Source organism: Roseburia sp. AF02-12, assembly GCF_003461765.1.
In the GTDB taxonomy this organism is placed as follows: domain Bacteria; phylum Bacillota; class Clostridia; order Lachnospirales; family Lachnospiraceae; genus Roseburia_C; species Roseburia_C amylophila.
Window position 1 is genome coordinate 16711 of sequence record NZ_QTXS01000004.1, and the last position, 57671, is coordinate 74381.

Sequence of the window (57671 nt, forward strand, 5' to 3'; positions counted from 1 at the left end):
TCTAATTTCCATTTCATTCAAAAAATTTTTAACAGATTCTTCATTATGAAAATCTGGTTTTGGAATATCCTTCCTTTGGCCCAAAAGTTCTGGTTTATGCTGCATAATCAAACTAGCTTTTAGATTTTTCTGTCGTTCTATCCAATTTGTTGCGGCAGGATTGATTTCCACTAAATCATAATGATCCTTTGCGTATTGCACCACTTCCGCAAGGGTATGCGGGTTGGCCGCTATTCTCTTTTCTATCCTTTTTCGTCTGGATTGATAGATAGCATTTCGGATTCTAATCTTTAGAGATTGCTTTTGAGCTTCTCCAAATATAAAAACACTTGTGGGACCATCTTCACCATTTATTATGGAAACTTGATTGATACTTTTATTTTTCATAAGTGCCCTCTACTCACAAATCCCGATTATATCGGTGATTCACAATCTTTTAGCCAAAATCGCAGTTCCATAACCGTCACAGCAATTTTATACTTTACTTCGATTTCAATCTTTTCTGGTGGATTGGCTAAAAGCCTGTCAATATCATTTTCCTCAACACCAGCCATTTTTGCTATGCGCCGTAACCGTAAGCACATGACCTCCATTAACACGAATACTTTGTCCTTCTGCAATATTAACAGAATTATTCTGTCTGCTAATTGAAGCACCCTTCGCCAATTTTATTGGTGTTTTTAACGCTTGTGCCAGATCCTCTACCGGATTTAGTAAGTGCTGCAACATCGCCCCATTATATGCTTCCTTATCTTTAATAACTGTATTTTTATAATTAGATGTAAGTGCTCTTGTATTGGGATTAATATAACTTGATATTGATTGCATCATCTCAACCTCCAATTATTTTCATTCCTCTGTCATTCGGAATCTATTCACTCTCCATAACGGTCCAAGTGATCTATTACTTTTATGACCATCTATACCAAGTTCCGCTATTCAAAAGCTGTGACATACTTTCTTCATATCTTTTCACTGCTTTCTGCTGAATGGAACTAGGCACCACATAATCGTTACCAACTTCACTTATTTTCCCATTTACCAGTTCGCAATGTGTCCCGTTTATCACAAATTCTCTGCTTGTATCCACTCCCTGTGACGCAAGAAAATCTAAAATATAATCGGTGTATGTATCTGTCATACTTGAAAAATACTGCTGATCCGCAAAATGTATCAGGGAGTTCAGACCACCTATCATCATATTGCATCTTTCATCATCTGCCTTGCTTCCGTTTCCATAGCCCTCGCCCCAGACAAAATCTTCCTGTACCGTCATGCTGTATCCATTTCCAAGATTAAATCTGCTTCCAACCCCAATCGTGATACTGTTTGTACTGGGATCATATGGTTTGTACCCTCTGGTTTTAAATGGCTGCTGTACGGTTCCAAAGGTTTGAATCTCGGATGGGAGATATGACATACCCGTAATTGCCGTAAACGCTTTCTGCCCATTCACATAAAAGGAAGTATGGGTTGCACTGTCTATATCCGCTGTAATCTCGACTTTCTCATCATTGGCAAAAGGATTCTGTCCGGTCATTCCGGTTCCATATGCAAACAGCATTCTTGTAAACTGATATCTTGTATGCTCATCAAAATGATTCAGTGTCTCTGTATCTTCTCCCTTTACATCTCCATTGCAAAAATCAACAAATTCATTTTTACTGCCATCCTTTGTAGATAGCTTACCTGTTTTTGTGTTATAAACAAAATTATAAGAACTTCCTACGCCTGTTATACCCATTGCATTTCCTCCATTGCATTTTTTCGTTGATATTCCTCTGTCATTCGGAATTTGCAATCACTTTCCTTATATGGTCCAAGTGATTTATAAATATATAAGTAACCATATTATCTCCTACCTTATATAAGTCTCATAACAACTGCCAACATTCTCTTATAACATTATAACTCAGTATCTTTGCTCCTCTTGCTGCCACATAAGCTCTTGACTTCCCAATTTGTTTAAATCTTCTATGCTTTTTTTGAACATTGCGATAAAATCTCTTCTGTCGTTAAGTCCCATATTACCAGCTTCAAGCGGCAGAGACGTGAAACCTCCCTGCTTCTCCACTTTGTAATGTGCCTCCAATGCACGCATTTCGACTACTGTAGCATTTGATGGATTAACATCATTGATATAAATTCTTTGCTCAAACTCTTTCCCGTTTTCATCCACACCTTTCGCTAACACCACTGGATTTTCATCCGTCGAATCATCCGCATATTTAAGGCAATAAGAAAGACCTGTACCATTACCTCCTGTCCACAACATATTATCTGTTGTGAATATCTGGTATACCTTTGGTGTTTCAGCCGTATAAAATGTCTTTTCCGCAGATGCAGGTGCTTTCATATAATTACTTTTTTGTTGACCGTACAATGAAGATACGGTATTCAGACCAGAACTAATGTTCATATTTTTGTTCCTCCAATCAGCTCAAAATTTTCTCTTTTTAATTATTCAAATATACCTGATATGTTAAATTTTAGTATCAAGCGTTGCCTGTGCAGGAGATTTCCCCGACTCTGCCAATTCTCTTGTAACACTATCTAATGCACCATCTTTAATTGGCTTACCAATTTCCCAGTTAGGATCAGCCTTTTTTGCGGCATCATAAAATGCCTGTCTGTAAATTCTCTCATATTTTTCAAGGGTGTACCCGGCAGCCAATCTGTCCTTTTTCTGCATTTTGCGGTACAAATTGTTATATACCTCGGAACGTTTTGTTGTATCTCCATTGTGGACACCGTTTTCACGCAGGAACTCTTTTTTTGTCAGTTCATACATTTCTTCTTTGCTACTATCCGGAATTGATATGATCCTTTTTCTCGAACTTTCATTTTCATCTGTCACTAAAAGTCCTGCCAGTCCATTTACAGGGTTGATATAATCTCCATCCTTGTCATAATGACTCATCAGATTTTTTATTCCCTGAATATTGCCATACATTGCACCATTTCCAGCAGACATCATTTGTTTTACTGCGGCTTTATATTGTTTGCTGTTTGTGTTAATCCCGGCAGCTTTTAACTTGGACTGAACAGAACTGCTGTTCAACTGGGACAACTGAAAACTGCCTATTGCATTTACTCCTGATGTCCCAAATGATTTTTGAAACAAAAAAGCATAATCCGTTATTTTTGACATAAAACATCCTCCCATATTAAACCTGTTATCTTACCTATATCCTTACGCTTTCCTATCAAAAGACGTTTTCTCTTCCAAATAGTTCGGCAGTTCTTTCAATTCTGAGCTTTGGGCATTCTTTTGCGTATGGTATTCATTGAAGTAAATTCCGTAAAATTCTCTTTCCTTTTCCCGCTCAGCCGGAGTTCTTTCGCATCCCCATCCATAACTATCTCCCAGATAGGTCAACACTTTTGTTCCTTGATAAGAAATGTCGGCACCATATCCTTCGCCTGTCAGAATCGGACATTCCAGTGTGCCTCCTCCCGCCAGAGCAAACTTCTTTTGCGCAAGGTTGTTATTTTTCCCCTCTGCCCTCTCCAGAAAATCGAGCAATGATAATTCTCCGATTCCTTTGCATTTCGGATTACCATTTTGACTTTTTACCGCATTTTTAGCCTGCTGATATAATGCCTTTCTGTCAGGGGATACATCGGATATGTATTCTGCACATAACCTTGTTCTCTGCCTGTGAATAGATTCTAATTCCGTTTTACTCGTAGTGTTGGCAGCTCTCTGAGCCAGTTCCTTAATCTCAGAGACAAACTCTGCCTGTGACTTATTGCTTTTCCCTGCACTTGGAATCATAGACCAATCAGGTTCTCCACTTCTCAGCGATACACTATATTTTGTAATAGCAGAACTCGTTGCATTTGAAATCGATATTCCCATGAATTCACCTCATATTTTCTACCTTCTCTGCATATATTTTAACCTCTATATATACTTATCCATTTATCATATTCATTCTTTAAAATTCTCATAACATACTTATTTCCTCTATTTTTTTATCGGATAAAATAACCTGTTCTCCTAGTCCCATATCATCAAACGACCATATTACGCACACAAAGACCATCTCTTTACAAGATGACCACTGCCTTAAATTCATTTTCATCGCAGGAAAGCACCATATCACCGCCATATTTATCCACAACTGCTTTTACATTTAACAATCTAATACCGTGATGATCCCCTCTTTTGCTCTTTATCGTATCATTTTCAATTTCCACCTTTTCTGTCACCGGATTTCTTATCGCAAATATCAGTTTATGATCTTCGCACTCTAATTTCAGATGAATGACCGCTTTTCCGGTATTTTTCAGTACTTTTTCACTCTCCCGGATTGCATTATCCAGTAAATTGGAAAGCAGAATCACAATCTCTTCCTCTTCCAGACAAATCTCCTGCAAATCCCCTACTTTCAGGATAACCGCTATGTGTTTCTCCTGCATGCTGCGGTACTTCTGGTTTAAAACAGCATTGACCACCGGATGGTTCGTGTTGATTGCCGACATCTCAACCGCTATGCTCTCTGTCAGTTTCTGCGTAAATGAAAGTGCCTCATCTGTGTGTCCATTCTTAATCAACGTCTGGATTGTGGAAAGCTGATTTTTATAATCGTACATTTTTCTTCGCTGACGCTCATAGATTTCTTCCCGGTCCTGATAATTTGCAATACGATTTTTCTGATTTTGTTCCGTAAGTACCGCAATTTTTATTCTCTCTTCTTTTTCAATGGTATTCTGCATGAACTCCATAAGGATAAGGTTAATCGCAACCAGTCCCACTGAAAGAAATAAAAATACATTCTGCATGTCAATACATCCCGGCATACTCATATCAGTTTCTATGCCAGCACATCAAATGTCGAAACTCCATTTTCTGTCACTCCTGTAGAAGTTGAAGTACCTAGCAGTTCCACCAGTTTTCCTGTTAGGTCTGCCACATCTTTTCCATCAATTTTCAGATTATATTGCCGTTCTTCCTGCTCCTGTTTTTCGGCACGCTGTTTTTCCAGTCTTTCCTCTGTCTCTTTCTTTTCTGCTTTCCTTTTCTCGAGTCTTTCTTCAAGTTCTTTCCTTGCTTTTTCTGTTCCCGGATCAACCTCATCTGTTACCAGTACTTCTTCTGTTATGCTATCATATCCATTTATTGTATCCGTTACACTCAGTACCTTACAGCCACGAGCACTTTGAGCAGCTTTCAATTTTTCGATACTTTCCGGTATTAAAGATAGATTATACTCCAACCATTGTTTTGTCTTTTCATCTCCCATAGCCTTTGACAAAAGAGAACTGTTTATATTTACGGAATAATCCCTGCTTCGTAAACAATCGTATTTTTGTGTTAAATAGTTCTTATATTCATGAGCATTCTTATATGTCCTGCCCGTTTTGTTTCCAGCATTTTGTGTATTGCCATAACTATTCGTATATGACGCATAAGTTCCTATTCCTGTAACTGCCATATTAACATATCTCCTTTCATTATTCGGAGTCCTTCCAACTATGCCACCTGTTGGATTTCTCTCAGAATCAATATAATATTGATCACACGCTAGCTTCAAATATACTTTGACTAATACCTTTCATCCACATATTCTGCGTTGCTCCATATCCTCTTTCCTGCCCTATATCATACAATCCACTGCTGTCAAATCCTATTTTTAATACCAAATCATTTTCTTTCTTCCAGCCATTTTTAGCATATTGCAGCCATCTCTTAGAATAAAGTTCATACCCTGCACCATTTTTAGATTTTTCCTTAAACAATGCCAGTAAATCTGTACCATCCTCTGCAATAAAAGTACCATTTTTATATGTCGCATTGCGTGCATCATATCCAGTTGTCTCATACACTTCATGCCATAAAGAATATTGGTTTGCCTTTGTCATATTTGCCTGCGAATTAACAATTTCATTATCTGCATCATGCATACAAATCCACGCATGCGTCCAAATATTTTTTGCATTATCTCCTTCATTCAGCAATTTTTCTATCTGCGATAATGTATCTCTATCTGCATTTCCCGACACCGTTAGTTGATATGTATATGGGTCAATAGAAAATACCAAATCTGCCTGTTTTGATATTGATATCCCATTCTTTGAAAGTAGATTTGAAATTTGCTGATTTACAACACTTCTGGCATGCTGTTTTTCCCTGTCAGTATTGCGTACATAACCAACACTTCTTGAACCACCTGTATATACATCCTTGTAATTCCTTAATGCATAATCATACCGTGCAAATCCACCCACAGGTTTTCCTCCGGATTGTAACATTCTTTTCTCATTGCGGTAAGCTATGGAACGCTGGTCTTCTGTCATATATGAGCAAAAGTTAGGTGAAGTCACATCACAATATTTCGATATGACATATGCCATTGGATCAGAATGCGACATATTTTCTTTGTACATTTTATCATAATGCTCCCGCAAAACTTTTTGTACGAAACGATCTTCCTCTGTAAGTCCATCATACTGATATCCTACAGTTGTACCGGCGCTGGAATTATTGGGCAGCTTGTTTAAATCCCTGCCAGCTGGAATGTTGTTATAATAGTCAGAATTATTTACAGTAACCATATTATCCCCCTGCCTTATATAAGTCTTATAATCTGTATCATGTAAATCATACTGGAACCCTATCGATAAACTTTTTTCATTTTATTTTCCACATTTTTTCTTCATTATTCGGAGTTCTTCCGACTATGTCACCTATTGGATTTCTCTCAGCCTCAATATGATATGTAATCCAAGTTCTCTTTTTTTCCTATGTTCAAATGACTAAGCACTATTTATACTTACTATTTGCATTTGGCAAATTAAGATATGTATCCATACTTTTCGTCCAAAGCAACGATAAGTCAAACCTTCCCAATTTGTTTAAATCTTCTATGCTTTTTTTGAACATTGCGATAAAATCTCTTCTGTCGTTAAGTCCCATATTACCAGCTTCAAGCGGCAGAGACGTGAAACCTCCCTGCTTTTCCACTTTGTAATGTGCCTCCAATGCACGCATTTCGACTACTGTAGCACTTGATGGATTAACGTCATTGATATATATTCTTTGTTCAAACTCTTTTCCATTTTCATCCACACCTTTCGCTAACACCACCGGATTTTCATCCGTCGAATCATCCGCATATTTAAGACAATAAGAAAGACCGGTGCCATTACCTCCTGTCCACAACATATTATCTGTTGTAAATATCTGATATACCTTCGGTGTTTCTGCCGTATAAAATGTCTTTTCCCCAGATGCAGGCGTTTTCATATGATTACCTTTTTGTTGACCGTACAGTGAAGATACGGTATTCATACCAGAACCAATGTTCATATTTCTGTTCCTCCAATCAGCTCAAAATTTTCTCTATATGCCAGTCCAGTTTCTGCCTCAACTTTTTTGGATAAAAGTGTTTTCAACACCTAATCCCATATTAACTTTCCACGGTTCTTCTGTCAGTCGGAACCGCACCTGCTCTCTCCTATGGAGTCCAAGCTTACTTTTTCTACTATATTCAAATAACTAAGCCCTATTTATGCTTACTGCTTGCATTTAGATAAGTATTCATATTTCGCATATAAAACATCTGCAAATCATACCTTCCTAATTTATTCATATCCTGTATAACCTTTTCAAAGCTGGATATAAGGTCGCATCTGTCATTTAATCCCATACACCCAGTTTCTTGCGGAAAAGAACTGAGACTATTCCCCTTGTCGACGTTATAATATGCCTCCAAAGCACTCATTTCAACATAAGAAGCATTTCTCAAATTAATATCATTAATGTTAATCTTTTCTTCAAATTCTTTTCCATTTTCGTCAACTCCTTTGGCTATCACTACAGGATTATCCTCTGTTGACTCTTCTGCGTATTTAATATAAAACGAAAGACCTGTTCCATTTCCACCTGAAAACAACATATCATCCGTCTTTAAATACACCTTCACTGATGTCTGAGAAAATGCCTCATTTTCGGCAACATATGTTTTGCTATTATTTTGCTGCTTTCCAAATACTTCCGATGCACTTTGCACTCCCGAACCAATACGCATTTAATTACCTCCTAGTATAATATTATATATCGATTATTATAAGTTGATATAGTCAGTAAAGTCCTCAATTATCAATTGTACTTTTTATTATGTTTTCATTAAAAGTATTGGCAATATTTTCATAAGCAGCTATGGCAACCGCCCTATCTACTTCCGATAATACATTAACAGCCGATATATTATCATCAAAAGCCGCATCTTTTTTACTCTTTTGCATATTAATCTCTTCTATCTGTCTGCGCTTTTCTGCCGCCTCCTCACTGCGCTCTAAATATTGTCTACGCCGTTTAGCCTTCTCTTCATCTTCAGCTTTCATTTGCGCCTCTATCTTTGCTTTTTTTTCTGGTGAAACATCTCCACAAACATAATAGTGTGCAGTTCCATCCGGGTGAATAACCATACCATAAGATTGAATCTCAAACCCCCCGACTGCCATCTGCGCCTTCACAGTTGACTGCGAAGCAAAAAAATCCTGTATCATCTTTTCGTAATAAGCTGCTTTTTTGGGATCATTTGCCATTGTTTCCAAAACATTGGGTGCAATCACAATATTATTCATCCCATATGTCCCCGTCCCCAATGAATCCATACTCTTTTGATCACTTCCAACATTTTGGATCATTATATTCCCATATTTAGCCTTTAAATATTCAGTGTAGGTATCTACTTTTGAAACACTATTTTCATTTGGCTTCTGTACTTTCTCTGTATTATCACCCTCTTTAGCAGATAAAATCTTATTGAAATCTAAATGATTGGCTTGCCCTGTCGTCTTATTCTGTTGATACCTATAATTCTGATTATAAGCATTAACTAAATTTTCAACGCCTAATCCCATATTAACTCCTTTCCACGGTTCTTCTGTCAGTCAGAACCGTACCTGCTCTCTCCATCCGAAGCCCAAGCAGTAACCTTTAATTGATTTATTGGAGTAAGATAACCCTTTTGGAGTTATCTTACTCCTTTTGTTTTGCCATTACGATAATCACAACCGCAACACTCCACAAAATATTTCATTATTCTGACCTAGTTTCCCCTTTTCTTCGGTCTTTTCGGCTGGTGATAAATCGCTGAACACTCTGCCGTCCTGCCAAGAACTGTTTTTTCCACTTCATTCCGGGCAATTCTCTCCACTACTTTCAATACCTTGATTGTAATCTTTTCTGCTTTCTTCATCTTACCTTTACCTCCTGATGCTGTATCATAATACTTTTCTGAAACTGTACTCATACATATCCGAATACATGTTATCATGCGGTTGTGGCGTCAGCCTTCTATCCAATGCCGCCATATCCACCGTAAAACCACTGTCTGCCACAGAAAAAGCACCATTACTGAATTGAAACTCCGAAGTAAAGTCTGGAATCCCCAGATCACCGCTTGTCCGGTTATGTCCTATAATATTTATCAATGCATCCTTTATCCGCTCTATCTTGGCATTGTCCTTTGTTTTGTTAATCAGATTAGCAGCTTTTTCCGGCAGCCCACCAATCTTTCCGTCTGGTGTCAGGTAAAGGTTCTCCAGAGAAATATCTTCTCCCGTAACCCCTTTTAAGTAACGCCTGACTTCCTGCACATCCGTGGCATACTGGTAGGTATTGGACGACAGATTTCCCACACTGTCAGCAATTCCTGTGTAATACTGATACATCCGGTCACTGTACTTTTCCTCTACCAGTTTCTGAACCTGCTCCCGGACTTCCTTATCTTCGATACCGCTCACTGTTACATTCCCATTGCTTTCAATCTTTATCTGCATTCCCTCCAGCTCATCACGGGAGATACCTTTGCTTTCCAGATCCTTTACAAAATCCTCGGAAAAATCATTTTTCAGTTCCGCCTTCTGCTGTGCTTTCTCAAAATCTTTCAGGTTTGCAAAAATCTTCACATACTCCATTTCCGCATCATCCAGTGTCTTTCCTTCTGCCATGTCCTGCAACAATTCATCCACTGTGCGCCCGCCTTTGTATTGTTTTTCTTCCGGCAGACTTTCAAACTGCTTCTGGTGGAGTTTCTCCATTTCTTTTGTATAATTTTTCTCTGTATCCATCAGGACTTCATTATATTTGTCGAGGCATTCCCTCCAATTTTCATCTTTCCGGCTGTATGCACCGTGAAGGTTCCCGAATGCCTCCCTTATGGCATCGGTCTTTTCCTGTTCTTTATTTTCCGTAACCTTGAAACTGATTTTATAATAATCATCTGGAGAAACTTCTTCCCCATTTTTGTTTTCTATTTTGATACAATATTTATTGGTATTTGTATCCCAGTTCGGGATGGTCAGTGTTTTCCGTCCTTCCCCATCCCATTCTGCCTTTCCGACCTGATTGCCATATTCATCATATAAGGTGAGGTCATAATCGCAGCCTTCCGGCATGTCCATATAGATTTGGACACCGAAGTAATTCTGTATCGTCCGGTTAAAAGGGATGGAAAAGTTGTAGAAATCCACATCCTTTTTATCTCTGAGACTTCCTTTCAGACTGCTGGTTTCGTCCTTGATCAGAAAATCCAGATCCAGAAATGTACTTCCCTTCTTGTCAGAAACCTCATAAGTAGTATGCTGTCTGCGATAAGTGTCATTGCTGCCAAGTGTACAGGTATCCTCTTGAAGTGTCATATTTTTCTTAAGCTTTCCCTCAAAATATGCCACTGTTTCCTTCCCTGACATGAAAAAAATTGGTTTTTGGCGAAATGCCGCACCATATGTAGAATGATTACTGTTTATTTCCATTTCTTATCCTTCCTCCCGAAAAATATCTTACCTGCATTCTTATGCTTTCCTGTCAAAAGATGAGCCTACTGTATAACAGGATTATCTGGTAAAATAATACTGCTTTTCTCATATGCTGCCGCCGCCAACTGGCTATTTAGATATTCGTTTTGTACAGCTTTTCGTCTTGCCTGTGCTCTTTTTACTGCTTCCTTTTCCTGTTTCTTCAAAATTATAGAAATTGATACTATGCATATGTATCAAAACCTACCTTATTTTTAGTTGTCGCTTCTATAGCAATCATATTTTCTGTTTTTTTATCTTCTTTTTCTTTATCCTCTTTCATTCTCTCCAGCCATTTGTCAATTTCTGAATCCGTACCAGTCTCTCCAAAAATGCCACAGGTTGTCATTTCGGTTCCATTATTCGTAAACTTAAACTCCACTGATATCAGTTTACTACCATGACCTATTGCCGCCTTCTGTGCATTTCGTATAACATCTGGCATAATTGCTAAATTTTCCTCAAGCCATTTCGCAGTTTTTTCATCTCCACATGCCTTTCGCATTACACTTCCGTCAATCAATACAGAAGCATTTTTGCATGGAGTCAAACATTTATACTTGTTAGTCAAATACTTTGAATAGTCTGATACATTTTTAAACTTATTGGCTGAATTCATAGTGTATCCTGCATAATAATTCTTTTCACTATTCTTTGATGGCTTTACATTTTCATTTTTTACATTTCCGTATGTGTATGTATTGGCATACGATGATACTCCATTAATTCCCATACTGCATCTCTCCTTTCTATTTAGCCTTGATTTTTTATTTGCAGGCTATTGGGTTTTGTTCGATACGCTTACTGCCATTGTAAAATTTGCCTCATAAGAAGCTACTGCCTGACTTATTGTGACAGTCTTAGCAGACGAACTACTCTCAGCCACCAATCGAGTTCTGGCATCCTGAGCGGATAACCTTTTATTTTGCGCATATTCTTCATAAGCTGTTCTTTCCGCTTGTTTTTTCTGAATTCGCTTTTTTTCCTGTTGTTTCTTTACCTGATTTTCTATTCTCTTTTTATTTTCTATTCTGCGCTCCCAAAAACTATTTTTTGACTTATCATTAAAAATCTTCCCACCATTCCCATTGTTATAACCAGCACTCCACATCTCAGCATGACATTCTTCTTTTGATGCTCCATAATATATTGTAGAAAACGCTCCTCCGCATATACCGGACCATTTATCTGGTTGTGACCAACCCACTTGCAAATCATTTAATACCCATGCTTCATACTCTGGATCATTCTTCATTGCTTCAAAACCCGCCTCTGAAATTGTAACAGATATTGATTCGCCTGCTCTTGTGGGGTGCATTGGAATTTGAGATATTTTATTGTAAATGTACTGCTTGTATTCCACCATCGTCATATCTTTAGCAGACACAGAACCTATTTTTGAATTGCCCACTATACTTCCACTAGCTTCGCTCTTTTCTCTTACACTATCCGCAAACCTTGTATCTTCCTTCTCCTGATCTTTAGCCGCATTTTTCTGTTGGTACTGATTGTAAGCCCGTGTCATATAGTTCACATTAATTGTATTACTCATAGTAACCTCCTTTGCTTTCTTTATCGGATAAAATAACCTGTTCTCCTAGTCCCATATCATCAAACGACCATATTACGCATACAAAGACCATACCTTTACAGGATAACCACCGCCTTAAATTCATTTTCATCGCAGGAAAGTACCATATCACCGCCATATTTATCCACAACTGCTTTTACATTTAACAGCCCAATGCCGTGATGTTCCCCTCTTTTGCTCTTTATCGTGTCATTTTCAATTTCCACCTTTTCTGTCACCGGATTTCTTACCGCAAATATCAGTTTATGATCCTCACACTCTAATTTCAGATGGATTACGGCTTTTCCGTTCCTTTTTAGTACCTTTTCACTTTCTCTTATTGCATTATCCAGTAAATTTGAGAGCAGTATCACGATTTCTTCCTCTTCCAGACATATTTCCTGCAAGTCCCCTACTTTTAGGATAACCGCTATGTGTTTTTCCTGCATACTGCGGTACTTCTGGTTTAAAACAGCATTGACTACCGGATGATTCGTGTTGATTGCCGACATCTCAACTGCTATGCTCTCTGTCAGTTTCTGAGTAAAGGAAAGAGCCTCATCCGTGTGTCCATTTTTTAGCAATGTCTGAATCGTAGAAAGCTGATTTTTATAATCGTGCATTTTTCTTCGCTGACGCTCATAGATTTCTTCCCGGTCCTGATAATCTGCAATACGATTTTTCTGATTTTGTTCCGTAAGTACCGCAATTTTTATTCTCTCTTCTTTTTCAATGGTATTCTGCATGAACTCCATAAGGATAAGGTTAATCGCAACCAGTCCCACCGAAAGAAATAAAAATACATTCTGCATATCATCGTTTTCTGAATAAAACATAAGAATGAAACCGACCACCGTAAATACAGGAACACAGAAAAACTGTAACCATTCTTTTCCTGTAATCAGACCGCAGCTTTTTCTTGTCTTGCTAAATCTTCTGATAAACAACATCAGAATGATAAAAACCGTCTTTGATATCAGTGCCTGTAAAAACCATTTTTCTTGGATTGAACCTCTTCTTCCCAGCAAAACAGTCACATAATCAATCAATACAAGCATTGTATAGTTGATGATTGAAAACAAAAAACTCTGCCGGAAGGAAACTTCATAATAAGCCAGATTCAGGAAAGACATAACCAGTATAATCGGGATACATTTTAACATTCCGATCCATGCCCCTGTGACTGCTACCAGATAAAGCACTCCGCAATAAACAAAAAATCTATATCTGTTCCTATATCCGCCATCTCTTTTTTCCATAAAAGTATCAAAAAAGTATAGCGTTCCTTTTACTTCCAGCATTTCCGCAATAAATGTCAATACCCAGAATGTCATGTTATTCTTCTCCCTTATACAGCATATATTCCCTCTTTACCTGTGCATATCGTGCCTTGGGAACCGGAATCTTTTTTCCCGTGGTAAGTGTCATCACATAACCGCTGATTTTTGTGATGTACCTCATATTTACAAGAAAACTTAGATGTGCCCGCACGAATCCCATATCCTTGAATTCATTTTCCAGTTCATCCAGTTTTTTATAAATCTGAAATGTCCCTTTTTCTGTATAAAATACATTTTTGTGAAGCTCTGTTTCTATATAAATGATGTCATCTGCATAAAGTTTTATCGTTCCTTCCACAAAACGAAATTCGAGAATCCTACGGTTTTTATTAATTTCTGCTATCAAATCATCCATACATTCTTCTATAGTATCTGCAAGGTTATCTTTCAGCAGAAAACGGCTTGCTTTCACCTTATATCCATCCAGTGCGTAATTCATGTATGCCGTCACCAGCACAACCGGAAGTTTTGGATATTTTTCTTTAATCCTCATAGCTGTTTTCAGCCCATCCATCCCCTGCATATTGATGTCCAGAAATAATAGCTGACACGCTTCCAAAGCCGATTGATCTTCGCATAACTGTTCTCCGGATTCATATTCTGTAATAGCAAACTCATAATTCTTTTTTTCACCATAGTCTGACAGCAAATCTGACAAATTTTTTCTGTCATCTATCCTGTCATCACAAATAATAATGTTCATATTTTTCATTCCTGTCTTTGATTGCTCTCATACCTGTAAACCATACAAGTCTCACCTAGCACTCTTTATTATATCAAACAAATCTTTCACTCGATCATTCTCTGCATCAAATGACTATTTTGCGCATAGAACGACTATCTCCTATAGAAACGCAGAAGCACTGTATCTCAAACTCTTTGAAATACAATGCTTCCCTGCATTTTCTATATCGTCATGTTGATATTATTACTTTACTATCCTGCACACTCTCTGGGAGTGACTGTATCTATCAAAAAAGAAGCCAGCAGTTTATTCACGCACTACTGACTTCCTATATTATTCATTTTATTTACTTCGCTGCGTCTCAGCCAAGTTTTCCATCTTTAAACACAATCTCTTTTATTTCTTAATATGCTTAAAAAGTTTCGTAACAAACAAGGCTTTCAAGAATATAGTTTTTTTTCACTTCTTTTCCTAATTTTACAGCCCAAAGCTCATCCTACATTGTAGTTAATCCCTTTGTGTGACAAATCAGAAAATGTGAATCGGTGACAAGCATCCATTCCCGCTGACAAAATCAGTATTTTCAGTCCTGCTTCGCTGACAAATTTGTCACTGAAATTACAATTCTGCATGAAAAAAGCGGCAATGAAACTATCTTCATTACCGCTAAAAATGAGCGTCTCCTATAGGAATCGAACCTACAATAGAGTCTTAGGAGTTCAAGTCCCCGTTGGAAACCTATATTATTTTGAGTTAAGATAAGTCAATGACATCATTGATTTTTCTACCCTTCCTGTAAATCCATGTCAAAATAAGAAAACTGAAAATCATCTAAGTTAAGCACCTCTCGCTGACAAATGAGTGACATTGTCACCCTGAGGGTTCAACCATTCCGTTCCTACGAATTCATATTTATGGCTACCATTCTCATTTAGCAATGCCGTAATGATAACACTGTTTTCTTATTAGATTACTTATATTATAACGTGTACGAGGTCGGATGTCGATTGTTTTTTGACCATTATTTACTTCTATTTGCTTTAACTTAAAAAGCCGTAAGCTAATGCTCCCAGCTTTACATTTTTTTATTCCATCAGTTTTACAAACTTGAATTGAGATTTCACCTGTTTTAAGAGATTTAATAACTGTTATATTTTGTTATTAAATTCTCCACAAGCCCTTGAAAACACTGGATTTATCGCAGGTGAGCTTTTCCTTATTGTTTCCCTTGTGTTATATCGTCCCATCAGTGTTTACGAACTCTGATAAGGGCAAATACAAGGGCAAGAAAAATCTATAAAACAGTATAACACAAAATAAAAGTGACATGGTGAACTGATTGAAATGCTTCTGATTTTTGTAACTGATAATTGATTGAATGATAAGGAGAGATAAGATACGATGAGAACAATATTTGCAGAATACAATCCACAGCGCAATAGTATTGATGTTTACACCTCTGCTGGCTATATGCTCCGCATTGATTGCTGGGAAGCTGAAAAGAATTTAAAAACTACACCCGGATCAGACTGTGCATTAAACGCACTTGCTATTGATGAACCACTTGAATATGTACGATTATATTTGGACGGGAATATGCAGATGTGGGTAGATGCAGAAGATTCATTAGAACTATGGTGATTTTTCGACGGTGTGAAATTTTTTCTGTAAATTCAGATCTTCTATGATAATTGATGCGGCTTAATAGCAGTTTTCTGTTGTTAAGCCGTTGTTTATTTAATAGCAAAAATAAGCCGGTATGTCAAGAACCCCCAGAAAATCTGAACGTACATTTACTCTTGATCATCCGGCTTATTTTCAACAGCACTAAGATTACCTTTTTTAATATTGTTTGGGATACTCCCTCCATAACCGTCACATCAATTTTATACTTTACTTCGATTTCAACTTTTTCTGGTGGATTGACTAAAAGCCTGTCAATATCATTTTCCTCAACACCAGCCATTTTTGCTATCGTTAGCTTGGATATGCCATAATAGGAAACAAGCAGTTCCAACCAATGCACCAATTTGATATTTCCCTTTTACCGAATCCTTTTATGCCTTAACATCACAACTTCCTCCGATAGATGGAGCTGTACCTACTGCCTGTGCTACAACATTCTCTGTAATGCTTTTCATATCCGTACCAATTGCAAATATTGTGCGTCTATCTTCCTGAATTTTCTTCATCTTCTCTTTTCTTTCAGCTCTCCGTTCTGCAAGTTTTTGTTCATTTTCTTTCCTTTTCTCGATTTTTCTATCTTCATCAGCCTTTTTTTGTTCTTCGCTTGGTCCTGTAATAACCATGGAGCCCATATTACCATCCTTATCTATCCATACCTGACGATACTTAACTTCACTACCAGTCATTGATTTAATCATTGAGTCAGCCCATCTATCTAATGCTGGAATTTTTGACAACATATTTTCATATTTTGTGGCAACCTCTGGATTACTCATCATCCTATTTAAAATCTCAGGAGCAATCCTCACATCTGTTTTTCCTGTACGATTAGCTGTTTTTACATTTTTATCCGAACTTCCTACCACAATATCTATTTGAGGATTTTTTTCCTGCAATTTTTTTACATAATCTTCCTGACTCTCTTCTGTTTTGCTCACCTGTGAATTTTCCTTTGTTTTTTGAATATCACAAGCTGCCTTTTTAACCGTGTTCTTGTAACCTGATGCATAATACGATGTGTAACTGCTGTTATTGATACCTGTAATTGCCATAATCCTACCTCCCTGTTATTGAAACTTAAAATAATTTCTATTATATTGAACGACTTGGATATTTAATTTCCGTTGATGTAAATTCATCTTCTGCCGAAACATTGATATGCCCACTGCTGTCAATAGCATACTCTTTACCATAAACGAAAAACGTATCTCCTTCTTTATATCCGATTTCTATCCAGTTTATATCATTTAACTGTTTTATCTTTGCGTCAACATTTATGGTCTTTCCTGATTCCTGCAATAAATAAGTGTGTTTTCCTGCTCCCGCATCTATAGAAAAGAATCCCGGAGAAATCCCGACTTTCTCACAGACGGACAATACCTCCTCATTGCTGTAGAGATACCCCCACACACTCTTTCCCTGTGCCAGATCAGACAGGATATTGCCTGCCTTACACATTTCCCACTTATAATTTGTTCCTTTTTGATTTGTATTCTCTGCAAGCAACGATTCCGAGGCTGCCCAGCCTATTCTTCCATTATTGACCGTCCATGTATATTTACCGCCACTTGATGTTGTCCATGCATAATAACTTTTATTACTTAGTACCAGAGAATCATTCGCAGCACAAATGCCTGACATGGTGCTTGTATTCATTTTCGGTACTGCATAATTAGGTACTACCTGTCTGCTCCCATTAAGGTCAAAGGAAATAACCCCGTACTCCTTAAAATCAGAATTATATCCACAGGAAACATTCTCCCCAAAATTGATTGCATTCAAAATAGCACTTGAATTATTATAGTTTGCAAAATAATAAGCCAATTCACTGTTAGAAATATTCGCATTTTTATCTATCAGTGCAGCTATTGATTGCTTTGAAAAGCCTCGTGCAGCATCAGAAATACTTAAACTGTCCTGTTTTTTATTATTTCCTACTCCAAGCAACATCTGTATTGCTTTTTGGTGTATTCCTGCCTCTGCCTGCTTTGAATATGTCAATAGCTGGTTTACTGTGTTTACATCTGTCACTGTCTTCATAATTATTCTCCAAACCCTTTTTCAACATTAAACGCCAAACATATGCTGCAATTTGTCCAGCATATTATTTACTCTGCCTTCAACAGCTTCTGGCTGATTCCTTAATTCATACCTGCTTCCATAGTAATCATTTAAACGGTCTTTCATCTCATTACAAAATAATTTTTGATCTGTTTTACCATTTAAAAACTGATTGCAGATACCACTTATCTCTTTCTTCTCATTGGTATAAAAAGCTGTCTCATCTGAGATTATTTCCGACTTGTACTTATAAGATTCTGTTTTGCTTCCAATTCCAACAACCATGTAATCTGGTGTCATTTTCTCCATGATAGAATTACGTGCCGAATCATTAAAATGAACATATTCGTCAATCATGTCTGAAAAACCTGCTTGTAATTGCTCTGGAACATACATTTCATTTACTTTTCTTAGCCCCGCTTCACTTGCACTTAACAAAAATACAGATTCATAGGAAGTTCCTCTATATCCCTCCTGAGCATTCAAAGAATCTACATCTGCTGTCATTGCATTAATCTTCTCTTTTAAATCTTTCATTTCATCTTCTGTCAAATATTCAGAAGCATTTTCGTCCAGCCATTTTTCAAAAACCTCTGATTGATTTTCCGAACAGCCTTCAAACGCATTTTGTTCTCCAGAAATGGAAGTTGCTTTCAAATCTAATTTGAATAAATTTTCACATTTATATTCTGCTGGTATCTCTCTTATCTCTCCATTAATAGATGAAAAATGCATTGTATGAAAATCCGATACCTTATTACGAGCAGTCTCAACTAACTTTCTTGCTGAATCACTGATTTTCACATCATCCTCCGAAATAATATTCTGAGGAACAGTTGTTTTCTTCTCAACCTTATTTTTTATCATCTCTGGATTATTAATATACCTATTTCCTTGAACTTTCATTGTGTCCTCCATAATTTTAATTATTCAAATATATTTTCATAAGTGTATGTATTGGTATATTGCATTTTATCGAAATCTCTGATTTTCTCTAAAAAATATTTATTTTGAGACTTGATCTTTTATCTGAATTGTACCGTCTGCTATGCCGCCTGCGCATCACGGTTCGCTTCTGACTCATACCATCCATCTTTATTTTTGCTATATTTCATACCATTGACCGTAAAATCTTTGGAAGTGTCTATACCCAGATAAGACATAACATCCGTAATTCCTTCTGTATACCGGGCATATTCCTCCTTTGAATGTGCTACAGTAGTCATTGTCCCACCTGTATTTCGCAGCATGGATGCCAATGCATCTGCCATTCTCTGTGCTTTTACATATGATTGTGTATCATACGGATTATCTCCACCAGAAACCTCTACTCCATGCGCCGTAGCCGTAAGCACATGACCTCCATTAACACGGATTCTTTGCCCTTCCGCAATATTAACAGAATTATTCTGTCTGCTAAGTGACGAACTCTTCGCCAATTTTATAGGTGTTTTTAACACTTGAACCAAATCTTCTACTGGATTTAGTAAGTGCTGCGACATCGCCTCATTATAGGTTTCCTTATCTTTAATAGCTGTATTTTTGTAATTAGATGTAAGTCCTCTTGTATTAGGATTAATATAACTTGATATTGACTGCATTGTCTCAATCTCCTTCGTTTTTTCTAAATTCTCTTTCCTTCTATGTCCAAATAGCTAAGCCTTATTTGTACTTACTATTTGCACTTGTCAAATCAAGATAGGCATCCATACTTTTCGTCCAAAGCAACGATAAATCAAACCTTCCTAATTTGTTTAAATCTTCTATGCATTCTTTAAACATTGAAATAAAATCTCTTCTGTCATTAAGCCCCATATTACCAGCTTCAAGCGGCAGAGACGTAAAGCCTCCCTGCTTCTCCACTTTGTAATGTGCCTCCAATGCACGCATTTCGACTACTGTAGCACTTGATGGATCAACGTCATTGATATATATTCTTTGTTCAAACTCTTTTCCGTTTTCATCCACACCTTTCGCTAACACCACTGGATTTTCATCCGTCGAATCATCCGCATATTTAAGGCAATAAGAAAGACCTGTACCATTACCTCCTGTCCACAACATATTATCTGTTGTGAATATCTGGTATACCTTTGGTGTTTCAGCCGTATAAAATGTCTTTTCCGCAGATACAGGGGCTTTCATATAATTACTTTTTTGTTGACCGTACAATGAAGATACGGTATCCAGACCAGAATAAATGTTCATATTTCTGTTCCTCCAATCATTTTATCTGAATTGTACCGTCTGCCATGACAAACTGTACATTTAACCCAGACATAATATCTTTGTGCTGAGTCTGTTTATATGCTAAAATTTCCCGGATATCGCTTGCGTAATCCTGATAGGTCAGATTCCCTCCCGAATTATTTAATAGGTCATCCAATGCTTTCGGCAGACCATGTCCCTCCTATTTACCATTGCATCTACCCATTTATCACATTGTTGCCTGTGCGCTTGTGTTCTGTACCATCTGAGAAAAATCCTGCATTTTCACTGTGCCTGCTTTTTGCTTCATACCAGAAGAACGATATGCCAACATTGCGGCACTGGAATATCCACTAATCTGCATAGCTATAACCTCCTTTATATCAATATTTTCTTCCCTGCATTTTCTATATCGTCATGTTGATATTATTACTTTACTATCCGGCACACCTTTGGGAGTGACTGTATCTATCAAAAAAGAAGCCAGCAGTTTATTCACACACTACTGACTTCCTATATTATTCATTTTATTTACTTCGCTGTGTCTCAGACAAGTTTTCCATCTTTAAACACAATCTCTTTTATTTCTTAATATGCTTAAAAAGTTTCGTAACAAACAAGGCTTTCAAGCGCTTTTCTATCCTTTGAATGTCTGTCTGGTGATGCCTTTTCTGTGTCAGCATATCCCACCGCAATAATTGCTATTGGTTCAAGGTTACTTGGAATATTAAACTCATTTCTGATAATCTCAGGATCAAAATATGTAAGCCAACAAGAACTAAGTCCTAAATCCTCTGCTTCTAATACTATATGATCCGCAACTATTGTTGCATCAACACTTACCATATCCTTTTTATCAAACGGACGCACAAAAACATCTGAATGATCCCCACATACAATGATAGCCAACGGGGCGCCATGATAATTTACTCCTTTAGACAATTTTTCTTTTGCTTCTTGGCTACTAATTACTAACAGTCTCTGCGACTGAGCATTTGCTGCTGTTGGAGCAATTCTAGCAGCCTCCAGAATTTTGTCCAATTTTTCCTTTTCAATCTCATCAGTTTTATACTTTCTTACAGAACATCTCTGTTTTGCTAAAGATAAAAACTCCATAAAAATATTCCTCACTTTCATTTTTAATACATTTTTGTTGTGCCTGCTCAACAAGTACGCTATAATGCTATCACAGTATTTCTTTTTTACAAGTACGCACTTTTAAGTGCCATACTACCAAAAATGATACTATGGATTCAAATTTCAGGAGGTCGTATATAATGAAACCATGTCAATCTTTCCAATGTCCAGTAGAAGCAACCCTTCAGCTTATAGGTGGTAAATATAAGTCACTTATCCTATGGCATCTCATTGGAAAAACACTTAGATTTAATGAATTAGGAAAGCTCATTAAATCTGCAACTCCCAAAATGCTTACCCAGCAACTTAGAGAATTAGAAAATGACGGATTAATCAACAGGGTCGTTTATCCTGTAGTTCCTCCCAAAACCGAATACTCTGATACGTTTTGTCAAGGGTGTTTAAGAACTTTTTTCGCTGTCATTCAAAATCAGACGCTTGATTTTGTCGCTCATGGTTTCTTTGCTCGTTTCACTGAAATGGATTTTGACGCGGTAGGTGGTCTTTCCGATTTTCTTTATCATTACAGGTGGCGCGGCTTCCTTTACGGTCAGAGGGGAAGCGGTTGCGGGGGTGCTGCGGTTGCTGGTGTCGTTGTTCATAGGCTCTCCTTTCCATGAGAAAAGCCCCATGTGGTCATACATGGGGCGGTGGTTTTGAGGTTGAAGTGGCGAAGTGGCAAAGTGGCAAGGTATCTGGGTTTTGCCACTTGGATTTTGCCGTTTCACTTTTTAAGAGCGTGATACCATGCCGCGCCAATGCGCTTTGAGGTAATGCGCCCGTCAAGGTTTCTCTTTGCCGCCCGGACGGTACGGGCGGATATGCCCGCTTCTGTAGCGGCTTTCTCTATGTCCTCGCTGGCAAGCTCTTTCCCGTCTGCCAGTAAATCCAGTATCAGCCGTTCCGCCTGTTCGGTTTTGGTGGCGGTGTTGCCGCCCGCGCCGGACAGCAGCTCGTCGGCGGTGATGTCGTATTCGCCTATCCATGAAAAGCCCGTTTCCGGGTCAAGGCAAAAGGCAACGGGCTTGCCCTCCGGCGCAAGGGAAGATTTGTCATGGACGATAACGCGCACATTCGGTTCTCGCTTCACGCGCCCGATCAGCAGGACGCTCCTTGCTGCGGCGCGGAAGTCGATAGAACCTAAGCCCCGGTATGCGCTCTGCCCTCCGGCAGCTTTGTTGAGATGTCCGATAAGGATAACGGCGCACCCGGTACGCTCGGCAACATCGGCAAGGCGGCGGAACATGGGGCGCACTTCGTTTGCCCGGTTCATGTCGGTTTTTTCGCCCATGTACGCCTGTATGGGGTCAAGGATAATCAGCCGCGCCCCGTTCTGCGTGATTGCCTTTTCTATGCGCTCATCGGACAGGGTAAGCTCCCGCTTGGCTTCATCAATCACAAGCACCCGGTCAAGGTCTGCGGCGGCTTCTATCAAGCGTGGCTTGACGGTATCGCCCAGCCCGTCCTCGGCGGTCTGGTAAATTACTTGGAATGGCGGCAAGGGCTTCATTCCCGGCAGCGTTCCCCCGGTGGTGCAGGCGGCGGCAAGGCGTAGGGCAAAAGTGGTCTTGCCCTCGCCGGGATTGCCCTGCACAATGGTTACTTTCCCAAAGGGAATATACGGCTCCCATAGCCATTCAACGGTCTGTGTGTCAACCTCGCTCATGCGGATAATCTCAACGGTTTCTTCCTGCGGCGGCTCTTTCAAGCCGTAGATTGCTTCCCGCAAATACTTCCCGTCTGTGATTTCTGCCCGGTGCTGCAATACCTCGTTCCAGTCCTTGAAAAGAGGGATAAGCCGATGGACGGTCAAGCCCTCCGGCACAAGCTCCGCAAGGCGGCTGCAAGCGTCGCTTCCGGCTTGGTCGCTGTCAAGGCAGAGAAAAACGGTCTTGATGTTCGGACGGTCAGAGAGAAAGCGCAACAGGGCTTTTTCTCCCACGCCGCCCAACGCCAGATAGCTTTGCTTCTGCCAGTCCTTTTTGAACAGGCAGAGGAAAGATAAGAGGTCTATCGGGGCTTCAAAGACAAACAACCTTTCGCCCTCGCCACGGTAGCAGAAGTTAAAGGCTTTGTCGCTGCCTTTCACATCAAGCCGAAAACTCCCGGCTGTGCCGCGCTGATGGGCGTATCGCGGTATGCCGCTTTCATCTCTGCCGACGAATACGGCGTTATGGTGGGCGGCTTCCTCGTAAATATCCCCGGTGGAAAAGAAAAAGCCCGTCACATCTTCATCAATGCGGCGGGCTGCTGTGAGGTAGTTCCTCGCTATGCGGTTGTCGGTGCTGCGGGGTGGTAGCCGGAAGTCGGATAGGGGCGCGGGGCTTGGTCAGTCGGTCATTTTTTGCGGACAGTTCATACATGCTATCCTTTTCTGTTCTCTGCTCCTGCGTTTGCTCTCGTTTGATTTCTCCCTCCGTATCTTCTTGGCACAAGCAGGACAATACCTTGATGCACCAGAGCCCGGGACATATTCAACGCCGCACACCGTACAATTTTTAGCGGGCATTGCTGCCCACCGTTTTGTAGGTATGATATGTAATTCATCGACAAAGCCGATGAATTTATAGTAAATCTTGATTTCCTGCTTCACTGTTCCGTCTGCCATCTTCTCACGCTCCGAAACAAGTATCTTGTCTATGAGTGCGTTTATAACTGTTGCATCCAGTTCTTTTAAGCCTTGATAATTTCGGATAAGGGCGAGGAAGTCACGGATTCCCCGTGATTTCTCGTAGCTTTCATTAAGAGTTTCCGTCACCTCTTTCAGCCTTGCTTCAATTTCAAGCTGCTCTTTCTGGTATTTCCCCGACATCATCTCAAAATTCCGCTCGGTAATACGCTCCATGACCTTATCCTCGTAGAGAGAGGAAAACAGCCTGTCCAGTTCCGCAAGGCGTTTGTTCAGCTTCTTACGTTCTTTCTCTAATGCTTTCGCCCTGCTCTGGTCTGTTTCCGTGAGCCGCTTTTCTATGGCCCTGACCGCCTTTTCATCATTCACTGCCATATCCGCAAAACAGTTGATGTCGGCAAGAACGGCATTGAATAAATCCCTTGCTTCTATATTGTGGGCACTACACTCGCTTCTTCCGTTTCTTGCATAATTATTACATGAATACTGTACACAGTCGATAATCTCTGGGCGTTTCCTCCTGTGTACGTTCATTGCCCGCAGAGCACATCCGCAGTCCACACACTTGATAACGCCTGCAAAAATATTTACAAATCCTCCCTTGTTCTGTGGAAGCCTACGACTTGTAATAAGCTGTTGGACAATATCAAATTCCTCCTGCGTGACTATTCCCTCATGGGTATTGGGTATCACTTCCCATTCTTCGGGCAGCTTAGAGGGGCGTTTCTTGCTTTTCATATTGGCGGCAATCCGTTTGTAGCCTACAAGATTTCCCGCATATATCGGGCTTCTTAAAATGCTCCTCACGCTGTTCCCACTCCAAATATAGCGTTTGTCCTCGTTCCCCTCAAAATGACGTTCAAAGCCTGTTTCGCCACGCTCCGCCGCATAAGCGGCAGGGCGTAGGATATGCTGTTTATTAAGATGTCTGCAAATTTTGGCAACTCCATTCCCTTTTAATGCAAGGTCGAATATCTCTTTTACAACATGTGCCACTTTATCATCTATCAGCAGATGGTTGTGGTCGGCAGGGTCTTTGATATAGCCATAAGGGGCGGTAGTTCCCATGAATTTCCCCTGTTGAAACCTCGCCCGATATGCCGATTTTATCTTAACAGATATGTCAGCGGCATACATTTCGTTTAAAATGTTGCGGAAAGGCGTGATGTCCATAGCAGATTTATTCAAGGTATCTACGCCGTCATTGACCGCTATATACCTCACGTTATGCTCTGGGAAGAAAACTTCCAGATATAACCCACAATCAAGATAGTTTCTCCCCAGACGGGATAAATCTTTCGTAATCACGCAGTTTATCAGACCGCTTTCAATGTCTTTTATCATATTCTGGAAACTTGGTCTTTGGAAATTTGTACCAGAATAACCATCGTCCACATACGTTTTTGCTATGTGCCATCCCTGCTTTTTCACATAATCCGTGAGGATGGATTTCTGTGTCGCAATGCTCGCACTCTCGTTATCCGTACCATCGTCTTTAGATAAGCGGCAATAAATGCCGACTAAATAGATTTTCTTTTCTTCTTTGATTCCTGCCATACTGTAAAACCTCCGTATCTGTCCTATCTGTTTTCATGTCCCATTGCGTACATTCTAAGCGGACAGCCCCTCATTGTCGAAGGTGTCGCCCTCGGCAATCTTCTTCCGAATATCCTCGGAGATAATCGGGACAAACGCTTCTGTAACGGTCTGTGTGCCGACATATTCACGGCTGATTATCATCTGCACTGGTGCTTTTGGCACGATACGCTTTCTCTTTTTATCTGCTTTCTTATCCTCGCCCATACTTAAATCTTCCTTTCCAGACAGGGCAGGGAAGAGTTTGGAAATGTCCCCGCCCTGCCAATCAGATACCATTAATCCTCGCTGTTTAATTCTTTCTGTAATGCTTTAAGGAGTGCCGCCGCTTCATCAGCGTTCAGCGTGATTCCCTTGCCGCACTTTTCACGGTTCGGGGAAAAGCTGCGGATGTCATACTTCGGCTCTTTCCCATTCCATGAAATGAGATTGATTTCCTTTGTGTAGCCACTGTCGCCCGTAGACAATACTGCGATTTCCTTTACGATTTCATACTGGATTTCTCTCATTCTCCATACCTCAACTCTCTGTATTTACTTCCCGAAAAAAGAAGATTAGCGGCTGTCACGGTTGCGTTTCCTCTGCAACTCACGCTCCAAAAGTTTGATGATGGTTTCCTCCATCTGCTTCGGCGTTGTGTTCTTCGGAAAGTATTTTTTCAGCTTGCTTGTGTTGATTTTCAAGGTTTCTTTCTGGTTGCCCTTTTCCTCCGTCATAATCGCAAATATCGTATCCATGTCAAGCCGCCCGCTCTGGCTTAACTGTTTCATCCGCTGTGCCTGTGAGAGTGAGGGCGTTGCTTCTTCGCTCTCCATCGTGGCAAAGAGGTTTTCCTGCTCGTCTTTCTTCAAGAAGGACAGTTCCACCGCAGGCGTGAGGGCGATTTTCCCCTCGTCCACCATCCGCAAAATCGGCGGTATCAGTTCCGTCAAACGGATAAATCTTTGTACGGTCATCCTGCCTACGCCGAAGCCCTGTGCCACCTTGTCGTCCGTCCGCAACTTCGTCACAACTTGTGACGAGGTTAAGTCTGTGCGGAAACCCTGCCGCTTCATGGCTTCGGATTTCATCTTGTAGGCAAACGCCCGCTCTGATGGCAGGATATTCTCACGCTGTAAATTACTGTCTACAAGGGTGATGATGGCTCGGTCACGGTCTAAGGGCAGGACAAACGCAGGCACGGTATTTATCCCTGCAAGTTCAGACGCACGGACACGCCGCTGCCCTGCAATCACTTCATAGCCGTTCCCGTCCTCTTTCGGGCGTGTGATTATCGGCGTGACAATGCCAAATTCCTTGATGCTTTCCGCTAATTCTGACAGCGTTTCATCCTCTGCCACATGAAACGGATTGTCGGGAAACGGGTACAAGTCTTTGGTCTTTAACACCTTAAAATCCTGTTTCTTCATTCACATATCTACCTTTCTTTCGCTCTGCTTTTATGGTTTTTCTGCAATTCTTCCAACACTTCGGGCGGTATCTTTGAGAGCAGCCGCCCCATCTGCTCGTTGGTTCTCTGCAACTCAAATATCTTCTGGTTCGCTTTCTGCACCTTTAGTTCCTGCTCATACTTTTCATCACGCATACGCCCCGCATAGTCTGATTCCTGCCCGATTTGCTCCTTTAGGCTATTGATATAGGCACTCTGCTTACTGATTTCCTTTGAGAATTTCTCCACGTCTGGGAGCCATGCCGCAATCAGTTCCAGAGCCTTGTCACGCTTCTTCCCTGCATTAAAGGCGTTGATGTCGGACAGTGCAGACACAATTTCCTCATACTGTTTATCAAGCCTGCCGCCCAACTTATAGAGCCATGTGGGGACATGTTTCCGCTTCGTTTCCATTGAGGACTGACCTCTTTCAAGCTGATTCCACCGTGAGGACATCCGCTCATGGTAGGCGGTCTGCCATTCGGACAGGCTCTTTTGATTGCCTAAAATTGTTTTGGCAGACAGCTTATTGTCTGGTGTAATCGGCACAAAACAGAGGTGCATATGCGGCGTTCTCTCGTCCATGTGGACGACTGCGGAGAGGATATTTTTCTCCCCGACACGCTCTGAAATGAAATCCAGAGCCATCGTAAAATACGCTTTCTGTTCTTTGGGCGGCAGGCTGTTCATAAATTCTGGCGAAGCCGTGATAAGCGTTTCCACCATCATCACGCTATCTTTCCTCGTCCTGCACCCTGCTTCGGCTACCATGCGGTTAATCTCTTTCTTGTAGGTGTACCTCGGCGGATTCACAAGATGGTAGTTATCTTTCGAGCGTTCCATATCTATATCTGGATTGCTTTTATAGGCTTCTTTTTTACGCTCGTTGTGGCGTTCGCAAGCCGCAACGCCGCCCGCTTTGCGTTTCTGGAAACGCAGGATTGCATAGGGCATAATTCATCATCTTCCTTTCTTCGGCGGGTAAACTGCCCTTTGGGTGACAGCGGTGACGGCGGTGACAGCAGTTTTGGGATACCCCCTACCGACTGCCTCAACTGTCACCCTTATTCCCTGCATGACGGTCATGTCGATGATGACGGTGTTTTTGGAATACCCCCTCGCAAGAGCCGTCACCGTCATGCTGCCATTCTTTTATCCGAAGCGTGGAGCGTAGGATAAGCAGGGCGTAAGACCTGCCATAAGGGAGTCCAGAGGGAACGTCTGGCACACGACTTTGCAGGGCAAAGTGTAGTGTGTTACACCCTGTAAACGCAGTCGGAAAAATCGGAAGGATTTTTCTGACCGCAGGGGTGGTTTTACACGCCGAAAAGGGCGGGTAAATCCTACGCCTGCACTTTGCGTTTACGGGGTGTTCTCCCGCAGGGATGACAGCGGCAGGGTATCCTAAAATCACTGTCACCGCCGTCACCGCTGTCACCCGCAGGGCAGAGTCGCCAGCTTTACACGGCTTTAAGCGTCAATGACAGTAACAGGGGGTATCCCAATATCGCTGTCACCACCGTCACCGCTGTCACCCGCCCGCTTTGCAAGCGAAATCTGCCTGCCGTGTTTTTTGCGGCTGTACTGATAAACGATATGGTTCTCATTTAAAAATGTGGTGCGGTATTCATTGAGCCATTTCGTAATCACCGTGGGTATGGTTTCCGTTTCCCTCATAGCGGCTAACAGCTCCGTTGCCGTGCCTGCCCATTCTTCCTTATCCCTCATAAAATCCACCAACCGAAAAAGGACGTCTGGTATCGTTTCTTTCGCAAGCTGCTCCTGCGTTTTTCTCTCCACAAGTTCCCAACTGCAATCACGGAAACGCAGCGTGTATTCCTGATAGGGCGTGTCCCTGCCCGTCACATACAGCTTGGCGGTGTCGGATGCCCGTTTCTCCTTTTCCAGAACAAAGGTAGCGTCCGCACTCCCCGTTAAGCCTGTCGTCCCAGACACCTTGTTGAACACATCGCTGTCATTCTGCTTTCGGATGTGGTGTACGACAATGACCGCCAATGAATGCCTGTCGGCAAAGTCTTTGATTAGTGAGATGTCCCCATAGTCGCTTGCGTAGGCATTGTCTTTTGAAGCTGTACGGACTTTCTGCAAAGTGTCAATGACAATAAGCCTGCTGTTTGGGTAATCTTTCAGATAATCTTCAAGCTGCACGATAAGACCGTCTGACAGCTTGCAGCTTGCCACGGCAAAGTGAAGCCGCCTGCTCGCTTCGTTCGTCAATCGGAACAGCCTGTCCTGTATACGGCAGAACGTGTCCTCAAGGCAGAGGTAAAGCACGTCGCCCTCCATTGTCGGCATATCCCACAAGGGAAGTCCCTGCGACACGCATAAACATAGCTTCAGCATGAGCCAGCTCTTTCCTATCTTCTGTGAGCCGCAGAACAGCGACAAGCCTGTGGGGATAAGGCTGTCCACCACAAAGGACGGCTTCTCAAGCGGTTCATAAAGGAGCGTTTCGGCGTTGACTGTCTGTAACTTCTGCATGGCTTTCCTCCTTTCGGGCGGTGTTTTTGTTTTCGTTGCACATAGGCGTTGACCTCCTTAAAAATAGATTTACTCCCACGAAGAAAAAGTGAGAGTATGTAATGCCGCCAATCCCACACAAATAAAAAACAGATTTCTTTTTCGGGCGGTGTCGGTCACGGTTGGAGATACTTCCTCATTTCCGCCTTTACTTTCTCCTTTGCAATCGCAACAGATTTCTGTATTGCCGAAGCGGTGCAATGCTCCATAGCGGCGATTTGGTAAAAATTGAACTCATACTCGTAGTAGAGCAGGAAACGCCGCCTTTGTATCTCTGGCAGTCCGTCAACCGCCTTACAGAGCAGTTCTGCCCGTTCTGCCTCAATCATTTGTTCCTCTATGCTCTTAGGCAGCTTCAACGCCCGCCTGTTCAGCGTTTCGTCCCATACTTCCGAAAACTCCCTGTGCCGCTCGTCCCATTGGAGGAGATTCCTGTTCCTGCGTTCCATCTGCCGAAACTCCATAAAGAACTGTTCCGACACTTCCAACTCGTGGGATTTGCCCTGCCCGTCCTTAAAGCTGATAAAATACCTTGTGCCGCTTTCCGTGGATTCCTCCCGAAGCGTGTACGCCTTAACTCTGTATGCCATCCCGCTTGCCTCCCGCAAAAAATAAGTGAGGGGATTTCCATCCCTCACCCAGTAGCCCGCAGGACGGCAGGCTGTTTTAGACGCTATAAAATTTTCGTAGCTTCTTCCGCAGATGGTCTAACCTCGCATAGATGGCACCAGTCGTCAAATGCACGAGCGGGGCAATCTCCTTTGTGGAATACCCCTGCATTTTCAGCAGGACGATTTTCAAGGTACGCCCGTCCACCGCGACTAATACTTGATAGAGATTTTCGCTCTCAATCTCGTCCAGTAACTCCGCAACCGTACCCACTTCCGTCTGCCGCTCCCTGTCTGCCATGTCCTCAAGGTATTCCGCAATGTCATTCGTCCATCGGTAAAACCGCCTGTTGGAATTGAAGTCTGCCCTGTCCGCAATGCGTATCTGCTCAATGGTCGCTTCATCAACGCCGCACTCACGCAGCAGCTTTTCCTCCGCTTCTTTCCAGATACGCCATTTCCTGTCCTCCCGTCCGTGGTTATATGCCATGCTTCTTTTCCTCCAATCAGAATTGATTGAGAGGGCAGAGAAAAACCCCCTCATTTTCCCAAAGGAAAAAACAAGGGGGCTGAACGCCTTAAATTTTAATTTTCTATTATCTTTCTTAGTTTTCTTAGGATTCTGGCTTTGCGTTTGTTCACAACGCTCTGGGTTATGCCGAACCTCGCCCCGACTTCACGCTCAGAAAGTCCGTCAAAAAAGATTGCCTGTATCAATTCCTGTTCACTATCCGACAGCAAAGGCAGGGCGGCTTTCAGCCTGTCCACCATAACCGCATTGACAACGGTTTCCGCAATGTCTGCCGCTTCATCAGCGATAAAGTCTAAAGGCTTCCCCTCGCTGTCCGTAAATCCATCCAGAGAAAGCAGGCTGTTCTTCGTATCTAATTTTTTCAGATAACGCCACCGTTCCTTATCTCGGTAGAAGTCCGTGTATTGCTCCCTCACGACTTCAAGCAGACAGCCTTGAATGGGGATAAACAGCTTGTCCATATAGGTCTGGTCGGATTCCCTGCGGCGGCAGAAATCCGTATAGGACAGTTCCACATATCTGCCGCTTTCCTTGATATATACCTTTCTCGGTGCGTATTTCACTGTAAGTACCTCCCATCTGAATTTTTGAAATGTTCAAAATCCAGATGGAGAGGTGGCGAACGACACCTAACACCACTAATAGCCCTATGGCACTTTCCAACAAAAATCGACAAAAGAAAAACCGCAAAGGCTCTATGACCTTTACGGTTATGGGAAATATTAATTCTGTTGTATGGAGATTGTACTTCTACATTCAAGGCAGGAAGTGCCGTTGCATAGGCAGAAATTTTTTTAACTGGTTTCCTGCCGTTCTCTGATATGCTATGTATTGATAAATTTTGCTTCGTATGAGCAGATAGATAACTGCCCGAAAAAAGGACATAAAAAAATCCCTCCAAATTTAAAAACAAATTCAGAGGGTAATTTAGGGTATAACAAAATAACCCACCCGAATATCGTTTTTTTTATTTGGTGAGTTTGTTCTTTCAAATACGAAACAAATGCTCATGTACGGTAAAGTATCACAAGAAAATTATGTCGAATTGACAGCCGCCTCCGCTATACCGAATAAGGAAATAAAGAGTCCTCAAATTTTGCGCTACTAAATGAAGACGAGCGGAAGTAATCTCCCGCTCGTCAGTAAACTTAACTATGCCATATCAATCCCGCTTCTTTCCCGCCACCGGCACTAAGAACAGCGCGGGCAACAGCAGGAAAGCGGTACAGACCAGCCCCCAGGGTATGGACACCTGCTGGGCTACCAGCCCCACAATAGGCCCGCCGATGATCTGCCCGAAAGAGTCCAGCTGTCCGCTGGTGGAAAAGACTGTGGCGCGCATTTTCTCATCCACATGGTCGTTCATCCAGGCGGCCAGCACAGGCTCCTTGATGGTGCGCATAAGCCCCGCCAGCAGGAACACCAACAACATGAACCAAAAGCTCCGCCCCACCGCGAAGAGAACCAGGCACAGGATATACCCGGCGCTGGTGGACATGACCACACTGGTTCGGCTGACAGTCCCTTTTTTCTCCATGCGGGCGATGAGCAACTGAGAAGCCAGAATACCTAAGCCGTTGCCGATAAGACTGATAACACCGAACCAAGTGACGCTGTTCAGCGGCCCGATAACGGGTATTACCGTGTCATCCAGAAAATGAGCGGTGGAGAGCCGGTCAAAGCCTTCACTGGCAAGTCCCCCGCATAGTGTGATTGCTAAGAGCGCCAGCAACACAGGTGCGCCTTTCACAAAGCCCAGGTTGAGCTTGAACAGGCAGACAAAGTCTTTAAGCAAGCCCTGCCGTTCCTCAATAGCAGGGGAGAAGTTGGTTTCTGGCATGATGCGAACCATCACCAGCCCCAACAACAAGCACAAACTGCCCCCCAAGATGACAGGCATTTGCAGGTTTATGTTTCCCAGCAGTGTGCCCAGCACCACGCCCAGAACGCCGCCGATTTGCCCCATTTGACTGCCCCGCAGGAACACCTTGTCTATGGGTTTGTCCTCTTCCTCCGAGGCAATCCACGCCTCCAGAGCGCCGGTGATGAAGGTATCACCGCAACCCCAGACAACCTGGGCCAGCAGAACCGGCGCGAACCACGGTAGCGCACCCTCCATCAGAAAGCCCAGGCCGTAGAGGAACATTCCAATCAGCACCGAGCGCCGACGGCTATACAAATCCGCCACCACACCGGTGGGCATCTCGAACAGAAAGCAGGAGGTCTCCTGAACCGTCCCTACCAGGACAAGCTGGAAAGCATCCAGCTGCACCACCTCCAGGTGGTACACGATGGAAAGCACTGTGGACATAGAAACCGCCAGGGAACAGACAAATCGGAACAGCAGGTAGACAGAATATGCCTTTGAATTTTTAGCAAACATGAAGTTACATTCTCCTTTCAAATCTCATTTTATATGACTTTTGCAAGCTGTTAAGCTAACTTGTGGAACATATGCCGAACCTTATCTATACGGCTATTCGGGCGGCGGGGTTGGCAAATAAATTTACCAATAGCTGGCTGGTATCCTTTTAACTCTGTCAAGCAGACTCCCTGCCCATTTGTGAAATAAGTTAAATCGTTCCTGTATTCTTGAATACATCTAGCAGGGATTTCTCCTTTCAGAATGACCTCGTCATTCTTTATCTGAGTACTTACAATATCTGCACAATACCTTGGAGCATCATGATACGCCCGTGAGAGATATTCCTGCGGTGCATAAATTTCAAAGTGGAGATATGGCTCTAATAGTTCTGTCCCTGCTTTTTTTAAAGCCTGCTCCAATACGATAGGGGAAAGCAGCCGAAAGTCTGCGGGGGTACTTACAGGACTATAATACAATCCATATTCAAAACAGATTTTACAGTCTGTCACTTTCCATCCATACAGCCCCTGCTCGCAGCCATAAAGAACCCCCTCCATAACCGCATTTTGGAACGATTGATTTAAATATCCAAGTGAAACTCTGCTTTCATACTGCACTCCGCTTCCAATAGGGAGCGGCTCTATGGACAACCCGACAGAAGCCCAGAAAGGATTTGGCGGGACTTCTATGTGGATGGTATATTCTGCTTTTCTAAGCGGTCTTTCCATATATATAACAGTAGGCTCTTTTATTTCTGCCTCCACATGATATTTTTCCTCAAGGATGGCACAAATGACTTCCATCTGCACTTTCCCCAAAAAAGAAAGTATAATCTCATGCGTTGTAGTATCCACATAATATTTTAAAAGAGGGTCGCCATCTGAAATTTCTGTAAGTGCCCCAAGCAATATTTCCCGCTGTTCAGATTTCTTTACTGCAATCGTTGTTTGGAGCATAGGGAGAGGATTTTCAATAAATTTTCTCTGCGGCAACAGTATTCCGTTCCCCAAAATACTGTTTAGCTGCAAAACATCATTTGGTAAAATTACAATATCACCAGAGCAGGCTGTATCGGATGAATATAATTCACCGTTTGTCGGAACACACATCTCTGTGATTTTTATTTTCTCTTTTTCAGATATTCTAATAACATCCCTCAAATGCAATGTTCCGCTATATATACGCACATAAACAAAACGCCGCCTTTTCTCTGAATATTCAATCTTAAAAACCTGCCCGCATAGTTCAGATTGACCTTCAGGCGTTGATGAATAAAATTTACTGGCAATCACTTCTATAAGCTGCCGAATCCCCAGATTGTTTTTAGCGCTTCCGTGATAAACGGGAAATAACGTTCCGTTTTGGAATCTCCTGTTTTCTTCCTGTTCCAGTTCTGACATTTTAAACGGTTTCCCTGACATATATTTCTCTAATAGTTCATCGTTTCCCATAATTACCGCATCCCACTGTTCCATATCGTCATTGTCCGTTACATTTATATGGGGATGCTGCCCAACCTTTTGCTTCACTATAATTTCCGAAGAAAGCTTTGCTTTCATTTCTCGATATACCATTGGCAAATCAATCCCCTCTTGGTCAATTTTATTGATGAAAAAAATTGTCGGAATCTTCATTGTCTGTAGTGCATGAAACAGTATACGGGTCTGTGCCTGTATGCCATCCTTTGCAGAAACTAATAATACTGCTCCGTCTAATACGGATAAAGAACGGTATACTTCCGCCAAAAAATCCATATGGCCTGGCGTATCTATAATGTTGACTTTTACATCCTCCCACTGAAAAGATGTCACTGCTGTCTGGATAGTGATTCCCCTTTGACGCTCCAAATTCATTGTATCTGTCCTTGTTGTGCCTTCATCTACGCTCCCTAGTTCTGCAATTGCACCACTGGTATACAATAAACTTTCCGTTAATGTTGTCTTTCCTGCGTCAACGTGAGCCAGAATGCCTAAGTTAATTATTTTCATGTGATTTTCCTCCTATCAACACCCAAAAAAGGGCATAAAAATACCCAGTGATAAATACTCCTATCACTGGGTAAATAACTCCAATAGCCCCAAAACACTTATATGTTTTCGGGCATATAAAATTACATGATAAAAGTATTCTTAAACTGGGTACAAAAAACTAAGCCCCATATTAAAAGTGAAACGAGACTGCTACTTTTTGTTCCCACTATCAAATTGACAGTTTATTTAAGAATACCTTGCCGCATATTTATTAACTCCTTGTATAATACTGAATCTAATTATATTCCTTAACCCTTTATTTGTCAAGCTTTTATTTGTCAAGCTGACAAACTAAAGCAGAAAAAGCGGCAGGATTTCCCCCTGCCACTAATCATCTGTTTATGCAAAAATAATTTCCTTTTCCACAATCTCCCTCGCACAAGCCCTTATGTTATTGAGGCATCCTGTCCATTCTAAGGCGTTTTCTGCCTTTAGCTGTTCCGTTATGCCCTGTGCCTGTTTCATACCCTCTATGAGCCTTTCAAAGCGTTCCTGTGCCTGTCTGTTGATGTCGGCAAGGTAGGCGTTTAGCCTGCCGCTTGTAAGAAGATTGGTGTATGTAACTTTACGGTACTGTTTTAGATAATCTAAATGCCGTTGCCCCCAGATGCCTATTGCCTGTTCTTCTTCGGCGGGTACAGTTAAGCACGGTATCAAATAATCCCCTTGCCTTTCGTATTTGCCGCCCAGTTCCTCAAATAATGATTTTGCCATTGTCTGTTACCTCCACATTCTTTTTTATTTTGAATGTCCGCAAAATCCGTCCTACATCTGTCCAGCGGCGGGGCGGCTCCTTTTTCGCCTGTCAGCAGTTCAACGGCTTCGGTGAAGCTCTTGCCGAAAAACTCCATGACAAAATCAATGGGTGCACCGCCCTTGCTCTGGCTGTGCCTGTACCATTTGTTTCCCCGGACGGTCAGGCTGTCGTTCCGCTTCCAGCGGTATTCCTGTCCGGCGCGGGTAAGCTGCTGCCCTGTGATTGCAGGAAAGAAACAAGGTCGGCTTGGTTGGCGCGGTCTATCTGTTCTTGGGTGTAATACATAAAAGTTCAACTCCTTTCAGCGGTCTATATCATGCCGTTTGGTGCGGCTCTGCGTCTGCTCCGCTTGGTCGGCGCGGAGTGCAATATCCACGCATTTGCGGATTTTTTGAAGCTCTGAAACATTGGTGCGGGTATCTTTCAGTTTGGTATAATCGCTGTCCCTCTGTGTTTTGAGGTCAGCATATTCCTGTTCCCATTCCGCAATAGGCAAGGTCTTTGTTCCTTTCTGCAGATTTGCATGGAGATAGCGACTTGCTGCGTTCCATAGGGTCAGCTCGGCGCGGTGGGCTTCCTCGTACTTGTCGCGCTTGTTTGTCCAGCCGTTTTGCAGCTTTTTCAGTTCATCGTGAATGGGCTTGTACTCTGTGTAGTTCTTCCCGTATTCAATTAGCTTTTGTAGCTTCTTCATGCGTTCCTCGGCGGTTTTCATTCCTGCCCGGATTGAATAGGCTCTATCACTGACAGAGGAAAGGGAAGCGTCAAGCTCATCAAGATTAGAGATACCATGCTCGGAGAGATAGTTGACCGCTGCCGCTATGGTTTTCAGTTCATCGGCTGTGTGCTGTTGTTGCCAACGCTGCGAATACTTCCGGCTCTTTTCTCTCTGAACGCTCAAATACTTCATCAACAGATTTGCAAGGTTGGGAGATTGCGGCGGCGGCTTCGGGGCGGTTTCCCACACTTTGAACAGGTCGGCAATCCATTCTTTGAGCTTGCTAACCTGCGCCCGGATTTCCCGTATAAGGCGGTTTGCTTTTTGGATATTTCGGTTCAGTTCGCCTTTCTCGGTGGCTACACCTTTCTTCTCCATTTGACAGGCGGCTACGCCCATATGGACGGTCGGTATTTCGTCAATGCCGCGCTCGGCGTTGCTGCGGTGGTCGATACGCTCCGGGCTTCCGTTTCTCTCCAAAAAGTCGTTGGTATAGTCAGCCCATGCCTTGCGCCACAAGAGGGTGTTGTCCTTGTCGTTCCAGCCTGTAAGGTCAATTTTGTGCGTCTTGTATCTGCCACTTGGCAAGCGGATACGCTCGCCGTTTTCGTCAAGGTCATATTCCTTTTTGGATTTCGCCGCCCATGCTCCGCGCTCGTCAAGGGGGCGCATGGTAAGCATAATATGACAATGGGGGTTGCCGCTGTTGGTGTCGTGGATAACAAAATCCACACACATTCCTCTGGAAACAAATTGAGAGGAACAGTATTCCCGGACAAGCCGGATCTGTTCCTCTCTGGATAATTCTATGGGGAGTGCTGCGTCAATCTCACGCGCAAGCTGGGCGTTCCCGGCTTTCTCGTAAAGCTCCACGCTGTTCCACAAGGTTGAACGGTCAGCGAATGAGGGCGGTGCGTGGGGCGGCAACATGATTTCTGTATGGACAACGCCGCCTTTGCGAGTGTAGTCATGAGTCATTCCGTCCCATTCGTTTGTCAGCTTTTCGCCGCTTCGGTAGGCGGCTGCGGCAACGGCTGATTTGCCTTTTCCTCGGCTCACAATGCCGATGTTCCAATGGTAAATGGCTATGGGTATCACCTCCCGGATAGGATAATAAAACCCGCAAAAATGGTACAGACGCCAACGGCGGGTGTACTGTTTTTGTGGGTGTGCAGGGATAGCCGCGAAGCGGCGCAAGGGGTGCAGCCCCTTGTTGCGGCAAAGCCGCCATATCGGAGCGCGGGGAAATCTCCCTGTGCGAAGATAAGCCCTCGGCAGAGCGCACACGCCCGTAAGGGTGTATAAGTGCGCCCTTAGTTCCTAAGGGATTTATTCGGCGTTCCTGCTTTCGGCTCGTTTTTTCAGATATTCCCGCGCTGGTTCACTCGTCAAGGCAAGCCTAAGAAGTGCTGCGGCTTCCTCGTCGGTCATGTTCTTTGCTTCCGGCACAATGCTTTCAAAGACCGCGCCCCGGACAATAAGGCGGTGGCTGCGTGTTCTGCGTTCCTCTTTGGATAGCTTCTGACGCAGCATCTTTTCCCGATTTTCAAACTGCCGGATTTTCTTCTTCCCGTCCTCAATCTCGGCAGTCAATTCCTCGCGGGTTTTCTCTCTTGGCTTTGTCATGGGTGGTCGCTCCTTTCTGCCTGTCGGCATAGAAAAAGGACAGTCGATTTTCTCGGCTGCCCTTGTGGGTGGCTATTCAATTTTAGTCTGCTGTTTTCAAATATATAAAATAGCTTGCTGTTCCGCCATAGCCATTTTCAGTATTCCATTCAGCTGTTACTTCATAAATATATCCGCCCAGTTTAAGAGTGAGTACGTTTCCAACAATAGTTACATCTTCGCTGTTTGTAGCAGGCTCTCCCCAATGTTCGTCACTCCAGCACTGCACACTTAAAATTGTATCTGGGTCTTCTGTAAATCTTAATGTAGCTGTTGTTTCTGTTGTTTCAAATGGCGGGGACAACAGATCCTTGCACTCTAACGGGTGTGGGCTATCAGCTATTGTGCTTTCAGCAGTTCCGTCAATATTTGTTTTTTGCCACGAATAAGTTCCTAATACTGCACCGATAGCGGTTTCGTCACTCACAACGCTTAATGTGGGCGGTTCTTCCAAAATTATATTGGCAGTCCCAGAGTTTAGTAATTCATTTGCATAGCTGTTGAGTGCTTCACATGGCTCATATTTTGTCTTATAACCGATACCGTCAATGACAATAAATGGGTTATACGCCATAATATCTGTTTGTGTACCGTCTACCATAGTCAAGGTAAAAACAACGCCTTGTCCATCATACTCTGTGTAAGAATTATCCTCATTATAGACAACAACATCATTCAAATATTCAACTAATTCTTGGATATTTTCAATCTCAATCGTTTTGTCTGGCGGTGTTAATAACACTTTAGCGGAAACAATCTGCGCTGCGTCCAAATCCTTATACGGTTTTTTCCCCTGTTGTGAAAAAAATACGATTACCGCGATACCTACTAAAATGATACAAGCTATTGCAATCATCAATCTCTTTTTTCTCATGAACAAGCCTCCTGTTCTTCTCTGTTACTTGTATAGACGAAAAAATTGAAAGGAAGTTTCACTATCTATAAATATCATAGCACATGGTTATGAATAAATCCACCTCATTTCAGCCTGTCAGTGGCCTTGTTTTCTCTGGCAGACCGCCGCGCAGCTTCCCGCCGTTCCTCGTTGTATGGGGCGGTCAGACGGAAAGAGAAGCGCCCCTTTGCAATCTCAAACTCCATGCAGCCCGTTTCGGGGTCTGCGTCGGTCTGGCGGCACTGGTCGGGGTACTGTCCGGAGTAGGCGGCAAGCCGCTTCTTTAAGTCGGTGTTGTGGGTGCGGATATGGATAATCGGGTTTTTCTCGTCAAACCAAATATCGGTGGTCTTTTCCTGCTTCGTAAGCCCTGTTCTCATAAACTCTCCTTTCTGCGCCCCTGTTACGCAATAGGGGCATTTTTCGGGTGTTTTTCCCGGCTCTTGACTTGGGGAAAATGAGGATTTTCAAATAGAAACCGCCCCGATGAACCATTCCTCGTCCGGGCAGCTCCTATCGCGTGATTTCCGTTTTTTCCGGCTCTTGACCGTCAAACATAGACTAGCTCAAACTTGGCAATTTCCTCCGCTTGCGCCCTGCAAGCGTTCATCAGTCCCACCCATTTCATGGGGTCGGTAGCTTTGAGTGCTTCGGTAGCTCCCGCGCTCCTTGCAAGCTGCGGCATGATAAGGTCAATCCGGCTCCGGGCGGCTTCGTCAATCTCGGCGCAATGCTCATGCAGCTTCTCATTTGCGACAAGGGCGGTGTAGAGGTCGGGGCGGTACTGTTCAAGGTAGGCTTTCCGCAACCGCCCGTAATGCCCGATATACGGGCGCGGGGCGGCGGGGGTGTTGCCATTGTCAATGAGTATTCTCATGCTATGAGTTCTCCTTTCTCGGTGGAAGCAGCAGGTAATTCAAGAGCTTCCTGCTGTTCTTTCTCCCGTTCCTGTTGCTCTTTCCATTGTCTGCGCTTCTTCTCCATATAGCGGCGGTTATACTCGGCTTTCTTCGCCCTGCGTCGTTCCTGTTCCGCTAATGCTGCCTTTTCTTCCTCTGTTAGTTCAATTTCTTTGCGCGGGATTTCTACCTTGCCGATAAAGTTAAAGAAAATCTCGACTTCCTGTGTACGGCTTGCGCCTTTGCCCTCGGCTTGATGAACAAGGATTTTTTCAACAAACTCATTTATCATTGCGGGGGTGAGTTCGGAAAAATCCGTATATTTTTTGACAAGGGCAAGAAACTTCTCGGCATTGACGGTTTCCCTGCTTATGCGGTCAAGCTCCTGCTGGTCTTGTGTGATACTATCGGTCAAGCCCTCTAACTCGGCTTCAAAATCATGCAACATTTGTTCAAAGAGCTTGTCTGAAAGCCGCCCATTTACATTGTCCTCGTAGAGCTTGCGAATTAAGCGGCTCAATTCGTCGGTGCGCTTTTCGCTGCGCTGTTTCCTCTGTCGGATAGCTTTAGCCGCTTTTGCCTGTCTGTCCTCGGAAGCGGAACAGACTTGCGCCATAAACTCGGCTTCGTTGTTCTGTGCATAGTCGCAAACTTCCTTTATCGCTTCAAGCAGTAATTCATTAACAACGGCAGTACGGATAAGGTGTGTGGTGCAATAATCATCAAAGTGTTGATTGCCTAAATCATAACGGGAACAGTTGTATTCGTCGCGGTCTGGACGTTTCTTTCCAGTTGGTCGCCCTGCCCAATCCCGCGCATTGCCAGCCTTGCCCCTGTGGTTATACATCTTCGCCCCGCAATCAGCACAGAACATCAAGCCTGTTAAGGGATTTGCTGTGCCTATGGTATCTGTCCTACGGATTGTCTTTCGCAAGGTCTGAACGCGCTCCCATGTTTCCTTGTCAATAATTGCTTCCTGCGTATTCTCAAAAATGACTAAATCCTCTTTTGGTGTCATTTTGGAGTGTTTGTCCTTGTAGCTCTCCTTATAAGTCCGAAAGTTTACCGTATGCCCGATATATTCCGGCTTGGATAGAATATCTGCAACTGTGCCGCCGCGCCATGTGTATGGCTCGTCGGGGTTGTAACTGGTTTTATGTTTGCCTAAACCGCGCTGTGCAAGGTAGTAGGACGGTCTTTCAACTTTTTCCGAAGCAAGAATACGAGCGATTTCATACGGGCCTTTTCCCTCTATCGCCATGCGGTAAATCCGGCGAACAACCTCGGCGGCTTCATCATCAACAATCCAATGGTTTTTGTCGTTAGGGTCTTTCTTGTACCCATAAATACCAATGGAATTAGTGTGTATGCCAGACATTCCCTTTGCCCGGAGAACGCTTTTGATTTTGCGGCTTGAGTCCCGAACATACCACTCATAGGCAATTTCCTTTCCCTGAACGCAAAAAAGCCCGTCCAGAATAGATTGTATTTCTCTAATCTGAACGGACTCTTCCGACAGGCCTGATATCACAGACAAGAATATCGTGTTTTGTTTCACTGCTTTTCCTAATTTTACACCCCAAAGCTCATCCTACACTGTAGTTAATCCGTCCGGGTGACAGACTAGAAAATGTGAATCAGTGACAAGCATCCATCCCCGCTGACAAAATCAGTATATTTAACCCTGTTTCGCTGACAAATTTGTCACTGAAATTGCAATTCTGCATGAAAAAAGCGGCAATGAAACTATCTTCATTACCGCTAAAAATGAGCGTCTCCTATAGGAATCGAACCTACAATAGAGTCTTAGGAGGACCCCGTTATATCCATTTAACTAAGGAGACAAATGCCGTATTTTCGGGCTTCTCAGCTCTTTTGGCTCCGGCTGCCATATCTATGAATTCAATCACTCTTGTGATGAATTTCCATTGTATCTTATTTTGACATTCAGGTCAATCCCTGTTGGAATCGAACTCTGACTTATCACTTCTCAGCTTCCATAAGTCTCAACCATGATTGAACCTTAGGAGGCACTTGTTATATCCATTTAACTATGAGAACTAATATTACCTAATAATTTACTTTTCCCTGCATCCAGATGACTCCCTTAAATCTTCTGCCAATTGCAGGTTCACCCAGAAGGTCTTTTTCATTGATGCAGACATCATATATCAAATCGTTACAGTCCAGTGTAAGCAAACAGATTTTATCACCTGTCATCTTATTATTCTCCATCCTGTAATCTACAATTTCACCTAAAATGGAATACTGGTCACTTTCGATTCCGTATGGCATAAAATAAGAATCTACAATACTTAAGATATCCTCGTTAGCTATCCGTCTTGACAACATGGAATAAGTATCAATATCTTCCAGTGTAAGATTTTCAATGGCATCCTCGTCTCCCTCTCTTGCAGCTGCAATGAGGTAATTACGGTCCTGACTGTTTTTCTTTGTATTCTGGATCTGCTTTTCATTTTTGCTGATTGGCATAATGATTTTTCCATTTAATGACAATGCACTTAATGTAGCGGACATTGGACGCATCTTCGGATTTCTGTGATGCTCGGATAAATATTCTGCAACATTCTGTAAATAGAAAATCAATGTAACGCCCAGCTTCATTTCGTCACAGACACCGGCATAAGATTCTTTTTCGGAATGCTTCTCTATCTCTATCTGCTCCTGGGTCGTGATTCCGTCACCCTCTACATACGGGTAATAGTATTCAGTATGAAAGGTTCCATCTTCTGCATATTCTCCGCAAACACGGATTCCAGCTCCCGGTGCAATCTCTTTCGTCATTTCTACAAATTCATTTCCCATGGAATCTTCTGAGACTTCAATTCTATCCGGGGATGAAACGATTTTATCCGTGAGTTTCTCTATATCAGATTTTTTCATATTGTTCTGAAATCCAATTGCTCTTAAATAGCTATGCACGAATCTGTTCTTCCTTCCTTGAAATACCATCTGAAAACCTAAAACAGGCATACCCTATTATATAGTATGCCTGTCATTTTTACAATCTGCTTTCTGCAAATTTATTCATTAAATTTATTCATCTTTTGATTTCATTGCCATTTCTAAAGCTTCTTTTTCTTCTTCGGAAAGTGCAATAATAGAATTTCCATCAATAATTTCCTTAATATACGTATAGCAGCCTTCTCTGCTATGCATTGCATTGATGATATATCCGTCATTGCGCTCATTCAACATTGCAAGGGAAAAGCTCAGCTTTCCACCCATCTCATTAAAGGCATCATATTTTACAAGCCCAAGCTTCTGGAATGTAAAACGTAAAGTAGCAAATATATCTTCGATATTTTTCTTATTTGCCTTGTTAGATGCAACCAGATCATCTATTTCATCTAAACGCTCTTTCAATACATCTTCCAGCGTCCTGGCATCTTTTCCGGACATGAACTTTTTATATTTCTTTTTTAACTTACTCATCTGGACGATATTTACAATGGTAACTATGAAAAGTATCAATACCAGTGCTGCCAGTCCTACTATTACATAATCGGAATCAATTCCTAAATATTCTGAAAAAATCATGTTGTTATCCTCTTCTCTTAATTACAAACAAATGTTCTATTTTCTAATACTTTCGATTAATTCATATATTCTTGTTAATTCATCCGGGGAATAATATTCGATTTCAATTTTTCCCTTCATAGAATCCTTCTGATTAATGATAACCTTTGTTCCAAGTATTGTTTTCATTTTTTCTTCTGCTTCCTGGTAAACAGCATCCAGTTTTTTCTTTTCCGGATTCACCTCTTTTGCAGGTGCATTCTTCTGTTTCTGCATTTTCTTTACCAGCTTTTCAGTATCTCTTACACTGATTTTCTCATCGAAGATTTTCTGTGCAAGTGTATACTGTTTTTCTTCATCAGTGATTCCAAGTAAAGCTCTCGCATGCCCGGTAGAGATCATATCGTCAATTACCATCTGCTGCACTTTATCACAAAGTTTTAAAAGCCGCATGGAATTAGTAACTGCAGTTCTGCTCTTTGATACTCTCTCCGCAACTTCATCCTGTTTCAGATTGAATTCATTTAAAAGGCGTTTATATGCAATTGCCTCTTCAATTGGATTTAAGTTTTCCCGCTGGATATTCTCAATCAGGGAAATCTCTACGATTTCCTGTTCCGTTAAATCTTTGATGATTACAGGAACTTTCTTTAATCCTGCCATCTTTGCTGCTCTCCATCTTCGCTCACCGGCAATGATTTCGTAATAGTCTTTCCGGTCTACTACCAGAAGCGGCTGCAAGACACCAAACTGTTTGATAGACTCTGATAATTCTAATAATGCATCTTCATCAAAATTCTTTCTCGGCTGTTCTTTATTTGGTTCTACTTTATTGATATTTACCATGACTTCATTTTTTGCATCTGTCTTCTCATTGGATGTTCCAACTTTATCTGCAATCAATGAATCCAAACCTTTTCCCAATCCACCTTTTCTTGTTGCCATTTAGATATCCTCCCTGTCAATTACTTCTTTTGCAAGAAGTCTGTAGCTTTCTGCTCCCGCTGACTTGCTGTCGTATAGATTAATTGGAAGACCGTGACTTGGTGCTTCTGCTAATCTTACATTTCTTGGAATGATTGTTTTATAAATTGTTGTATGTAAATTATTTTTTACATTATCTACTACTTCATTAGAAAGATTTGTCCTGGAATCATACATAGTAAATACAACTCCTTCCATCTTCAAATCTGGATTCAGTCTTTCCTGTACCAGGTCAATGGTATGAATCAACTGGCTGATTCCTTCCAATGCATAATACTCACACTGAATTGGAACCAATACGGTATCTGCTGTTGTCATAGCATTTACTGTCAGCATATTCAAAGATGGTGGACAATCAATAATAATAAAATCATAATCGTCCCGGATATAATCTACTGCATTTTTTAAAATATACTCTTTATCATTGATTCCCAAAAGTTCAATCTCTGCTCCGGACAAGTTTACATTAGATGGAATCAAAGTCAGATTTTCAATCTCTGTTTTATGAATACTTTCACGAATTGTACATTCATCCAGCATTAATTCGTAAACAGTATTTTCTAAATCATCTTTATCAACTCCCAATCCACTGGTAGTATTTCCCTGCGGATCCAAATCTATTGCCAATATTTTTTTTCCGGCTTCTGCCAGACATGATGACAAATTAATAGACGTTGTGGTTTTACCAACTCCGCCTTTCTGATTTGCTATTGCTATTATTCTTCCCATATTATTTTCCTTTCTGTCTCTTTCATCATTGAAACATAAATTTCAGTTTTCTATTATTTCTCTGTACCGAACTTGTTTTATTATAACACTATAACACTTTCATTTCCAGTAAATCCATGTAGAAATGAAAGTAATTTTTTCTGTTATTTTCTCTGTTTTTACTTCTATTTATTGCATTCTTATATCATACAATGTTTCCTTAATATTTATATAAATATGTGTTTTTTATTGCTGCTTATATAAACTATGAGAAACACACTTTTCAAGTTTCTTATGTAAATTTGAACAAAGAATTTGTTTTTGGCACATTCTCGTGCCTGAGGCGGTCGCTTGCAATATCTACCTTATATGCCGCAGTGTGCATCCTCGCGGAGCGTTTTTTTGCTTTATAGAAAAGCAATTTCCTGTAAAGCAAAAAAATGTTTCACGTGAAACATGAAACATTTTCTTTCATAATATAGTAGACTAATTTTTTTATTCATACTAAATATTGTATCTATTTTATGTTTCACGGACGTTCTTTTACTAATGTTTCACGTGAAACATTTTATCAAAATACCTCTATTATGTTGTATATCAATTACTATTTATTCTAACTTATCTTATTTCGAATAGCGAATACTGCAGCCTGTGTTCTATCTTCCACATCTATTTTTCTAAATATATGGGAAATATGATTTTTTACTGTTCGTTCACTGATTGTCAACTCATCAGATATTTTCTTATTGCTACATCCTTCTGAAATCAATCGAAGTACATCTAGTTCTCTCTTAGTCAGACATTCTATTTTTTCTTTATCTAAAGCATAATCTTCCATACTTTCATTTAGTGCAGGAAGAAGACTTGGCTGAATATAAGTATTTCCAGAAATAACCACATCAATTGCTTCTTTTAATTCATCATAACTGGAATCCTTTAATAAATATCCATCAATGCCGATATCAACAGCTTTCAATAAATATTCGACTTCATTATGTACTGTTAATATCAATACCTTTACTGGAATTTTATTCTGTTTTATATATTCTAATACTTCAATGCCATTTTTCTTAGGCATATTTTTATCTAATAAAAGTATATCTGGATGAATCTTCTTATTTAATAAATTCAGACATTCTTCACCATCATTTGCCTCTGCAATTACTTTCATCGTACCATCCAGTTCCAGTAATTGTTTCAAGCCTTCCCGAATCATCGTATGATCATCTGCTATGATTATTTCTATTTTATCTTTCACTTTACTCATTTTCTTCCTCCTCAACAAAGTTTGGTACACGAATACTTATTGTAGTACCCTTTCCTTCTTCACTTTTTATCTGAATCTCACCTGATAAAAGATGAACTCTTTCTTTCATAATAGATAAACCAAAACCGGAATTTTTTGTTTTTGCAACTTTCTTTTTTGTATTAAATCCAATACCATCATCTTCAATTACAAGTGAAATATCATTTTCAGTATATTCTAATACAACACATATTTCTTTTGCATCAGCGTATTTCAATGCATTCGTGCATGCCTCCTGCATAATTCTTAATAAAGACAATGCAACAACAGGTTTCACGTGAAACGGTTTTCCTATTATAATATATTCTATCTTCCGGTTCCACTCCTGCTCAATTTTTGCAATAGCATGTTTCAGTGTTACATCTATTCCTATATCATCTACTGACATTGGTCTGAGGTTATATATCATTTTCCTTGTATTGCTTATCACATTGCGAATATTATCAAGTACATTTGATAATTCCATTTTACAACGCTGCGAATCCATATCCATTACACGCATAGAAAGTTCTATCTTATGAAGCATACTGGTAAGATCTTGTACTGTAGAATCATGTAAATCTCTTGCAATGCGCTGTCGCTCCATTTCCTGTGCTTCTAATAACTGAATCTTATATTCTGCATTATCTTCTTCCTGATATTGCTGGGCAATTGTCTCCTTTTCCCTCTCACATTGAATAATAGATTGACACTCTTCCAAACGACGTTGTACATCATATAACTTGTTCTGTAATTCAGACTTTTCTCTAATAATATTTTTCTGCTGTACTTTTAGCTCATTAATTTTTTCCTTATTACGGGCATTCACTGTTCTTGGAGTAAACGCTTCATAATTTGGATCATTTATTTCATCCAGAAGTTCAATAAATTTTATATTTTCTTTTTCTGTATTTTCTAAAGAAATAATTTTCTTTTCTGTCTCTCTCTTTTGATCTATCAGTTCCTTCTGAATTTTCTCCAGATATTCTCTAATCATAGCCCCTCCTAGAACATATGTTCTTATGTGGTATACATAATAATTGTAAACTATTTTTTTCTATCTGAAAAGTCTTATTCTATGATTTTAATTGTAAAGCAGCATATTTTTGTTTATAATAAAAGTATCATAAACTTTAGGGAGGAATTACGATGAACAGGAATCTGAAAAAAGTAATCGGCATCACTACTACTGCTGTTGCCGGCATGTATATTATAAATAGAATTGTAGATTATACTGCAGGACAAAAAAATCTTTTAACTACCGAAGAAGGAAATATATATCACTGGAAAAATGGTGACGTCTTCTATACTGTTTCCGGTAAAGGAACTCCGGTTGTTCTAATTCATGAACTGAATCCTGCTTCTTCTGCCAAAGAATGGAGTAAGATTGTACACCGCCTGGAAAAGAAACATACCGTCTACACTATCGACCTGCTTGGCTGCGGCCGTTCTGAAAAACCGGGTATTACCTATACCAACTTCCTATATGTACAGCTAATTAATAATTTTATCCACGACATTGTAAAAGAAGCGGCAAATATAGTCGTAACCGGTATATCTTCTTCTTTCGTCATTATGGCACAGGCAATGGAGCCGGATAACTTTAAAAAAATTATTCTGGTTAATCCATCTGACATCAATATTATCAGGGAGATGCCTACAAAAGAAACAAAGGCTGCCAAAACTATTTTAGAGATTCCAATTCTTGGTACCTTTATCTATAACCTGATTATGCATCACAAGAGAATCCGCAATTACATTGAAAGTAAGTATATCTTCAAGAAAACATTCCTTTCATCCAAATTAGAAGATACTTACTTTGAATCTGCACACAAAGGAAACAGTGCCGGAAAATATCTGCTTGCCAGCACCAAAGGAAATTATGTCAATATTGATATCACCAATGCTGTGAAAAAAACAGACAATCTCTACATCATTTCCAGTAGAGAAAGAAATAATGCCGTAGCTATTACAGAAAAATATCTTCACTTAAATAAGAATATTGAAGCAACCTACATTTCCAATTCCAGATATCTTCCCCAGCTTGAAACGCCGGATAAATTTAAAGATATTGTTTTAATGTTCTTACAATAATAAAACCAGTCATTGAAAACAACGTATAAATATTTAAAGGATAACAAACGAAAATTTGTTATCCTTTTTATTTACGCGAGTAGCGAGAAAAATCGCATGCTTGCATGCAGATTTGGCGAGCACCGCGATAACTCGAGAAACTCGCAAAGCGTGTTTCTCGTAGTTTACTCAACTATCGAGAAAAATTATAGTAGAAAAGAAGAAACCAATCATGTTTTCTGTAGTTTAATCTAATTTTAATTTTTTACTTTAAAGGGCTTTTTAATGGAGTTCCAGCCTTACGTGGATATATTTTTGGTGTTGCATGAACCTTATGAATTACAACAAAAGAACGTTTAATGTCACTATCCGGCAGTGTAAAGTGAATTACATCCTCTATCTCGCCGCCCAGCACGAAAACTGCCTTCTTTGCATCCTTCAGCTCATCTTCCACCTCTCCAGACTTATAAGAGATAAATTTGCCGCTTATGTGGATAAATGGTAGGCAATATTCACTTAACGTGGATAAATTAGCAACTGCTCTGGAAACACATAAATCAAAGGATTCCCGATAATCTTTTCTTTTAGAAAGCTCCTCTGCTCTTCCATGAACCGTTTCAATATCCTTCAGATTAAGTGCTTCCATAACTTCATTTAAGAATAATAACCTTTTATTCAAGGAATCCGCCAGAGTAATCTTAAGCTCCGGAAACATAATCTTAAGTGGGATTCCAGGAAAACCGGCTCCGGTTCCCAAATCCAATAAAGTAAGCGGCTTCTTTAAGTCCATCACCTGGCAAAGAGAAATACTGTCTAAAAAATGTTTCTCCACAACATCCTCAAATTCTGTGATTGCAGTAAGATTCATTACTTTATTCTTTTCTACCAGCATTTCATAAAAAGTCAGGAACTGCTGCTCTTTCTCTGCAGTAAGTTCTAAATTCCACTCCGATAGAATATTTCTCATTTTTGTAAAATCATATGCCATAAAATATCCTCATTCTTCTCATTATTCTTCCTATTTTTTTATCTGTTCCATATAGACTAACAACATCGTAATATCTGCAGGTGATACACCGGAAATTCTTGAAGCCTGTCCAATGGAAACTGGACGATAAAGCTTTAACTTCTGTCTTGCTTCGATACGAAGGCTGTCTACTGCATCATAATCGAAATCATCCGGAATTTTCTTATTCTCTAATTTTTTAAAATGCTCCACCTGTTTAATCTGACGTTTGATATATCCATCATACTTAATATTAATATTAACCTGTTCCTGTACTTCTTCCGGAAGTTCTGGTCTGTCTTCATCAATTGGAGCAAGTTTTTCATAATCCAGTTCCGGTCTGCGAATCAGTTCGGTAAGACGGGTTCCGGTATTCAAAGGAGTACTTCCATATTCCTCTAAAAGTTTCTGCACATTCTCTTTAGCACCGATTGTTACTGACTCTACCCGGTTTATTTCATCCTGAATTAATTTTTCTTTTTTTACTACCCAGTCATATCTTTCCTGAGAAATGAGTCCGACCTGATAACCATATTTACTAAGACGAAGGTCTGCATTATCCTGACGCAGTAACAGACGATACTCGGCACGGGATGTCATCATCCGATATGGTTCATGATTCTCCTTTGTAACCAGATCATCGATTAACACTCCGATATAGGACTCGGAACGATGCAATACAAGCTGCTCCTTCTCTTTTACATATAAAGCTGCATTGATTCCGGCAACAATACCCTGGGCTGCAGCTTCTTCATAGCCGGAACTTCCGTTAAACTGGCCGCCGCTGAACAATCCCTTGATATTCTTAAACTCCAGAGTAGGTAACAACTGGTTTGGATTGATACAGTCGTACTCAATAGCATATGCATTTCTTACAATCTTCGCATGCTCCAGTCCCGGAACCGTATGATACATTTCATATTGAACATCCTCTGGCAGGGAACTGCTCATTCCACCGACATACATTTCATTGGTATTTAAGCCTTCCGGCTCCAAAAATACCTGATGTCTTTCCTTATCGGCGAATTTTACCACTTTATCCTCAATGGAGGGGCAATATCTAGGACCCGTTCCTTCAATAACACCAGCATAGATTGGTGAACGGTCGAGATTTGCACGGATAATCTCATGAGTTTTCGGATTTGTATAGGTAAGCCAGCAGGATGCCTGCTCTATCTGAACACTTTCCGGGTCTGTAGTAAAGGAAAATGGTACTACTCTCTCATCACCGGTCTGCTCGGTCATTTTACTGAAATCAATACTATTCTTATCCATTCTTGCCGGAGTTCCTGTCTTAAAGCGGAACATTTCTACTCCATGGGCTTTTAAAGAATCTGTAAGATGATTAGCAGGCTGTAACCCATTCGGTCCTGTATAATTAATCACATCTCCATAGAGACATCTTGCCCGAAGATAAGTTCCGGTACACAATACAACAGCCTTACTGTGATAAATTGCTCCGGAAAATGTTTTAATGCCGGCAATCTTATTATCTTCTGTGATAATTTCAGATACTTCCGCCTGTCTTATGGTAAGATGTTCAGTAGACTGCAACGTTTTCCGCATTTCCATACTATAAGATGCCTTATCTGCCTGGGCACGAAGAGAATGCACTGCAGGACCCTTAGATTTATTTAACATCTTCGACTGAATAAATGTTTTATCAATATTAATTCCCATTTGTCCACCCAAAGCATCAATTTCACGAACCAGATGTCCCTTGGAGCTTCCACCAATGTTAGGATTACAAGGCATCATCGCAATACTGTCTACACTTACTGTAAATATAATGGTTTCGAGTCCCATTCTGGCACAGGCAAGTGCTGCTTCACAACCTGCATGGCCTGCTCCAACCACACACACATCATATGTCTCTTCGATTACCGACATTTCATTATCCTTCTTTCTATCTAAATATAATTATTTACCCATACAGAATTTACTGAAAATCTCATTAACCAGATCATCTTCTACTGCTTCTCCGATAATAGTACCCAGTTCTTCATAAGCATTCATAAGGTCAATGGAATAAAAATCTTCCGGCATTCCATTTTCTACACTCTGTTTTACTAACTTTAAGCTCTCTACTGCCTGAATCAATGCGTTTTTATGTCTAATGTTAGTAATATATACTTCATCGTTAAATGAAATCGTTCCATGGAAAAACATTTCCGTAATGGTTTCTTCTAATACATCAATTCCAAGATTTTCTTTTGCAGAAATAGCTATCATCTTATGATCTGCACCGGATAATTTTTCTTTGATCTCATCTTCTCCGGTTACCTGGATTAAATCAGATTTGTTCAATAAAATGATGGCTTTCTTCTCCCGGATGGCATCTATAATCTTTTCGTCATTTTCATCCAATGCAGTAGAAGTATCCACTACATAGATAATAAAATCAGCTTTATCCACAAGGGATAGTGCTTTATCCACACCAATCTTCTCTACCACATCCTCAGTACTTCTGATTCCAGCGGTATCCATGATATTAAGCGTAATGCCATTTAAATTAATCTGCTCTTCCAATACATCACGAGTAGTTCCAGCAATATCCGTTACAATTGCCCGCTCTCTTCCTACCAGCGCATTTAATAAAGAAGATTTTCCGGCATTCGGCTTTCCGACGATCACTGTATTAATACCTTCCTTTAAAAGGCTGCCATTTTCCGAAGATGCAATCATCTGATTCATCTTCTGCATCAGTTTCTCTATTATAATAAGAAGATTCTCTCCATATCCATCAATACTGATATGCTCCGGATCATCTAAAGCAGACTCAATAAATGCAATCTCATGTATGATTTTACCACGAATTTCTTTGATTTTCCCTGTAAGAGCTCCGTTTAACTGCTGCATGGAGCTTTTCAATGCAAAATCATTTTTTGAAGAAATGACATCCATGACAGATTCTGCCTGGCTTAAATCAATACGACCATTCAAAAATGCACGCTTGGTAAACTCTCCCGGTTCTGCCGGTCTTGCTCCATTTTTCAGCACTACTTCTAAAATACGCCGCATCACAAGTGTTCCACCATGGCAGTCAATTTCTACTGTATCTTCTCTGGTATAACTGTTCGGTGCCCGCATCAGAAGAACCATTACTTCATCTATTATTTCATCTTCATCATAAATATGGCCATAATGAATCGTATGACTCTTGCACTGTGATAATAGCTTGTTTCCTTTTTGTGACCGGTATATCTTATCAATTACATCAAAAGCATCTTCTCCACTGATACGGATAATTCCAATTCCTGAATTCGTCATGGCGGAAGCAATTGCTGCAATAGTCTCTGTTTTCATAGAAATCTCCTTAATATAAGAATTCTTATATTATCTGTGTAATATATAAGAGTTATAAAACGGTATAATTATATCATTTTATAACTCTTATGAAATCATTTTCTTATAAAATTTTTAAATTATTTTTTTAATGTAACAACTACATGACGGAAAGGTTCTTCTCCCTCGCTGTGGGTTTCTACATATCTGTCACCCTGCAATGCAGAATGAATCACTCTTCTTTCAAATGGATTCATTGGCTCTAAAGATACCGGACGTTTTGTTCTCTTAACCTTATATGCAATATTCTTTGCAAGATTTTCCAGAGTATCTTTTCTTCTCTGGCGGTAATCTTCGGTATCAAGCTTAACTTTGATATATCCATCCGAATGTTTATTAACAGCAAGATTTGTAAGATACTGAAGAGAATCTAAAGTCTGTCCTCTCTTGCCAATCAGCAGTCCCATTTCTTTACCGCTTAATTCTACTTCATAAACCTTATCATCTTCTGCTTTCTTAATATCAATGGTAACTTCCATATTCATAGCAGAAAATACATTTTCCAAAAACTCACGGATATTATCTACCGTATCATTCTTCTTCCGTGCCCTGATGATTGCAGGTTTACTCTTGATACCAAGAAATCCGGTAGAACCCTTCTCAATAACTTCTACCTCAATCTTGTCACTGGTAGTTCCAAGCTTAATCGAAGCCTCTGTAATTGCATCATCCACTGTTTTTGCTGAAACTTCAATAAATTCCATTGTATATTACCCCCTCTATTTATTGTTTCTTTCATTGAATTCACGTACTCTGTTAGCTTTAGAAGCAAGGCTTCCTGCTTTTGCATTACTTCTTACCTCTGCTGCATGCTCTAAAGCTTCTTCCTTTTCTTCTTTTGTCATAGTACCTGATTCAATAACATTTGCTTTTGTACTCATCTTTGCTGCATTAGCAATCTGATTTTCAATCAGACCCATTTTCTTTTCACGCTTTGCTTTTGCTTTTTCCTGATTAGCTTTCATAATAGCATCCCAGTCCATCTTATCAAGACGTTTGTTGATACCCCACTGCTGGATACTACGAACCAAAGCACTTGCAATCCAGTAAATACCAAGACCAACCGGTACAGTGAAACACATTACAAATGAGAATAAAGGCATCATAAGATTCATGGTTTTCATCTGCTGTGCCATTGCATCATTTTCACCGGTAGAAGCGGTAGGCATTAATTTAATATTTAATCTCTGTGTCAGGAAAGAAATAACCGGAATCATTAATGCACCAATAGCAAGTAAATAAGCTCCTGACTTAAAGCCTGTTGTCATAATATTCCATGGGCTGTTTGAAATGTTAAGTCCAAGGAAATAGTTTAACTTCTCTAAGGATTTCTCAGTTGCATCCAGATTGGTAAGATTACCAAATACTTTTGTTAACTCACCCCATCCGGAAGTATTCATCTTATATAAAACATCAACAATATAATTATGAAGAACATTTGTATCCGTAGCAGTAAAATCAACAGATAAACCTGCAATTTTAATTTTATCAACAAAGCTTGTCATCTTATCCGCAAAGCCATCAACAGACATAATCTCTGTTACAAGAGCAGAAAACTTCTCTTTTACAGCCGGTACATATGCCGGTACATTTAAAAATACACGATATAAAGCAAACAGAATCGGCATCTGGATTAACATCTGGATACAGCTTCCGGTCGGTGAAACACCATATTTCTGGTAAACCATCTGTGTCTCTTCCTGCATCTTCTGCATGGAAACCTGGTCTCTTTTGCCATTATATTTCTTCTGGATAGCCTGAAGCTCCGGATTCATCTTCTGTGAAAGCTTTGAGAACTTCTGCTGTTTATAGGTTAATGGAAAAAGACATGCATAAATAATCAAAGTTAAGATAATAATGCAAAGTCCGATATTTTCTATTCCAAACAAACTATTCAGTACATAATAGATTCCATTCATAATCCATCCTAAGACCTTTGCAATCGGTCCGAGAATCTTACCATTGTACTGAGTTAAAATGATTTCTGACACTTAACGTACCTCCTAATCATGGAACCGGGTCATATCCGCCTTTTGAAAAAGGATTACATCTTAATATCCTCCAGAGAGCCAGTGCTCCCCCCTTTACTGCACCATACTTTTCCACGGCAATCAGACCATAAGTAGAACAGGTCGGGCAATAAGGGCACTTTGTTGTTTTCATTGGTGAAAGATATTTTCTATAAAATTTAATGATTGCAATTAAAATTTTTTTCAAAATCATTCCATCTTCTTTTCGATATTATCTTTAAATAATTCCATGAAGATTCGAAAGATGCAGCAATGAACTCTTTAACTTGTGATAACCTTCATTTTTTGCTGACACCCTTACGATGACTACAATGTCCCAACCACTATGAAACATCTCTTCGTGCAGTCTGTAACTTTCTCTTAATAATCTCGTCAGATGATGTCTTACTACACTATTTCCTACTTTTTTACTGACGGAGATTCCAATTCGATTCGATTCCAAACCATTTTCCAGAACATACATCACCAGATACTTGTCCGCATAAGACTTACCATTGCGATATACATTCTGGAAATCTTTGTTTTTCTTCAATGAGTCCATTTTTCAATCCTTAAAAAAGTCTTGTAATAAGAAGAAAAAGACCACAAAAGTTGTGGCCTATGCTGATAATTTCTTTCTTCCTTTTAATCTTCTTGCAGCCAATACTTTTCTTCCGCCTGCTGTACTCATTCTTTTACGAAAACCATGAACTTTATTTCTCTGTCTGTTTTTTGGCTGAAATGTCATCTTACCTTTATGCATAATAATCCACCTCCTCTATGCTAGAAAACATCAGTACAATTATAACAAAAAAACCTGTCAAGTCAAGTAAAACCTGCATTTTTCGGTAATTAATTTTTACACTACAATATATATAAGGAAGAAACTATTTTCAATCTATATCTAGTATCCATTTTCTTCCTTCCATACCATAAAATTTATATATCAAAATTTTATGCACAGGTTATCCACAATTGTTCATAACCTGTGCATAACCTGTAGATAATTTAAGGATAACTTGTTGTTAAAATGACCTTGCCTTAATTTTGAATAGCTTTTTCCGCTAAAATAAAGGCTTTTTTATCCACTTTATTCACATTAGGCTTATCACCTACACCTTTAAAAGTTCTCATTGATAATTTGCCCCATTTAGTTTATTATTAAAAGAGTAGGATTCTATATAATGCTATAAATATGAGAAGCTTTAAAAAAGCTTAAATAATAGAAACATGGAGATTTTTATGGAACAGATCATTGAAAAATGGGAAGAAATTTTAAGAACTGTCAAGGAAGAGCATGAACTTACTGACATTTCTTTTAAAACCTGGTTGGAACCACTTAAGGTATTTGATGTCAAAGACAATACTTTATACATACTGGTACCGGACGAACAGATGGGGCTTAACTACATTACCAAGAAATACACTCTTCCTCTTAAAGTAGCAGTCGCTGAAATTATTGGAAAGGATTACGAAATCGAATTTGTACTGCCGGAGCAGGCAAAATCCATGCGTACACCAAAACCAATGGCTTTCGTAAATACAGAAAGTATTGACAAATCCAGTTTGAATCCAAACTATACCTTCGATACTTTTGTTGTTGGAAATAATAACAAACTGGCTCATGCAGCTTCACTGGCTGTTGCAGAATCTCCGGGAGAAGTCTATAACCCACTCTTTTTATATGGAGGCGTAGGACTTGGTAAAACACATTTGATGCATTCCATCGCACATTTTATCCAGTCCAATAACCCAGATGTGAAGATTTTATACGTTTCTTCGGAAACTTTTACCAATGAACTGATTGAAGCCATCCGAAATGGCAATAATACAGCTATGACAAAATTCCGTGAGAAATATCGTAATATCGATGTACTTTTAATCGACGATATCCAGTTTATTATAGGAAAAGAAAGTACACAGGAAGAATTTTTCCATACCTTTAATGAGCTTTATCTTGCTAAGAAACAGATTGTTATTTCTTCTGATAAGCCGCCAAAGGATATGGAAACATTAGAAGAACGTATCCGCTCCCGTTTTGAATGCGGTCTGACTGCTGACATCGGTTCTCCGGATTATGAAACCAGAATGGCAATTCTGCGAAGAAAAGAAGAAATGGATAATTTCCATTTAGATGATGAAATTTTAAAATACATTGCTACTAATATTAAGTCTAATATCAGGGAACTGGAAGGTGCTTTAAATAAACTGCTTGCCTACTCCAATCTTGAACAGACTGAGATTACCATGGAAGTAGCCATGAAAGAGCTTCAGAATATTATTTCTCCGGACAAGCCGAGGGAGATTACTCCACAGCTTATTATTGATGTGGTATGCGAACATTTCCATATTACAAAAGAGCAGATGATTTCTAAAAGCCGCAGCAACGATATTGCAAAGCCGAGACAGATTGCCATGTATCTTTGCAAAAATATGACTGGGGTTTCCTTAGAAAATATTGGAGAACTCTTAGGAGGAAGAGATCATTCTACCGTAATTCATGGTATTAATAAGGTAGAAGCTGAATTACAGACTAATGAAGCAACCGTAAATCTCTT

62 protein-coding genes, 1 tRNA gene and 4 pseudogenes (1 of these 67 running past the window's edge) are annotated in these 57671 nt (G+C 40.6%); 4 read left to right on the top strand and 63 right to left on the bottom strand.

Features of this window, described 5'->3' with window-relative positions:
- The 19 genes and pseudogenes from DV740_RS14165 to DV740_RS14250 form a co-directional block, all read right to left on the bottom strand.
- Nucleotides 1-387, bottom strand: a pseudogene (locus DV740_RS14165) (hypothetical protein); the annotation flags it as partial.
- A gap of 26 nt (nucleotides 388-413) precedes the next feature.
- Nucleotides 414-554 carry an HTH domain-containing protein gene (locus DV740_RS15000; RefSeq protein ID WP_012744350.1) on the bottom strand — a complete coding sequence of 47 codons (141 nt, stop codon included), beginning with the start codon at nucleotides 552-554 and terminating at the stop codon, nucleotides 414-416.
- Nucleotides 541-831, bottom strand: a complete 291-nt coding sequence (locus DV740_RS14170; protein ID WP_012744351.1) for a hypothetical protein — start codon at nucleotides 829-831, stop codon at nucleotides 541-543. The genes DV740_RS15000 and DV740_RS14170 overlap by 14 nt, the downstream gene beginning before the upstream one ends.
- A gap of 79 nt (nucleotides 832-910) precedes the next feature.
- On the bottom strand, nucleotides 911-1744 hold the full coding sequence (locus DV740_RS14175; RefSeq protein WP_015517474.1) for a hypothetical protein: 834 nt from the start codon (nucleotides 1742-1744) through the stop codon (nucleotides 911-913).
- 168 nt (nucleotides 1745-1912) lie between these two features.
- Nucleotides 1913-2419: a hypothetical protein gene (locus DV740_RS14180; RefSeq protein WP_117485423.1), complete on the bottom strand. Its 507-nt coding sequence runs from the start codon at nucleotides 2417-2419 to the stop codon at nucleotides 1913-1915.
- Nucleotides 2420-2482: 63 nt separating this feature from the next.
- The gene (locus DV740_RS14185; protein WP_117465418.1) at nucleotides 2483-3151 is read right to left on the bottom strand and encodes a DUF3879 family protein; all 669 of its coding nucleotides are present in this window, start codon (nucleotides 3149-3151) and stop codon (nucleotides 2483-2485) included.
- 42 nt (nucleotides 3152-3193) lie between these two features.
- Nucleotides 3194-3862 carry a hypothetical protein gene (locus tag DV740_RS14190; RefSeq protein ID WP_117465419.1) on the bottom strand — a complete coding sequence of 223 codons (669 nt, stop codon included), beginning with the start codon at nucleotides 3860-3862 and terminating at the stop codon, nucleotides 3194-3196.
- Nucleotides 3863-4053: 191 nt separating this feature from the next.
- Entirely contained in the window at nucleotides 4054-4788 is a 735-nt protein-coding gene (locus tag DV740_RS14195; protein ID WP_242994366.1) for a sensor histidine kinase, read from the bottom strand.
- Nucleotides 4789-4820: 32 nt separating this feature from the next.
- Nucleotides 4821-5441 (bottom strand): DUF6033 family protein, encoded by a 621-nt coding sequence (locus tag DV740_RS14200; protein ID WP_242994368.1) that lies wholly within the window; start codon nucleotides 5439-5441, stop codon nucleotides 4821-4823.
- 82 nt (nucleotides 5442-5523) lie between these two features.
- On the bottom strand, nucleotides 5524-6561 hold the full coding sequence (locus DV740_RS14205) for a DUF4885 family protein (RefSeq protein ID WP_118088401.1): 1038 nt from the start codon (nucleotides 6559-6561) through the stop codon (nucleotides 5524-5526).
- A gap of 208 nt (nucleotides 6562-6769) precedes the next feature.
- Nucleotides 6770-7315 carry a hypothetical protein gene (locus DV740_RS14210; RefSeq protein ID WP_118088402.1) on the bottom strand — a complete coding sequence of 182 codons (546 nt, stop codon included), beginning with the start codon at nucleotides 7313-7315 and terminating at the stop codon, nucleotides 6770-6772.
- A 196-nt stretch (nucleotides 7316-7511) separates the two neighbouring features.
- The gene (locus DV740_RS14215) at nucleotides 7512-8036 is read right to left on the bottom strand and encodes a hypothetical protein (RefSeq protein ID WP_118088395.1); all 525 of its coding nucleotides are present in this window, start codon (nucleotides 8034-8036) and stop codon (nucleotides 7512-7514) included.
- Nucleotides 8037-8100: 64 nt separating this feature from the next.
- Nucleotides 8101-8874, bottom strand: coding sequence for a DUF6033 family protein (locus DV740_RS14220; protein ID WP_015517459.1), 774 nt, complete (start codon nucleotides 8872-8874; stop codon nucleotides 8101-8103).
- 188 nt (nucleotides 8875-9062) lie between these two features.
- The gene (locus DV740_RS14225) at nucleotides 9063-9212 is read right to left on the bottom strand and encodes an AgrD family cyclic lactone autoinducer peptide (protein WP_118088403.1); all 150 of its coding nucleotides are present in this window, start codon (nucleotides 9210-9212) and stop codon (nucleotides 9063-9065) included.
- Nucleotides 9213-9237: 25 nt separating this feature from the next.
- A complete protein-coding gene (locus DV740_RS14230) occupies nucleotides 9238-10689 on the bottom strand; it encodes a hypothetical protein (protein WP_242994369.1) in 1452 nt (483 codons plus the stop codon).
- A 307-nt stretch (nucleotides 10690-10996) separates the two neighbouring features.
- The gene (locus DV740_RS14235; protein ID WP_118088405.1) at nucleotides 10997-11545 is read right to left on the bottom strand and encodes a hypothetical protein; all 549 of its coding nucleotides are present in this window, start codon (nucleotides 11543-11545) and stop codon (nucleotides 10997-10999) included.
- Between the two features lie 45 nt (nucleotides 11546-11590).
- Nucleotides 11591-12364 carry a hypothetical protein gene (locus DV740_RS14240; RefSeq protein WP_055040312.1) on the bottom strand — a complete coding sequence of 258 codons (774 nt, stop codon included), beginning with the start codon at nucleotides 12362-12364 and terminating at the stop codon, nucleotides 11591-11593.
- 95 nt (nucleotides 12365-12459) lie between these two features.
- Nucleotides 12460-13716, bottom strand: coding sequence for a sensor histidine kinase (locus DV740_RS14245; protein WP_118088406.1), 1257 nt, complete (start codon nucleotides 13714-13716; stop codon nucleotides 12460-12462).
- A gap of 1 nt (nucleotide 13717) precedes the next feature.
- On the bottom strand, nucleotides 13718-14425 hold the full coding sequence (locus DV740_RS14250; protein WP_242994370.1) for a LytR/AlgR family response regulator transcription factor: 708 nt from the start codon (nucleotides 14423-14425) through the stop codon (nucleotides 13718-13720).
- 1383 nt (nucleotides 14426-15808) lie between these two features.
- Between DV740_RS14250 and DV740_RS14255 the strand changes: the two genes are divergently transcribed.
- Nucleotides 15809-16048 carry a DUF6061 family protein gene (locus DV740_RS14255; protein ID WP_055232114.1) on the top strand — a complete coding sequence of 80 codons (240 nt, stop codon included), beginning with the start codon at nucleotides 15809-15811 and terminating at the stop codon, nucleotides 16046-16048.
- 121 nt (nucleotides 16049-16169) lie between these two features.
- On the opposite strand, the gene DV740_RS14260 is transcribed toward DV740_RS14255, so the two are convergent.
- From DV740_RS14260 to DV740_RS14295, 8 genes are all read right to left on the bottom strand, one after another.
- Complete coding sequence (locus DV740_RS14260) at nucleotides 16170-16433, bottom strand: HTH domain-containing protein (RefSeq protein ID WP_262595099.1); 264 nt, start codon at nucleotides 16431-16433, stop codon at nucleotides 16170-16172.
- A gap of 31 nt (nucleotides 16434-16464) precedes the next feature.
- Nucleotides 16465-17145, bottom strand: a complete 681-nt coding sequence (locus DV740_RS14265; RefSeq protein WP_117995356.1) for a DUF6033 family protein — start codon at nucleotides 17143-17145, stop codon at nucleotides 16465-16467.
- A gap of 40 nt (nucleotides 17146-17185) precedes the next feature.
- The gene (locus DV740_RS14270; RefSeq protein WP_118088407.1) at nucleotides 17186-18133 is read right to left on the bottom strand and encodes a hypothetical protein; all 948 of its coding nucleotides are present in this window, start codon (nucleotides 18131-18133) and stop codon (nucleotides 17186-17188) included.
- A gap of 27 nt (nucleotides 18134-18160) precedes the next feature.
- The gene (locus DV740_RS14275; RefSeq protein ID WP_118088408.1) at nucleotides 18161-19060 is read right to left on the bottom strand and encodes a hypothetical protein; all 900 of its coding nucleotides are present in this window, start codon (nucleotides 19058-19060) and stop codon (nucleotides 18161-18163) included.
- 140 nt (nucleotides 19061-19200) lie between these two features.
- Nucleotides 19201-19755 carry a hypothetical protein gene (locus tag DV740_RS14280; RefSeq protein WP_242994371.1) on the bottom strand — a complete coding sequence of 185 codons (555 nt, stop codon included), beginning with the start codon at nucleotides 19753-19755 and terminating at the stop codon, nucleotides 19201-19203.
- 61 nt (nucleotides 19756-19816) lie between these two features.
- Nucleotides 19817-20362, bottom strand: a complete 546-nt coding sequence (locus DV740_RS14285; protein WP_118088409.1) for a hypothetical protein — start codon at nucleotides 20360-20362, stop codon at nucleotides 19817-19819.
- 229 nt (nucleotides 20363-20591) lie between these two features.
- The gene (locus DV740_RS15235; RefSeq protein ID WP_255415055.1) at nucleotides 20592-20726 is read right to left on the bottom strand and encodes a hypothetical protein; all 135 of its coding nucleotides are present in this window, start codon (nucleotides 20724-20726) and stop codon (nucleotides 20592-20594) included.
- Nucleotides 20727-20959: 233 nt separating this feature from the next.
- Entirely contained in the window at nucleotides 20960-21478 is a 519-nt protein-coding gene (locus tag DV740_RS14295; RefSeq protein WP_069432379.1) for a nitroreductase family protein, read from the bottom strand.
- A 161-nt stretch (nucleotides 21479-21639) separates the two neighbouring features.
- Here DV740_RS14295 and DV740_RS14300 point away from each other — a divergent pair.
- Nucleotides 21640-21879: pseudogene (locus tag DV740_RS14300) on the top strand (winged helix-turn-helix transcriptional regulator); the annotation flags it as partial.
- A 21-nt stretch (nucleotides 21880-21900) separates the two neighbouring features.
- Here DV740_RS14300 and DV740_RS15380 read toward each other — a convergent pair.
- The 28 genes and pseudogenes from DV740_RS15380 to DV740_RS14455 form a co-directional block, all read right to left on the bottom strand.
- Entirely contained in the window at nucleotides 21901-22143 is a 243-nt protein-coding gene (locus tag DV740_RS15380) for a transposon-encoded TnpW family protein (RefSeq protein ID WP_118088423.1), read from the bottom strand.
- 80 nt (nucleotides 22144-22223) lie between these two features.
- Nucleotides 22224-23828: pseudogene (locus tag DV740_RS14310) on the bottom strand (AAA family ATPase); the annotation flags it as partial.
- On the bottom strand, nucleotides 23829-25685 hold the full coding sequence (locus tag DV740_RS14315) for a recombinase family protein (RefSeq protein WP_001820670.1): 1857 nt from the start codon (nucleotides 25683-25685) through the stop codon (nucleotides 23829-23831).
- A 54-nt stretch (nucleotides 25686-25739) separates the two neighbouring features.
- Nucleotides 25740-25931, bottom strand: coding sequence for a hypothetical protein (locus DV740_RS14320; RefSeq protein WP_001820669.1), 192 nt, complete (start codon nucleotides 25929-25931; stop codon nucleotides 25740-25742).
- A 71-nt stretch (nucleotides 25932-26002) separates the two neighbouring features.
- On the bottom strand, nucleotides 26003-26233 hold the full coding sequence (locus tag DV740_RS14325; protein WP_001206986.1) for a YdbC family protein: 231 nt from the start codon (nucleotides 26231-26233) through the stop codon (nucleotides 26003-26005).
- A gap of 45 nt (nucleotides 26234-26278) precedes the next feature.
- Nucleotides 26279-27133 (bottom strand): ParB/RepB/Spo0J family partition protein, encoded by an 855-nt coding sequence (locus DV740_RS14330; RefSeq protein WP_118088410.1) that lies wholly within the window; start codon nucleotides 27131-27133, stop codon nucleotides 26279-26281.
- A gap of 8 nt (nucleotides 27134-27141) precedes the next feature.
- Nucleotides 27142-28107: a MobV family relaxase gene (gene mobV, locus DV740_RS14335; RefSeq protein ID WP_002596256.1), complete on the bottom strand. Its 966-nt coding sequence runs from the start codon at nucleotides 28105-28107 to the stop codon at nucleotides 27142-27144.
- A gap of 516 nt (nucleotides 28108-28623) precedes the next feature.
- A complete protein-coding gene (locus DV740_RS14350) occupies nucleotides 28624-29655 on the bottom strand; it encodes an AAA family ATPase (protein ID WP_002596255.1) in 1032 nt (343 codons plus the stop codon).
- A gap of 155 nt (nucleotides 29656-29810) precedes the next feature.
- A complete protein-coding gene (locus DV740_RS14355) occupies nucleotides 29811-30284 on the bottom strand; it encodes an RNA polymerase sigma factor (RefSeq protein ID WP_002596254.1) in 474 nt (157 codons plus the stop codon).
- 76 nt (nucleotides 30285-30360) lie between these two features.
- Nucleotides 30361-30792 (bottom strand): sigma-70 family RNA polymerase sigma factor, encoded by a 432-nt coding sequence (locus DV740_RS14360; protein WP_002596253.1) that lies wholly within the window; start codon nucleotides 30790-30792, stop codon nucleotides 30361-30363.
- Between the two features lie 95 nt (nucleotides 30793-30887).
- The gene (locus tag DV740_RS14365; RefSeq protein WP_002596252.1) at nucleotides 30888-31397 is read right to left on the bottom strand and encodes a sigma-70 family RNA polymerase sigma factor; all 510 of its coding nucleotides are present in this window, start codon (nucleotides 31395-31397) and stop codon (nucleotides 30888-30890) included.
- Nucleotides 31398-31996: 599 nt separating this feature from the next.
- Nucleotides 31997-33217, bottom strand: a complete 1221-nt coding sequence (tet(40), locus tag DV740_RS14375; RefSeq protein WP_118088411.1) for a tetracycline efflux MFS transporter Tet(40) — start codon at nucleotides 33215-33217, stop codon at nucleotides 31997-31999.
- A 50-nt stretch (nucleotides 33218-33267) separates the two neighbouring features.
- Nucleotides 33268-35187: a tetracycline resistance ribosomal protection protein Tet(O) gene (tet(O), locus tag DV740_RS14380; protein ID WP_002596250.1), complete on the bottom strand. Its 1920-nt coding sequence runs from the start codon at nucleotides 35185-35187 to the stop codon at nucleotides 33268-33270.
- Between the two features lie 381 nt (nucleotides 35188-35568).
- The gene (locus DV740_RS14385) at nucleotides 35569-35943 is read right to left on the bottom strand and encodes a TnpV protein (protein ID WP_001129922.1); all 375 of its coding nucleotides are present in this window, start codon (nucleotides 35941-35943) and stop codon (nucleotides 35569-35571) included.
- A 77-nt stretch (nucleotides 35944-36020) separates the two neighbouring features.
- Nucleotides 36021-36271 (bottom strand): annotated as a pseudogene (locus DV740_RS14390) (AAA family ATPase); the annotation flags it as partial.
- Nucleotides 36272-36287: 16 nt separating this feature from the next.
- A complete protein-coding gene (gene mobQ / locus DV740_RS14395) occupies nucleotides 36288-37802 on the bottom strand; it encodes a MobQ family relaxase (protein WP_117465448.1) in 1515 nt (504 codons plus the stop codon).
- A 231-nt stretch (nucleotides 37803-38033) separates the two neighbouring features.
- A complete protein-coding gene (locus DV740_RS14400) occupies nucleotides 38034-38330 on the bottom strand; it encodes a DUF3847 domain-containing protein (protein WP_117465423.1) in 297 nt (98 codons plus the stop codon).
- A gap of 82 nt (nucleotides 38331-38412) precedes the next feature.
- Nucleotides 38413-39243 (bottom strand): hypothetical protein, encoded by an 831-nt coding sequence (locus DV740_RS15155; protein ID WP_227194785.1) that lies wholly within the window; start codon nucleotides 39241-39243, stop codon nucleotides 38413-38415.
- Between the two features lie 104 nt (nucleotides 39244-39347).
- A complete protein-coding gene (locus DV740_RS14410) occupies nucleotides 39348-39644 on the bottom strand; it encodes a hypothetical protein (RefSeq protein WP_117465424.1) in 297 nt (98 codons plus the stop codon).
- Nucleotides 39645-39814: 170 nt separating this feature from the next.
- Nucleotides 39815-40141 (bottom strand): TnpV protein, encoded by a 327-nt coding sequence (locus DV740_RS14415; protein WP_117465425.1) that lies wholly within the window; start codon nucleotides 40139-40141, stop codon nucleotides 39815-39817.
- A complete protein-coding gene (locus DV740_RS14420) occupies nucleotides 40138-41721 on the bottom strand; it encodes a DUF4368 domain-containing protein (RefSeq protein ID WP_242994372.1) in 1584 nt (527 codons plus the stop codon). Before DV740_RS14420 ends, DV740_RS14415 begins: the two co-directional genes overlap by 4 nt.
- 214 nt (nucleotides 41722-41935) lie before the next feature.
- A tRNA-Arg gene (locus DV740_RS14425) sits at nucleotides 41936-42007 on the bottom strand.
- Between the two features lie 226 nt (nucleotides 42008-42233).
- Entirely contained in the window at nucleotides 42234-43106 is an 873-nt protein-coding gene (locus tag DV740_RS14430) for a DUF3881 family protein (protein ID WP_022242309.1), read from the bottom strand.
- Nucleotides 43107-43220: 114 nt separating this feature from the next.
- Nucleotides 43221-43721 carry a DUF4446 family protein gene (locus DV740_RS14435; protein WP_117699147.1) on the bottom strand — a complete coding sequence of 167 codons (501 nt, stop codon included), beginning with the start codon at nucleotides 43719-43721 and terminating at the stop codon, nucleotides 43221-43223.
- Between the two features lie 39 nt (nucleotides 43722-43760).
- The gene (locus tag DV740_RS14440) at nucleotides 43761-44648 is read right to left on the bottom strand and encodes a ParB/RepB/Spo0J family partition protein (RefSeq protein WP_117947868.1); all 888 of its coding nucleotides are present in this window, start codon (nucleotides 44646-44648) and stop codon (nucleotides 43761-43763) included.
- Nucleotides 44649-45416 (bottom strand): ParA family protein, encoded by a 768-nt coding sequence (locus DV740_RS14445; protein WP_117842299.1) that lies wholly within the window; start codon nucleotides 45414-45416, stop codon nucleotides 44649-44651.
- 592 nt (nucleotides 45417-46008) lie between these two features.
- Nucleotides 46009-46662 carry a response regulator gene (locus DV740_RS14450; protein WP_118088412.1) on the bottom strand — a complete coding sequence of 218 codons (654 nt, stop codon included), beginning with the start codon at nucleotides 46660-46662 and terminating at the stop codon, nucleotides 46009-46011.
- Nucleotides 46655-47677, bottom strand: a complete 1023-nt coding sequence (locus DV740_RS14455; RefSeq protein ID WP_117947867.1) for a sensor histidine kinase — start codon at nucleotides 47675-47677, stop codon at nucleotides 46655-46657. The genes DV740_RS14450 and DV740_RS14455 overlap by 8 nt, the downstream gene beginning before the upstream one ends.
- A gap of 152 nt (nucleotides 47678-47829) precedes the next feature.
- Here DV740_RS14455 and DV740_RS14460 point away from each other — a divergent pair, with 152 nt between their 5' ends.
- The gene (locus DV740_RS14460) at nucleotides 47830-48774 is read left to right on the top strand and encodes an alpha/beta fold hydrolase (RefSeq protein ID WP_118088413.1); all 945 of its coding nucleotides are present in this window, start codon (nucleotides 47830-47832) and stop codon (nucleotides 48772-48774) included.
- A gap of 244 nt (nucleotides 48775-49018) precedes the next feature.
- Here the strand turns inward: DV740_RS14460 and rsmG are convergent, their stop codons facing one another.
- The 8 genes from rsmG to rpmH all read right to left on the bottom strand — a co-directional run bounded on the left by rsmG (nucleotide 49019) and on the right by rpmH (nucleotide 55876).
- On the bottom strand, nucleotides 49019-49741 hold the full coding sequence (gene rsmG / locus DV740_RS14465; protein WP_118088414.1) for a 16S rRNA (guanine(527)-N(7))-methyltransferase RsmG: 723 nt from the start codon (nucleotides 49739-49741) through the stop codon (nucleotides 49019-49021).
- Nucleotides 49742-49771: 30 nt separating this feature from the next.
- Nucleotides 49772-51649 carry a tRNA uridine-5-carboxymethylaminomethyl(34) synthesis enzyme MnmG gene (gene mnmG / locus DV740_RS14470; RefSeq protein ID WP_118088415.1) on the bottom strand — a complete coding sequence of 626 codons (1878 nt, stop codon included), beginning with the start codon at nucleotides 51647-51649 and terminating at the stop codon, nucleotides 49772-49774.
- Nucleotides 51650-51679: 30 nt separating this feature from the next.
- Nucleotides 51680-53065 carry a tRNA uridine-5-carboxymethylaminomethyl(34) synthesis GTPase MnmE gene (gene mnmE, locus DV740_RS14475; protein ID WP_118088416.1) on the bottom strand — a complete coding sequence of 462 codons (1386 nt, stop codon included), beginning with the start codon at nucleotides 53063-53065 and terminating at the stop codon, nucleotides 51680-51682.
- 119 nt (nucleotides 53066-53184) lie between these two features.
- Nucleotides 53185-53808, bottom strand: coding sequence for an RNA-binding cell elongation regulator Jag/EloR (jag, locus tag DV740_RS14480; RefSeq protein ID WP_118088417.1), 624 nt, complete (start codon nucleotides 53806-53808; stop codon nucleotides 53185-53187).
- Nucleotides 53809-53823: 15 nt separating this feature from the next.
- Complete coding sequence (locus DV740_RS14485; protein WP_199534957.1) at nucleotides 53824-55095, bottom strand: YidC/Oxa1 family membrane protein insertase; 1272 nt, start codon at nucleotides 55093-55095, stop codon at nucleotides 53824-53826.
- Between the two features lie 16 nt (nucleotides 55096-55111).
- Entirely contained in the window at nucleotides 55112-55327 is a 216-nt protein-coding gene (gene yidD / locus DV740_RS14490) for a membrane protein insertion efficiency factor YidD (RefSeq protein ID WP_022242297.1), read from the bottom strand.
- 24 nt (nucleotides 55328-55351) lie between these two features.
- Nucleotides 55352-55675, bottom strand: a complete 324-nt coding sequence (rnpA, locus tag DV740_RS14495) for a ribonuclease P protein component (protein ID WP_022242296.1) — start codon at nucleotides 55673-55675, stop codon at nucleotides 55352-55354.
- Between the two features lie 57 nt (nucleotides 55676-55732).
- Complete coding sequence (gene rpmH, locus DV740_RS14500) at nucleotides 55733-55876, bottom strand: 50S ribosomal protein L34 (RefSeq protein ID WP_022242295.1); 144 nt, start codon at nucleotides 55874-55876, stop codon at nucleotides 55733-55735.
- 479 nt (nucleotides 55877-56355) lie between these two features.
- Between rpmH and dnaA the strand changes: the two genes are divergently transcribed.
- A protein-coding gene (dnaA, locus tag DV740_RS14505; RefSeq protein WP_118088418.1) for a chromosomal replication initiator protein DnaA crosses the window boundary here: on the top strand, nucleotides 56356-57671 show its 5' portion. It continues 34 nt past the right edge of the window; only the first 1316 of its 1350 coding nucleotides appear in the window; its start codon is at nucleotides 56356-56358; the stop codon falls past the right edge of the window.

Excerpts from the sequence above, each read along its gene's own strand:
- DV740_RS14330 (WP_118088410.1), bottom strand. The coding sequence starts at position 27,133 with ATGAAGAAACAGGATTTTAAGGTGTTAAAGACCAAAGACTTGTACCCG.
- DV740_RS14450 (WP_118088412.1), bottom strand. The coding sequence starts at position 46,662 with ATGAGTAAAGTGAAAGATAAAATAGAAATAATCATAGCAGATGATCAT.
- DV740_RS14220 (WP_015517459.1), bottom strand. The coding sequence starts at position 8,874 with ATGGGATTAGGCGTTGAAAATTTAGTTAATGCTTATAATCAGAATTAT.
- mnmG (WP_118088415.1), bottom strand. The coding sequence starts at position 51,649 with ATGTCGGTAATCGAAGAGACATATGATGTGTGTGTGGTTGGAGCAGGC.
- DV740_RS14280 (WP_242994371.1), bottom strand. The coding sequence starts at position 19,755 with ATGCAGTCAATATCAAGTTATATTAATCCTAATACAAGAGGACTTACA.
- DV740_RS14455 (WP_117947867.1), bottom strand. The coding sequence starts at position 47,677 with ATGATTAGAGAATATCTGGAGAAAATTCAGAAGGAACTGATAGATCAA.
- DV740_RS14180 (WP_117485423.1), bottom strand. The coding sequence starts at position 2,419 with ATGAACATTAGTTCTGGTCTGAATACCGTATCTTCATTGTACGGTCAA.
- DV740_RS14175 (WP_015517474.1), bottom strand. The coding sequence starts at position 1,744 with ATGGGTATAACAGGCGTAGGAAGTTCTTATAATTTTGTTTATAACACA.
- DV740_RS14400 (WP_117465423.1), bottom strand. The coding sequence starts at position 38,330 with ATGACAAAGCCAAGAGAGAAAACCCGCGAGGAATTGACTGCCGAGATT.
- DV740_RS14270 (WP_118088407.1), bottom strand. The coding sequence starts at position 18,133 with ATGAAGACAGTGACAGATGTAAACACAGTAAACCAGCTATTGACATAT.
- DV740_RS14235 (WP_118088405.1), bottom strand. The coding sequence starts at position 11,545 with ATGGGAATTAATGGAGTATCATCGTATGCCAATACATACACATACGGA.
- DV740_RS14320 (WP_001820669.1), bottom strand. The coding sequence starts at position 25,931 with ATGGGCGAGGATAAGAAAGCAGATAAAAAGAGAAAGCGTATCGTGCCA.
- DV740_RS14385 (WP_001129922.1), bottom strand. The coding sequence starts at position 35,943 with ATGGCAAAATCATTATTTGAGGAACTGGGCGGCAAATACGAAAGGCAA.
- DV740_RS15155 (WP_227194785.1), bottom strand. The coding sequence starts at position 39,243 with ATGAGAAAAAAGAGATTGATGATTGCAATAGCTTGTATCATTTTAGTA.
- DV740_RS14360 (WP_002596253.1), bottom strand. The coding sequence starts at position 30,792 with ATGGCATATAACCACGGACGGGAGGACAGGAAATGGCGTATCTGGAAA.
- DV740_RS14225 (WP_118088403.1), bottom strand. The coding sequence starts at position 9,212 with ATGAAGAAAGCAGAAAAGATTACAATCAAGGTATTGAAAGTAGTGGAG.
- DV740_RS14255 (WP_055232114.1), top strand. The coding sequence starts at position 15,809 with ATGAGAACAATATTTGCAGAATACAATCCACAGCGCAATAGTATTGAT.
- DV740_RS14170 (WP_012744351.1), bottom strand. The coding sequence starts at position 831 with ATGATGCAATCAATATCAAGTTATATTAATCCCAATACAAGAGCACTT.
- DV740_RS14190 (WP_117465419.1), bottom strand. The coding sequence starts at position 3,862 with ATGGGAATATCGATTTCAAATGCAACGAGTTCTGCTATTACAAAATAT.
- DV740_RS14415 (WP_117465425.1), bottom strand. The coding sequence starts at position 40,141 with ATGAGAATACTCATTGACAATGGCAACACCCCCGCCGCCCCGCGCCCG.
- DV740_RS14240 (WP_055040312.1), bottom strand. The coding sequence starts at position 12,364 with ATGAGTAATACAATTAATGTGAACTATATGACACGGGCTTACAATCAG.
- DV740_RS14285 (WP_118088409.1), bottom strand. The coding sequence starts at position 20,362 with ATGAACATTTATTCTGGTCTGGATACCGTATCTTCATTGTACGGTCAA.
- DV740_RS14315 (WP_001820670.1), bottom strand. The coding sequence starts at position 25,685 with ATGGCAGGAATCAAAGAAGAAAAGAAAATCTATTTAGTCGGCATTTAT.
- DV740_RS14200 (WP_242994368.1), bottom strand. The coding sequence starts at position 5,441 with ATGGCAGTTACAGGAATAGGAACTTATGCGTCATATACGAATAGTTAT.
- DV740_RS14440 (WP_117947868.1), bottom strand. The coding sequence starts at position 44,648 with ATGGCAACAAGAAAAGGTGGATTGGGAAAAGGTTTGGATTCATTGATT.
- DV740_RS14445 (WP_117842299.1), bottom strand. The coding sequence starts at position 45,416 with ATGGGAAGAATAATAGCAATAGCAAATCAGAAAGGCGGAGTTGGTAAA.
- DV740_RS15235 (WP_255415055.1), bottom strand. The coding sequence starts at position 20,726 with ATGCAGATTAGTGGATATTCCAGTGCCGCAATGTTGGCATATCGTTCT.
- DV740_RS15380 (WP_118088423.1), bottom strand. The coding sequence starts at position 22,143 with ATGTATGACCACATGGGGCTTTTCTCATGGAAAGGAGAGCCTATGAAC.
- mobV (WP_002596256.1), bottom strand. The coding sequence starts at position 28,107 with ATGCCCTATGCAATCCTGCGTTTCCAGAAACGCAAAGCGGGCGGCGTT.
- DV740_RS14410 (WP_117465424.1), bottom strand. The coding sequence starts at position 39,644 with ATGAGAACAGGGCTTACGAAGCAGGAAAAGACCACCGATATTTGGTTT.
- rpmH (WP_022242295.1), bottom strand. The coding sequence starts at position 55,876 with ATGCATAAAGGTAAGATGACATTTCAGCCAAAAAACAGACAGAGAAAT.
- DV740_RS14275 (WP_118088408.1), bottom strand. The coding sequence starts at position 19,060 with ATGAAAGTTCAAGGAAATAGGTATATTAATAATCCAGAGATGATAAAA.
- DV740_RS14355 (WP_002596254.1), bottom strand. The coding sequence starts at position 30,284 with ATGGCATACAGAGTTAAGGCGTACACGCTTCGGGAGGAATCCACGGAA.
- DV740_RS14350 (WP_002596255.1), bottom strand. The coding sequence starts at position 29,655 with ATGCAGAAGTTACAGACAGTCAACGCCGAAACGCTCCTTTATGAACCG.
- DV740_RS14460 (WP_118088413.1), top strand. The coding sequence starts at position 47,830 with ATGAACAGGAATCTGAAAAAAGTAATCGGCATCACTACTACTGCTGTT.
- DV740_RS14295 (WP_069432379.1), bottom strand. The coding sequence starts at position 21,478 with ATGGAGTTTTTATCTTTAGCAAAACAGAGATGTTCTGTAAGAAAGTAT.
- DV740_RS14325 (WP_001206986.1), bottom strand. The coding sequence starts at position 26,233 with ATGAGAGAAATCCAGTATGAAATCGTAAAGGAAATCGCAGTATTGTCT.
- DV740_RS14250 (WP_242994370.1), bottom strand. The coding sequence starts at position 14,425 with ATGAACATTATTATTTGTGATGACAGGATAGATGACAGAAAAAATTTG.
- rsmG (WP_118088414.1), bottom strand. The coding sequence starts at position 49,741 with ATGGCATATGATTTTACAAAAATGAGAAATATTCTATCGGAGTGGAAT.
- DV740_RS14265 (WP_117995356.1), bottom strand. The coding sequence starts at position 17,145 with ATGGCAATTACAGGTATCAATAACAGCAGTTACACATCGTATTATGCA.
- DV740_RS14205 (WP_118088401.1), bottom strand. The coding sequence starts at position 6,561 with ATGGTTACTGTAAATAATTCTGACTATTATAACAACATTCCAGCTGGC.
- rnpA (WP_022242296.1), bottom strand. The coding sequence starts at position 55,675 with ATGGACTCATTGAAGAAAAACAAAGATTTCCAGAATGTATATCGCAAT.
- DV740_RS14215 (WP_118088395.1), bottom strand. The coding sequence starts at position 8,036 with ATGCGTATTGGTTCGGGAGTGCAAAGTGCATCGGAAGTATTTGGAAAG.
- DV740_RS15000 (WP_012744350.1), bottom strand. The coding sequence starts at position 554 with ATGGCTGGTGTTGAGGAAAATGATATTGACAGGCTTTTAGCCAATCCA.
- DV740_RS14210 (WP_118088402.1), bottom strand. The coding sequence starts at position 7,315 with ATGAACATTGGTTCTGGTATGAATACCGTATCTTCACTGTACGGTCAA.
- DV740_RS14185 (WP_117465418.1), bottom strand. The coding sequence starts at position 3,151 with ATGTCAAAAATAACGGATTATGCTTTTTTGTTTCAAAAATCATTTGGG.
- mnmE (WP_118088416.1), bottom strand. The coding sequence starts at position 53,065 with ATGAAAACAGAGACTATTGCAGCAATTGCTTCCGCCATGACGAATTCA.
- yidD (WP_022242297.1), bottom strand. The coding sequence starts at position 55,327 with ATGATTTTGAAAAAAATTTTAATTGCAATCATTAAATTTTATAGAAAA.
- DV740_RS14195 (WP_242994366.1), bottom strand. The coding sequence starts at position 4,788 with ATGCAGAATGTATTTTTATTTCTTTCAGTGGGACTGGTTGCGATTAAC.
- jag (WP_118088417.1), bottom strand. The coding sequence starts at position 53,808 with ATGGAATTTATTGAAGTTTCAGCAAAAACAGTGGATGATGCAATTACA.
- DV740_RS14245 (WP_118088406.1), bottom strand. The coding sequence starts at position 13,716 with ATGACATTCTGGGTATTGACATTTATTGCGGAAATGCTGGAAGTAAAA.